This is a genomic window from Pannonibacter sp. XCT-53, assembly GCF_009915765.1.
Lineage (GTDB): Bacteria > Pseudomonadota > Alphaproteobacteria > Rhizobiales > Stappiaceae > Pannonibacter > Pannonibacter tanglangensis.
In genome coordinates this window covers 786,832-842,176 of record NZ_JAABLQ010000001.1, presented here as the reverse complement: position 1 = coordinate 842,176, position 55,345 = coordinate 786,832, and the positions used below count along the sequence as shown (strand labels likewise).

At 67.9% G+C, this 55,345-nt stretch carries 54 protein-coding genes (2 of these 54 running past the window's edge); 28 read left to right on the top strand and 26 right to left on the bottom strand.

Annotated elements, in window-relative coordinates:
* From GWI72_RS03985 to GWI72_RS03975, 3 genes are all read left to right on the top strand, one after another.
* Positions 1 to 604: the 3' portion of an FkbM family methyltransferase gene (locus GWI72_RS03985; protein WP_161707904.1), read on the top strand. It extends 278 nt beyond the left edge of the window; 604 of the gene's 882 nt are visible here — the last part of the coding sequence; the start codon falls outside the window, past its left edge; the stop codon is at positions 602 to 604.
* Between the two features lie 354 nt (positions 605 to 958).
* Positions 959 to 1,285 (top strand): helix-turn-helix domain-containing protein, encoded by a 327-nt coding sequence (locus tag GWI72_RS03980; RefSeq protein ID WP_161675743.1) that lies wholly within the window; start codon positions 959 to 961, stop codon positions 1,283 to 1,285.
* A gap of 92 nt (positions 1,286 to 1,377) precedes the next feature.
* Positions 1,378 to 2,877 carry a hypothetical protein gene (locus tag GWI72_RS03975; protein WP_161707903.1) on the top strand — a complete coding sequence of 500 codons (1,500 nt, stop codon included), beginning with the start codon at positions 1,378 to 1,380 and terminating at the stop codon, positions 2,875 to 2,877.
* A 341-nt stretch (positions 2,878 to 3,218) separates the two neighbouring features.
* Here GWI72_RS03975 and GWI72_RS03970 read toward each other — a convergent pair whose 3' ends face one another.
* From GWI72_RS03970 to GWI72_RS03945, 6 genes are all read right to left on the bottom strand, one after another.
* Positions 3,219 to 3,590, bottom strand: a complete 372-nt coding sequence (locus GWI72_RS03970) for a c-type cytochrome (protein ID WP_244314198.1) — start codon at positions 3,588 to 3,590, stop codon at positions 3,219 to 3,221.
* Positions 3,591 to 3,763: 173 nt separating this feature from the next.
* Positions 3,764 to 4,996: a M24 family metallopeptidase gene (locus GWI72_RS03965; RefSeq protein ID WP_244314197.1), complete on the bottom strand. Its 1,233-nt coding sequence runs from the start codon at positions 4,994 to 4,996 to the stop codon at positions 3,764 to 3,766.
* A gap of 298 nt (positions 4,997 to 5,294) precedes the next feature.
* On the bottom strand, positions 5,295 to 6,149 hold the full coding sequence (locus GWI72_RS03960; RefSeq protein WP_161675741.1) for an ABC transporter permease: 855 nt from the start codon (positions 6,147 to 6,149) through the stop codon (positions 5,295 to 5,297).
* Between the two features lie 10 nt (positions 6,150 to 6,159).
* Positions 6,160 to 7,428 carry an ABC transporter permease gene (locus GWI72_RS03955; protein ID WP_161675740.1) on the bottom strand — a complete coding sequence of 423 codons (1,269 nt, stop codon included), beginning with the start codon at positions 7,426 to 7,428 and terminating at the stop codon, positions 6,160 to 6,162.
* A 61-nt stretch (positions 7,429 to 7,489) separates the two neighbouring features.
* Positions 7,490 to 8,590 carry an extracellular solute-binding protein gene (locus tag GWI72_RS03950; RefSeq protein ID WP_161675739.1) on the bottom strand — a complete coding sequence of 367 codons (1,101 nt, stop codon included), beginning with the start codon at positions 8,588 to 8,590 and terminating at the stop codon, positions 7,490 to 7,492.
* A gap of 82 nt (positions 8,591 to 8,672) precedes the next feature.
* A complete protein-coding gene (locus tag GWI72_RS03945; protein WP_161707902.1) occupies positions 8,673 to 9,767 on the bottom strand; it encodes an ABC transporter ATP-binding protein in 1,095 nt (364 codons plus the stop codon).
* Positions 9,768 to 10,426: 659 nt separating this feature from the next.
* On the opposite strand from GWI72_RS03945, the gene GWI72_RS03940 reads away from it, so the two are divergent.
* Complete coding sequence (locus tag GWI72_RS03940) at positions 10,427 to 11,326, top strand: ROK family protein (protein WP_161709086.1); 900 nt, start codon at positions 10,427 to 10,429, stop codon at positions 11,324 to 11,326.
* A 316-nt stretch (positions 11,327 to 11,642) separates the two neighbouring features.
* Here the strand turns inward: GWI72_RS03940 and GWI72_RS03935 are convergent, their stop codons facing one another.
* On the bottom strand, positions 11,643 to 12,350 hold the full coding sequence (locus tag GWI72_RS03935) for a metal-dependent hydrolase (RefSeq protein ID WP_161707901.1): 708 nt from the start codon (positions 12,348 to 12,350) through the stop codon (positions 11,643 to 11,645).
* A 132-nt stretch (positions 12,351 to 12,482) separates the two neighbouring features.
* Here GWI72_RS03935 and ruvX point away from each other — a divergent pair, with 132 nt between their 5' ends.
* The 11 genes from ruvX (at position 12,483) to rpmG (ending at position 24,971) form a co-directional block, all read left to right on the top strand.
* On the top strand, positions 12,483 to 13,013 hold the full coding sequence (gene ruvX, locus GWI72_RS03930; protein ID WP_161675736.1) for a Holliday junction resolvase RuvX: 531 nt from the start codon (positions 12,483 to 12,485) through the stop codon (positions 13,011 to 13,013).
* A 12-nt stretch (positions 13,014 to 13,025) separates the two neighbouring features.
* Positions 13,026 to 13,952, top strand: coding sequence for an AEC family transporter (locus GWI72_RS03925; protein ID WP_161707900.1), 927 nt, complete (start codon positions 13,026 to 13,028; stop codon positions 13,950 to 13,952).
* Between the two features lie 73 nt (positions 13,953 to 14,025).
* Positions 14,026 to 14,982: an aspartate carbamoyltransferase catalytic subunit gene (locus GWI72_RS03920; protein WP_161675734.1), complete on the top strand. Its 957-nt coding sequence runs from the start codon at positions 14,026 to 14,028 to the stop codon at positions 14,980 to 14,982.
* 10 nt (positions 14,983 to 14,992) lie between these two features.
* Positions 14,993 to 16,294 (top strand): dihydroorotase, encoded by a 1,302-nt coding sequence (locus GWI72_RS03915; RefSeq protein WP_161675733.1) that lies wholly within the window; start codon positions 14,993 to 14,995, stop codon positions 16,292 to 16,294.
* A 21-nt stretch (positions 16,295 to 16,315) separates the two neighbouring features.
* Entirely contained in the window at positions 16,316 to 16,966 is a 651-nt protein-coding gene (gene plsY / locus GWI72_RS03910; protein ID WP_161707899.1) for a glycerol-3-phosphate 1-O-acyltransferase PlsY, read from the top strand.
* Complete coding sequence (gene dprA, locus GWI72_RS03905) at positions 16,963 to 18,120, top strand: DNA-processing protein DprA (RefSeq protein WP_161707898.1); 1,158 nt, start codon at positions 16,963 to 16,965, stop codon at positions 18,118 to 18,120. The genes plsY and dprA overlap by 4 nt, the downstream gene beginning before the upstream one ends.
* Before the next feature lie 242 nt (positions 18,121 to 18,362).
* Positions 18,363 to 21,125: a type I DNA topoisomerase gene (gene topA / locus GWI72_RS03900; protein ID WP_161707897.1), complete on the top strand. Its 2,763-nt coding sequence runs from the start codon at positions 18,363 to 18,365 to the stop codon at positions 21,123 to 21,125.
* Complete coding sequence (rnr, locus tag GWI72_RS03895; RefSeq protein ID WP_161707896.1) at positions 21,122 to 23,434, top strand: ribonuclease R; 2,313 nt, start codon at positions 21,122 to 21,124, stop codon at positions 23,432 to 23,434. The genes topA and rnr overlap by 4 nt, the downstream gene beginning before the upstream one ends.
* The gene (locus tag GWI72_RS03890; RefSeq protein WP_161675728.1) at positions 23,431 to 23,901 is read left to right on the top strand and encodes a DUF983 domain-containing protein; all 471 of its coding nucleotides are present in this window, start codon (positions 23,431 to 23,433) and stop codon (positions 23,899 to 23,901) included. The genes rnr and GWI72_RS03890 overlap by 4 nt, the downstream gene beginning before the upstream one ends.
* On the top strand, positions 23,898 to 24,641 hold the full coding sequence (locus GWI72_RS03885) for an NUDIX hydrolase (RefSeq protein WP_161707895.1): 744 nt from the start codon (positions 23,898 to 23,900) through the stop codon (positions 24,639 to 24,641). The genes GWI72_RS03890 and GWI72_RS03885 overlap by 4 nt, the downstream gene beginning before the upstream one ends.
* A 162-nt stretch (positions 24,642 to 24,803) precedes the next feature.
* A complete protein-coding gene (rpmG, locus tag GWI72_RS03880) occupies positions 24,804 to 24,971 on the top strand; it encodes a 50S ribosomal protein L33 (RefSeq protein WP_161675726.1) in 168 nt (55 codons plus the stop codon).
* Positions 24,972 to 25,185: 214 nt separating this feature from the next.
* Here rpmG and GWI72_RS03875 read toward each other — a convergent pair whose 3' ends face one another.
* Both GWI72_RS03875 and GWI72_RS03870 read right to left on the bottom strand, forming a co-directional pair.
* A complete protein-coding gene (locus GWI72_RS03875) occupies positions 25,186 to 25,428 on the bottom strand; it encodes a hypothetical protein (protein WP_161707894.1) in 243 nt (80 codons plus the stop codon).
* A 192-nt stretch (positions 25,429 to 25,620) separates the two neighbouring features.
* The gene (locus tag GWI72_RS03870; RefSeq protein ID WP_161675724.1) at positions 25,621 to 25,992 is read right to left on the bottom strand and encodes a response regulator; all 372 of its coding nucleotides are present in this window, start codon (positions 25,990 to 25,992) and stop codon (positions 25,621 to 25,623) included.
* A 140-nt stretch (positions 25,993 to 26,132) separates the two neighbouring features.
* On the opposite strand from GWI72_RS03870, the gene GWI72_RS03865 reads away from it, so the two are divergent.
* From GWI72_RS03865 to GWI72_RS03855, 3 genes are read left to right on the top strand one after another with little or no spacing between them, the layout of a single operon-like run.
* Positions 26,133 to 26,432: a DUF3572 domain-containing protein gene (locus GWI72_RS03865; protein ID WP_161707893.1), complete on the top strand. Its 300-nt coding sequence runs from the start codon at positions 26,133 to 26,135 to the stop codon at positions 26,430 to 26,432.
* Positions 26,425 to 27,111 (top strand): hypothetical protein, encoded by a 687-nt coding sequence (locus GWI72_RS03860; protein WP_161707892.1) that lies wholly within the window; start codon positions 26,425 to 26,427, stop codon positions 27,109 to 27,111. The genes GWI72_RS03865 and GWI72_RS03860 overlap by 8 nt, the downstream gene beginning before the upstream one ends.
* Positions 27,112 to 27,148: 37 nt before the next feature.
* On the top strand, positions 27,149 to 28,471 hold the full coding sequence (locus GWI72_RS03855) for a DNA polymerase IV (RefSeq protein ID WP_161707891.1): 1,323 nt from the start codon (positions 27,149 to 27,151) through the stop codon (positions 28,469 to 28,471).
* A gap of 165 nt (positions 28,472 to 28,636) precedes the next feature.
* Here the strand turns inward: GWI72_RS03855 and GWI72_RS03850 are convergent, their stop codons facing one another.
* Positions 28,637 to 29,497 carry a cell envelope integrity EipB family protein gene (locus tag GWI72_RS03850; protein WP_161707890.1) on the bottom strand — a complete coding sequence of 287 codons (861 nt, stop codon included), beginning with the start codon at positions 29,495 to 29,497 and terminating at the stop codon, positions 28,637 to 28,639.
* A gap of 261 nt (positions 29,498 to 29,758) precedes the next feature.
* Between GWI72_RS03850 and GWI72_RS03845 the strand changes: the two genes are divergently transcribed.
* From GWI72_RS03845 to GWI72_RS03830, 4 genes are all read left to right on the top strand, one after another.
* A complete protein-coding gene (locus tag GWI72_RS03845) occupies positions 29,759 to 30,223 on the top strand; it encodes a RidA family protein (protein ID WP_161707889.1) in 465 nt (154 codons plus the stop codon).
* 90 nt (positions 30,224 to 30,313) lie between these two features.
* Complete coding sequence (locus GWI72_RS03840; protein WP_161675718.1) at positions 30,314 to 31,075, top strand: glycerophosphodiester phosphodiesterase family protein; 762 nt, start codon at positions 30,314 to 30,316, stop codon at positions 31,073 to 31,075.
* Between the two features lie 435 nt (positions 31,076 to 31,510).
* On the top strand, positions 31,511 to 32,725 hold the full coding sequence (locus GWI72_RS03835; RefSeq protein ID WP_348272637.1) for a GNAT family N-acetyltransferase: 1,215 nt from the start codon (positions 31,511 to 31,513) through the stop codon (positions 32,723 to 32,725).
* A 166-nt stretch (positions 32,726 to 32,891) separates the two neighbouring features.
* On the top strand, positions 32,892 to 33,320 hold the full coding sequence (locus GWI72_RS03830; protein WP_161675716.1) for an HIT family protein: 429 nt from the start codon (positions 32,892 to 32,894) through the stop codon (positions 33,318 to 33,320).
* A gap of 67 nt (positions 33,321 to 33,387) precedes the next feature.
* Here GWI72_RS03830 and GWI72_RS03825 read toward each other — a convergent pair whose 3' ends face one another.
* The 5 genes from GWI72_RS03825 to GWI72_RS03805 all read right to left on the bottom strand — a co-directional run bounded on the left by GWI72_RS03825 (position 33,388) and on the right by GWI72_RS03805 (position 38,863).
* The gene (locus GWI72_RS03825; RefSeq protein WP_244314196.1) at positions 33,388 to 33,753 is read right to left on the bottom strand and encodes an AzlD domain-containing protein; all 366 of its coding nucleotides are present in this window, start codon (positions 33,751 to 33,753) and stop codon (positions 33,388 to 33,390) included.
* The gene (locus GWI72_RS03820; protein ID WP_244314195.1) at positions 33,750 to 34,490 is read right to left on the bottom strand and encodes an AzlC family ABC transporter permease; all 741 of its coding nucleotides are present in this window, start codon (positions 34,488 to 34,490) and stop codon (positions 33,750 to 33,752) included. The genes GWI72_RS03825 and GWI72_RS03820 overlap by 4 nt, the downstream gene beginning before the upstream one ends.
* Positions 34,491 to 35,088: 598 nt before the next feature.
* Entirely contained in the window at positions 35,089 to 37,518 is a 2,430-nt protein-coding gene (clpA, locus tag GWI72_RS03815) for an ATP-dependent Clp protease ATP-binding subunit ClpA (RefSeq protein WP_161707886.1), read from the bottom strand.
* 12 nt (positions 37,519 to 37,530) lie between these two features.
* On the bottom strand, positions 37,531 to 37,860 hold the full coding sequence (gene clpS / locus GWI72_RS03810) for an ATP-dependent Clp protease adapter ClpS (RefSeq protein ID WP_161675713.1): 330 nt from the start codon (positions 37,858 to 37,860) through the stop codon (positions 37,531 to 37,533).
* Between the two features lie 670 nt (positions 37,861 to 38,530).
* On the bottom strand, positions 38,531 to 38,863 hold the full coding sequence (locus tag GWI72_RS03805) for a phasin family protein (protein ID WP_161675712.1): 333 nt from the start codon (positions 38,861 to 38,863) through the stop codon (positions 38,531 to 38,533).
* A gap of 416 nt (positions 38,864 to 39,279) precedes the next feature.
* On the opposite strand from GWI72_RS03805, the gene GWI72_RS03800 reads away from it, so the two are divergent.
* Positions 39,280 to 40,851, top strand: a complete 1,572-nt coding sequence (locus GWI72_RS03800; RefSeq protein WP_209000048.1) for a serine hydrolase — start codon at positions 39,280 to 39,282, stop codon at positions 40,849 to 40,851.
* A gap of 16 nt (positions 40,852 to 40,867) precedes the next feature.
* Here the strand turns inward: GWI72_RS03800 and GWI72_RS03795 are convergent, their stop codons facing one another.
* The 3 genes from GWI72_RS03795 to GWI72_RS03785 all read right to left on the bottom strand — a co-directional run bounded on the left by GWI72_RS03795 (position 40,868) and on the right by GWI72_RS03785 (position 42,972).
* Positions 40,868 to 41,566 carry a DnaJ domain-containing protein gene (locus GWI72_RS03795; protein ID WP_161707884.1) on the bottom strand — a complete coding sequence of 233 codons (699 nt, stop codon included), beginning with the start codon at positions 41,564 to 41,566 and terminating at the stop codon, positions 40,868 to 40,870.
* A 22-nt stretch (positions 41,567 to 41,588) separates the two neighbouring features.
* A complete protein-coding gene (locus tag GWI72_RS03790) occupies positions 41,589 to 42,452 on the bottom strand; it encodes a VWA domain-containing protein (RefSeq protein ID WP_244314194.1) in 864 nt (287 codons plus the stop codon).
* Between the two features lie 85 nt (positions 42,453 to 42,537).
* Positions 42,538 to 42,972 carry a DUF1489 family protein gene (locus GWI72_RS03785; RefSeq protein ID WP_161675709.1) on the bottom strand — a complete coding sequence of 145 codons (435 nt, stop codon included), beginning with the start codon at positions 42,970 to 42,972 and terminating at the stop codon, positions 42,538 to 42,540.
* A 136-nt stretch (positions 42,973 to 43,108) separates the two neighbouring features.
* Here GWI72_RS03785 and GWI72_RS03780 point away from each other — a divergent pair, with 136 nt between their 5' ends.
* Positions 43,109 to 44,671, top strand: a complete 1,563-nt coding sequence (locus GWI72_RS03780; protein WP_161707883.1) for an NAD-dependent epimerase/dehydratase family protein — start codon at positions 43,109 to 43,111, stop codon at positions 44,669 to 44,671.
* Between the two features lie 51 nt (positions 44,672 to 44,722).
* On the top strand, positions 44,723 to 45,271 hold the full coding sequence (locus GWI72_RS03775; RefSeq protein ID WP_161675707.1) for a hypothetical protein: 549 nt from the start codon (positions 44,723 to 44,725) through the stop codon (positions 45,269 to 45,271).
* Between the two features lie 156 nt (positions 45,272 to 45,427).
* On the opposite strand, the gene GWI72_RS20290 is transcribed toward GWI72_RS03775, so the two are convergent.
* On the bottom strand, positions 45,428 to 45,562 hold the full coding sequence (locus tag GWI72_RS20290; RefSeq protein ID WP_280116327.1) for a hypothetical protein: 135 nt from the start codon (positions 45,560 to 45,562) through the stop codon (positions 45,428 to 45,430).
* A gap of 257 nt (positions 45,563 to 45,819) precedes the next feature.
* Here GWI72_RS20290 and GWI72_RS03770 point away from each other — a divergent pair, with 257 nt between their 5' ends.
* A complete protein-coding gene (locus GWI72_RS03770; protein WP_161707882.1) occupies positions 45,820 to 46,578 on the top strand; it encodes a DUF599 domain-containing protein in 759 nt (252 codons plus the stop codon).
* On the opposite strand, the gene GWI72_RS03765 is transcribed toward GWI72_RS03770, so the two are convergent.
* Both GWI72_RS03765 and GWI72_RS03760 read right to left on the bottom strand, forming a co-directional pair.
* Positions 46,461 to 47,705, bottom strand: coding sequence for an adenylate/guanylate cyclase domain-containing protein (locus GWI72_RS03765; RefSeq protein ID WP_161707881.1), 1,245 nt, complete (start codon positions 47,703 to 47,705; stop codon positions 46,461 to 46,463). The genes GWI72_RS03770 and GWI72_RS03765 overlap by 118 nt on opposite strands.
* A gap of 116 nt (positions 47,706 to 47,821) precedes the next feature.
* Positions 47,822 to 48,622: a YdcF family protein gene (locus GWI72_RS03760; RefSeq protein WP_161707880.1), complete on the bottom strand. Its 801-nt coding sequence runs from the start codon at positions 48,620 to 48,622 to the stop codon at positions 47,822 to 47,824.
* A 56-nt stretch (positions 48,623 to 48,678) separates the two neighbouring features.
* Here GWI72_RS03760 and GWI72_RS03755 point away from each other — a divergent pair, with 56 nt between their 5' ends.
* Both GWI72_RS03755 and GWI72_RS03750 read left to right on the top strand, forming a co-directional pair.
* Positions 48,679 to 49,287: a thiamine phosphate synthase gene (locus GWI72_RS03755; protein WP_161675703.1), complete on the top strand. Its 609-nt coding sequence runs from the start codon at positions 48,679 to 48,681 to the stop codon at positions 49,285 to 49,287.
* A 114-nt stretch (positions 49,288 to 49,401) separates the two neighbouring features.
* The gene (locus GWI72_RS03750; RefSeq protein ID WP_161675702.1) at positions 49,402 to 49,779 is read left to right on the top strand and encodes a globin domain-containing protein; all 378 of its coding nucleotides are present in this window, start codon (positions 49,402 to 49,404) and stop codon (positions 49,777 to 49,779) included.
* A 370-nt stretch (positions 49,780 to 50,149) separates the two neighbouring features.
* Here GWI72_RS03750 and GWI72_RS03745 read toward each other — a convergent pair whose 3' ends face one another.
* From GWI72_RS03745 to GWI72_RS03725, 5 genes are all read right to left on the bottom strand, one after another.
* Positions 50,150 to 50,764, bottom strand: a complete 615-nt coding sequence (locus GWI72_RS03745; RefSeq protein WP_161675701.1) for an ATP-dependent Clp protease proteolytic subunit — start codon at positions 50,762 to 50,764, stop codon at positions 50,150 to 50,152.
* A gap of 192 nt (positions 50,765 to 50,956) precedes the next feature.
* Positions 50,957 to 52,180, bottom strand: a complete 1,224-nt coding sequence (locus GWI72_RS03740; RefSeq protein ID WP_161675700.1) for a GGDEF domain-containing protein — start codon at positions 52,178 to 52,180, stop codon at positions 50,957 to 50,959.
* Positions 52,181 to 52,400: 220 nt separating this feature from the next.
* On the bottom strand, positions 52,401 to 53,648 hold the full coding sequence (locus tag GWI72_RS03735; protein WP_161707879.1) for a GGDEF domain-containing protein: 1,248 nt from the start codon (positions 53,646 to 53,648) through the stop codon (positions 52,401 to 52,403).
* Positions 53,649 to 53,744: 96 nt separating this feature from the next.
* Entirely contained in the window at positions 53,745 to 54,266 is a 522-nt protein-coding gene (locus GWI72_RS03730; protein WP_161707878.1) for a DUF2867 domain-containing protein, read from the bottom strand.
* A gap of 244 nt (positions 54,267 to 54,510) precedes the next feature.
* Positions 54,511 to 55,345 carry the 3' portion of an isovaleryl-CoA dehydrogenase gene (locus GWI72_RS03725; RefSeq protein WP_161675697.1) on the bottom strand. 338 nt of this gene lie beyond the right edge of the window, so the window shows 835 of its 1,173 coding nt (coding positions 339–1,173); its start codon lies beyond the right edge, outside the window; it ends in the stop codon at positions 54,511 to 54,513.

Here is a 55,345-nt window from a genome sequence, read left to right as displayed (position 1 = left end):
GGTGTCGGCTGCCGGCGTGATCGGCAAGCGTCTCGGCATCAAGGACATCCGCCTGATCGCCGTCGAGGCCGACAGCGAGAAGTACAAGCTGATGCAGGCGCATCTGGCCTATAACGGCCTTGCCGGCCAGCCGGGCGTCAGCATCGCGACCTACGAGGGCGCGGTCTGGCACACCGACACGACGCTGAACTTCCCCAAGAACATCGTTGCCGTCGACTTCGGCGGCCGGGTCAGCGAGACCAGCCACAGCACCGATTACCGGGGCATGGCCTACGAGACGACGGAAATCCGCGCCTATGCGCTGGAGACGCTGCTGAAGGGCGAGCGGACCATCGACTACATGCATGTCGATGTGCAGGGCGCCGAATACGAGATCCTGTCGCGCGCGGGCGACCTGATGAACGAGAAGGTGAAGTACCTGTTTATCGGCACCCATTCGCGCCTCATCGACGGCCAGCTGCTGCAGCTGCTGCACACCTGGGGCTGGGACATCCGCTTTGCCAACCCGTGCCAGTTCGTGTTCAACCGCGCGATCCCGACCATCGAGGGCATGACGGTCGCCGATGGCGAGATCTTCGCGGTCAACCCGAAGTGCGCCGGCTGAGGGGCGTCGGCCGGCCCGCGGGGCCCGGCGGGGAACAAGACCGGGCCGAGACCGGGAACGCGGATCGCGGCGCGGCCCGGCGGTGCCGGATCAGGCCAGGCGCGCGACGGGCCGGGCCGATCACATCTGCGGCATGGCAGCGAAAGAATTGCGGCAAACCGGTGGCACGCCTGCCGTCAGGCCATTGCGCCGGCATCGATTCGCCCGTATGTTGAGTAATTACTATTTAGCTGCGGGGGGCCCTGCTCCCCGTGTCGCAACCGGTGCCGGGTTCCCCCTGTTCCTCCGTGGCTGACTGTCCTGCCACAGGGTCCGAACGGAAGATGTCCCGGACAAACGTGAACGGGTCAGTACATGGTCAAGCATATCGGCTCGCAGGCCCTCGCCGACCAGGAAAACAACGCCGTCCAGCTGCGCAAGGCAGCCGGCGAATGGCTGAAGTCCATGCGCGAGGCCCGCGGCCTCTCCCAGACCGAACTCGCCGAGCTGGTCGGCGTCGACTACTACTCCTTCGTGTCGCAGATCGAGAACGGTCGCGGCCGCATCCCGGCCGGCCGCTTCGCCAAGTGGGCCGATGCGCTGGGGATGAAGCGGAAAGATTTCGTTTACCACATCCTGCGCTACTATGAGCCGGTTGTGTTCGAGCTCCTGTTTGAGGAAGACGAGCAACAGTCCGCCTGATTTTTTCCGGCAGACGCACTCCGCGCTTCGCATTCGAGGCCCGATCCGCCATAGTTGATGGCCTGACCGACCAGCAAACGGACCGCCGACGCATGTCGCTTCTGTTCTTCTCGCCCCGCCCTGCGCAGCCGTCCCCCTCCGGTGACTGGCGCCAGCAGGAACTCGCCGAGATCTACCGCGTGCTGCACCTGCTGCAGCAGAACGGGCTCGGCGTGGACCTGGACCGTGGCGTGACCGACAAGGGAGAACCCTGGGCGGTGTTCTTCGACCCGACCGGCGAGGATGTGTTCCTGCATCTGGCGCGGCTGTCGGGCGACTACATCATGGTCAGCGAGCCGCTGAACGTGCGCGTGAAGGCCAGCAACTTCCGCCAGGCCGTCGACCAGTTCGAGAACGCCATCAGCGGCAAGCTGCAGCAGAACCGCGAGCGTGCCGGCAACGTGGTCAGCCACCCGTCGGCGCAGCTGCTGTTCTCGCTCGTCGCCGTGTTCCTGGTCGTCAAGAGCAAGGCCGCCCAGGCCCATGACGGCTCCGGCGAGGACAATGCTCTCGCCGAGATCAGCAACAGCCAGCTCGCCAAGATCCGCGCCGTGCTTGCCCGCCTGCAGGAAAGCGTCGACAACCCGGTGCTGATGGCCGCCATGGTCGGCGCCATCGTGGTGACCGTCGGCGTGGTGCGCGACGACCTGAACAAGATCGTCGACGAGACCCCGACCCATGTCGAGGCCAGCGCGCCGCAGAAGACCGACCAGACCGACAAGGTGACCCTGGCCGATGCCTCCAAGAAGGTCATCGCCGACGTCGACCAGGCGCTGGTGCGCGGCGACGAGCCGCAGAAGGCCAAGGCCGCCGATGAGGCGCCGAAGCATCTGGCCGACCTGCGCGTGACGCACCAGGACGCCGCCAAGGACGGCGGCCAGGCCAAGACCGCCGTCGACACGGCCGCCCTGCATGGCAAGCAGGATGATGCAACCGCCGCAGCCGGATCCGGCAGCGCGGGCGCCGGCTCGGCCGAGCGCCCTGCCCAGGCGGCCGAACTTCCCTCCAAGTCCGGTGGCGGCGGCAGCAGCAGCAGCAGCAGCGGCTCCAGCGCGACGGATGCCGGCGACGCGGCCGGATCGTCCAGCATCGTGCTCGTTGCAGCCTCCCAGGCCTTCCAGAGCTCGACCGCGACCAACATCACCTTCAGCAGCAAGGACCTGGTGACGGTGAGCATCGGCGCGTCCGCCTCCGACGTGCTGCCGCTGGTGCCGGGCAGTGCCGCGACCCCGTCCGACAACTCGTCGGTGACGACCTTCGACGGCGTGACCACCGCCGGCGCCGGCCTGCATCTGGCCGACAACAGCTCGCAGCTGTTCAACTCCCTGCCGGGCAGCAACGCCAAGGATCTGGTGCGCAGCATCGTCACCGCCTTCGACCAGGTGAATGTCTACAGCTACGGCACGAAGTTCCTGTTCATCGTCGACACGGACGTGAACATGAACAACGGCGACCAGATCGCCTTCGTGAACACGCAGATCACGGACGACATCACGGTGGCCTTCATCGGCACCCGTGCGGCCTTCGACGCCGCCGGCGTGTTTATCGCCTGAGACGCCTCGCCCCACGCGAACTGCCGGCCCGCCGGGCCGGCATGACCGCCTGCCGCGACAGGCTGATGCCGCGACCACCCGGGCGGAGCGCAAGGGTCTCGCAGGGTTTAACGCGTTGAACTCCAGAGGCTTCGACCCTCCGGTCCCGGCCCGGCGCTGCGCTTAGGCCGGATGACGACGCCGAGGTCGAGCTGGGTCCGCAGTCCGAGGCACCTGCCTGCGCGGGTGCCTTTTTGCTGCCGCGCGTGGCGCGGGCGCCTCCCCTGCTCCCTGCAGTCCGGCTGCCTTGGGGGCAGTGATGACTGCAGGGCCTGGAAGCGTCTGTTATCAGAGCCGCGTGATCAGGGGCGTGGCGCGCGGGCCTGCAGCGCCATCAGATAGGCCACGACATCGGCCTTTTCCGCGTCGAACAGGCGGAAGGTCGGCATGGGGAAATGGTCCTCCGCGAGGAAGCGGCGGAAATAGGCCAGATCCCGACCCGGCCAGGTGACGATCTCCTCATAGGGCGGCGCGTCGAAGCGGCGACGATCCTGGTCCGGTCGCGGATGGCAGTCGCGGCACCAGGTCTCGATGACCGCAGCGCCGCGTTCGGCAGCCGCCGGACCGGATGCGGCAGGTCCGCTGCCCGCGACGGACGCGAGCAGCGCAAGCAGGACCGCGCCGACACGCGACGGCATCGGACGGACACCTGACAGGGGCCGGAGCGTGAACATGACGGCAGTGTCTCCTCGCAACCCCGATTCGCCGGGGCAGGCCCCTGACCATGGCACGGCCGCGACGGGCAGCCCTTGATCAGGCGCAAGCCCCGCCGCGGCATCGGGGGGCTCCGGGGTGCGGTCCCTGTCCTGCACCGGCTGCGGGGTGACCGGCTGCGGGGTCTCGGGGTCTAGCCGCGACCGACGATGTTGTGCTCGGGCCCGAAGGGGAAGCCGGTGATGTTTTCCGCTCCGGTCTCGGTGAGGATCAGGATGTCGTGTTCGCGGTAGCCGCCCGCCCCGGGCAAGCCTTCCGGGATCATGATCATCGGCTCCATCGACACGACCATGCCGGGCTCCAGCACCGTTTCCACGTCCTCGCGCAGCTCCACCGCGGCCTCGCGGCCATAGTAGTGGCTGAGCACGCCGAAGGAATGGCCGTAGCCGAAGCTGCGGTACTGCAAAAGGTCGTGGCGGCGGTAGATGTCGTTGAGCGTGGCGGCAATGTCGCAGCAGCGCGCCCCCGGCCGGATCAGCTCCAGTCCGGCGCGATGAACCTCGCAGTTGATCTCCCACAGCCGCAGATGCGCGTCGGAAACATGGTCGCAGAACAGCGTCCGCTCAAGTGCCGTGTAATAGCCGAAGATCATCGGGAAGCAGTTGAGGCTGAGAATGTCTCCAGCCTGGACCACGCGGTTGGTCACCGGATTGTGGGCGCCATCGGTGTTGATGCCGGACTGGAACCAGACCCAGGTGTCCATCAGCTCGACGAAGGGGAAGGAGGCGGCGATCGCCCGGACCATGGCCTGCGTGCCGGCAAGCGCCACCTCATGCTCGGGAACCCCGGCCCGCACGGCCCCGGCCACCGCCGCGCCGCCGATGTCGCAGATGCGCGTGCCTTCGCGGATCAGCGCCTGTTCCTCAAGGCTCTTGATGGTGCGCATGCGCATGACCGCGTCGCTGACATCAACCAGCTCCACCCCCGGCAAGGCGGCCTGAAGCTTCGCCATCAGGTCGAGGGACACGTGGTCGAACTCGATGCCGATGCGCGCCGGCTTGCGGCCCGCGGAAAACAGCGCCGTCCGCAGGGCGTGGAAGTAGTTGTCCCGGTTCCAGTCGGTGTAGGTGAGCGCATCTCCCGGCACGCGCCGCCAGGGCTGGCCCCCGTCGATGCCGGCAGCGATCACCGTGGCGCGGTGGTCATCGACGACGAAACCGTAACGGCGGCCGAAGGAACAGTAGAGGAAGCCGGAGAAGTAGCAGATGTTGTGGTAGCTGGTGAAGACGCAGGCATCGAGCTTCAGCTCTTCCATTCGCCGGCGCAGACGGTCCTGCCGGCCGTGAAGCTCGCCAGCAGAAAAGGGCGACCAGCTCTTCTCGCCATTTTCAAGCACTTGCAGGCGCGGCATGTCGTCGTGATGCATGTTTCTTCTCCTCACAGTGCGCCGGTGGGCCTGTTACCAGCCGGCCAAAACGAAAAGCGGGCCGGCTTCCAGTCAAGGAAGCCGGCCCGCCAGGCCCGATATCGGTGCGAATGGTCTTGTCCGGGGTCAGGCGCTGCGCCTGCAGTCCGGCCCGGAACTGGCGTACCGCCCCGGGTCCTTCTGGGAACAAGTCCGTATCGCTATGTCAGTCTCACTCTAGCCCGGGTCGCCCTCGGGCAAAACGCACCACCGGTTTCCGCCGCCGGGGCGGAGGGAACGGCAAGTTGCAGCAACCGGATCAGGCCGGCGTGACGCCGCGCAGCCGTTCGGACCGCCGGCGCAACAGCTCCAGCACCGTCAGCAGCATGACCGACAGCACCACCATGATCGAGGCGACCGCCAGGATCGTCGGCGAGATCTGCTCGCGCAGGCCGATGAACATCTGCCAGGGCAGCGTCTTCTGGCTGGCAGACCCCAGGAACAGCACCACCACCACCTCGTCGAAGGAGGTGATGAAGGCAAACAGCGCCCCGGAGACGACGCCGGGCAGGATCAGCGGCATCTGCACCTTGAAGAAGGTGGTGATCGGCCCGGCCCCCATGCTGGCCGCGGCCCGCACGAGGCTCTTGTCGAAGCCGACCAGCGTCGCCGTCACCGTGATGATGACGAAGGGCGTGCCGAGCACCGCATGGGCGAGGACGACGCCCCAGTAGGTGCCCTGCAGGCCGATGCGGGAGTAGAAGAAATACATGCCCGCCGCCGCGATGATCAGCGGCACGATCATCGGCGAGATCAGCACGGCCATGATGGCCGAGCGGAACGGCACGTGCGGCTGCGACAGCCCGATGGCGGCCAGCGTGCCGAGCACGGTGGCCAGAAGCGTTGCCGCCGGCGCGATCATGAAGGAATTGCGCAGGGCATTCTGCCAGTCGGGATTGGTGAAGAAGTCGACGTAATGCTTGGTCGAATAGCCGTCCGGATCAAGCGCCAGCATTTCCGGCGTGAAGGTGAAGAAGTCCTGCGCGTTGAAGGACAGCGGAATGATCACCAGGATCGGGAAGATCAGGAAGAAGAAGATCAGCCCGCACAGGGTCCGGAACGTGTAGTGCCAGGTGCGTTGCAGCGGCGAGGCATAGGGAGGCAGGGAGGACATCGGTGCACTCCTATCCGAGCTTCACGTTGTCGATGCCGACGACCTTGTCGTAGACATAGAAGAGAATGAGCACGGCCACCAGCAGCAGCGCGCCCAGCGCGGCCGCCAGACCCCAGTTGAGCGAACTGGAGATGTGATAGGCGATGCGGTTGGAGATGAAGATGCCGGACGTGCCGCCGACCAGCTCCGGCGTGATGTAGTAGCCGATGGCCAGGATGAACACGAGCACGGCCCCTGCCCCGATGCCGGGAACGGACTGGGGGAAGTAGACACGCCAGAAGGCCGTCCAGTCATTGGCCCCGAGCGAGCGCGCCGCCCGCATGTAGGAGGGCGAGATGGTCTTCATGACCGAATAGAGCGGCAGGATCATGAAGGGCAGCAGGATGTGCGTCATGGCGATGATGGTGCCCGTGGCATTGTTCATCATCACGAGGCGCCCGTCGTCGGAGAGAAGGCCGATCCACACCAGCAGGTCGTTGATGACGCCCTGCTGCTGCAGCAGCACCTTCCAGGCGGAGGTGCGCACCAGCAGGCTGGTCCAGAACGGCAGCAGCACGAGGATCATCAGCAGGTTGGAGGTGCGCATCGGCAGCTGCGCCAGCAGGAAGGCGACCGGATAGCCGATGACGACGCAGGCCAGCGTGATGACGATGCTCATCAGCAGCGTGCGGCCGAACAGCATGAGATAGATGCGCTCCCCCTCGGGCAGCATCTCGACGCCCTCGACCGTCTGCTTGGCATCAAGCGCGGCGAGGAAATAGCCCTTGGTGGTGCTGCCGGAGTAGAGTTTCAGCGTCTGCCAGATGACCGGATCGCCCCAGGCCGCGTCGGCGGCGATCAGCTGGCCCTTCACGTCGGGGCCCTGGATCTTCTCCACCGCCCGGCCGGACTTGCGCATCAGGCTGGAGAACCCGGACTGCTCGTAGTTGAGGCGCGTGCCGAGGCGCGTGTGGGTCTTGTTGGCCACGGCCTCGCGCAGGTCCTCGACGATGGCCACATAGGCCGCCTCGCCCGGCAGTTCTTCCGCCTTCGGATCCCAGTCGGCCAGCACGACGACCGTGCGCGGCAGCGTCTCTGGAACGATGGTGTTGTCGACCGACCGCAGCAGCATGTCGACGATCGGCGCGGCGAAGGTGAGGAGCACGAAGGCAAGCAGCGGCGCAATCAGGAGAAAGGCGCGCAGCTTCTCCCGGCGCAGGGCGCGCGAAAGGCTCGCCTTGAGCGGCCGGCCATCCTGTGTGAGCACAGGGGCCAGCGCAGGCGCATCAGGCTGGGTCATGATCTGTCCGGCATCGAGAAAGGGAGGACCGGGCGCGTCGCGCCCGGCCCGGGATCAGGGCTTACTTGGCAAGCCAGACCTGGAAGGCCTCTTCGACCTCGTCCTGGTTGTCCGCCCACCACTCGATGTTGTTGACGAGATAGTTCTTCATGTTCGCCGGGTTGGTCGGCATGTGCGGCGCCATGTCGATGCCGAGCTCGGCATGCTTGCCGACGAGCGGCTGCGACGAGGCGCGGGCCGGGCCGTAGGAGATGTACTTGGCCTGGTCAGCCAGACGCTGCGTGTCGGTGGCGAACTTGATGTATTCCTTGATCAGGGGCAGCTTGTCTTCCTTGACGGCCGCCGGAATGATCCAGCCGTCGAAGTCGAACACCTGCCAGTCCCACAGCATGGCGACCGGCTGCTTCTGCTCGACGATCACCGAGAACAGGCGGCCGTTGTAGGTGGAGCCGATCACGGCCTCACCATCGGCCAGGCGCTGCGGCGTCTCGGCACCGGCCGACCACCAGATCACGTCCTTCTTGATGGTGTCGAGCTTGGCCAGCGCGCGCTGGATGCCTTCCGGCGTCGACATGACCTTGTAGAGGTCGTCCTTGGCCACGCCGTCACACAGCAGGGCCCATTCGATGTTCTTCTTCGGGCGCTTCTCGAGGCTGCGCTTGCCCGGGAACTTCGCCGTGTCGAAGATGTCGCAGAGGCTGGTCGGGACCGCGCCGTTCCACTCCTTCACGTCGGTGCGGTAGCCGAAGGTGGTGGAGAAGACGATCTGCGGGATGAAGCACTTGTTGATCATCGCCGGACCGAAGTCGACGAAGGCCTCGGTGCCGTCCGGGGCCTTGGCGAGCCACTCATGCGGATCGATCTCCATGGCCAGGCCCTCGTCGCACAGGCGCTGGCTGTCCGGGCCTTCCACGTCGACGATGTCCCAGGTGACGTTGCCGGCCTCGTTCATGGCGCGCAGCTTGGCCACGGCCTCGTTGGACGACTCGTCATTGATGATCTTCACGTCCGGGCGCATGGCCATGAACGGCTTGTGGTAGGCGTTGTTCTGCGAGGCCGAGTAGGCGCCGCCCCAGGACACGATGGTCAGTTCGTTCGCCTGCGCCATGACCGAGGTCATGGCCAGCGCCACGGTGGCTAGAAATGTGGTTCCCAGTTTCATTGCTGCTCCCCTTTCGAGCGTTGGACCGGTTCCGGTCTTGTCGTCGTGCGCGGATCCTGTCCCACCCCGCGCACGCATTCCATTACGCAACGGCATCAAGCGCCTTGCAATCCTTCATCTCCCATCCGATCGGCACGACCGACCCGGTCTCCAGCCGGCGGCGGTCCGACCGGTTGCGCACCTTGACGATGAACTCGCTGTTGCCGCAGACGGTCATGCGCACGCGGATGTGGTCGCCGAGATAGATCAGCTCCTCGATGCGCCCCTGCAGCATGTTGTCCATCTGCCGCTCGGGCGCGAGCTCGACGCGCTCGGGCCGGAGCGAGAGGGTCGTGGCGTCCCCCGGGCCGGCAACATTGACCTTGTCTGCCTTCAGCCGGGTGCCATCGGCCACCACGACCTCGCAGACGCCGTTCTCGACCGAGACGACCTTGCCGTTCAGCTTGTTGTTCTCGCCGATGAACTGGGCGACGAAGGAGTTCTGCGGCTCCTCGTAGAGCAGGTCCGGCGCCGAAAGCTGCTGGATGATGCCGTCGTTGAACACGGCCACCCGGTCGGACATGGTCAGCGCCTCGGTCTGGTCATGGGTGACATAGACGACGGTGACGCCGAGATTCTCGTGGATGTGCTTGATCTCGTACTGCATCTGCTCGCGCAGCTGCTTGTCGAGCGCGCCCAGCGGCTCGTCCATGAGCACCAGTTCCGGATCGAACACCAGGGCGCGGGCCACCGCCACGCGCTGCTGCTGCCCGCCCGAGAGCTGCGCCGGACGGCGGTTGCCGAGCTTGCCCAGCTCGACCATTTCCAGCGCCCGCTTCACCTTGACCGCCTGGTCGGCCTTGCTCATGCCGCGCACCTGCAGCGGGAAGGCGAGGTTTTCGGCCACGGTCATGTGCGGAAACAGGGCGTAGTTCTGGAACACCATGCCGATGCCGCGCTTGTGCGGCGGCACCTTGTTGATCGGCCGGCCGTTGAGGAAGATCTCGCCATGGGTCGCCGGCTCGAAGCCGGCCAGCATCATGAGGCAGGTCGTCTTGCCAGAGCCCGACGGCCCCAGCATGGTGAGGAACTCACCGGGGGGAATGTCGAGATTGAGATTTTTTACGACCAGCGATTCTCCGTCATAGCTTTTCTGGACATTCTCGTAGCGGACCGACGCGCCCCGGTTTTTTGCCATCTGTTCCCCGACATGCTGCTTGTCCGGCCCGCTTTCTTGTGGCCTCGAAGGCCGGGTACCGGAACGCATACTGACGCCAGGCCGCGCCCGCCGAACGCCGGAGCGGGCCTGATTGCCTTAAGGAAAGCAAAATTTTCGAGAATGAAAAAGCAGAAAATGCGGATCTTCTGAGTATTTTTTCATCCATTTCGCATGTGTTTTTTGCAGTTATCGCGCAAAATGGAAAAGTTTTTGCAAAGGCCGACGCGACGGCAGGTTTGCTGCCATCGCTGCGGGAGCAAACCCCGGGGACACCCGAAAGGCGCGCGACGGAGCGCGAACCGGCACAATGACCGCTGCCTGTCCTGCATGATCTTCCAGCTGACGCAAAGTCTGGCACCGGGCCGCCGCGCCGGCGCAAGCAGGCGCGACACGGGACGCGCCGAAATGCGACATCACCTCACCCCTGCCGGTCGGGACCTCCTGTCCGTGGCACCTGCCGTCTCCGGCGCCGGCCGCCCCGATGGGCGACGGCAGGCTTGCGATGCCACGGCAGCCGGGCGACAAACACCGCCGGCACCGACGCCGCACCGCCGGGGGCGGCACCGACGCCGCACCGCCGGGGGCGGCACGGGCGGCCGGGCCGAGCGGCAGGCAGGACGGGAGAGGGCATCATGACCATGCGCCTGGGCATCGACTGGGGCGGCACCAAGCTGGAGATCATCGCGCTGGACGAGGCCGGGGCCGAACTCTACCGCGAGCGGGTGGCCACACCGCGCGGCGACTACGCCGGCTGCATCGAGGCCGTGGCCGGGCTCGTCGCGCGGGCAGAGGCGGCCACCGGCCGGCGCGGCACGGTCGGCTTCGGCATCCCGGGCTCGATCTCGCCGGGAACCGGCCTCGTCAAGAACGCCAATTCCACCTGGCTGAACGGCAAGCCGCTGGACAAGGATCTGGAGGCCCGCCTCGCCCGGCCGGTGCGGGTGGAGAACGATGCCAATTGCCTGGCCGTATCGGAGGCAACCGACGGCGCCGGGGCCGGTGCGCATGTGGTCCATGCGGTCATCATCGGCACGGGAAGCGGCTCGGGCATCGCCATCGACGGCAAGGCGCATCGCGGCGCCAACGGCATCGGCGGCGAATGGGGCAACATCCCCGTGCCGTGGATGACGGCGGAGGAATTCCCCGGCCCCGACTGCTGGACCGGCCACCGCGGCACGCTCGACCGCTGGATTTCCGGCAAGGGGCTGGAATGGGACTTTGCCCGCGCCAGCGGCCGTGAGCTGGACGGACGCGGCATCATCGCCGCCATGCGCGCCGGCGACAGCGAGGCCGAGGCCGCCTACCGGCGCTACGTCGCCCGCCTGGCCCGGGCCATGGCCATGGTCGCCAACATCCTCGACCCGGACGTGTTCGTGCTGGGCGGCGGCATGTCCAATGTGGACGAGCTCTACCGCGACCTGCCGGACGCCATGCGGCCCTTCATCTTCTCCGACACCTATTCGGTGCCGATCGCCAGGGCCGCACACGGCGATTCGTCCGGCGTGCGCGGCGCGGCCTGGCTGTGGAACGGGGTGTGAGCCCCCACACGGCCGTCATCCTGGACAAGCTGAGCGCCAGCGAAGCGCAGATCCAGGATCCAGATGACAGCCGCGCGGAGCGCGACACCGTTGTGCTGGCATGCCGGGTTTGCGCCCTCGCTGTCGCTCGGACAGATTCGCTGGATTCCGGATCAGCGGTTCGCTCACGCTCACCTTGTCCGGAATGACGGGGGTGGGCAGGCAGCGGCAGCACCACGGTCAAGCCCTCGCTGTCGCTCGGGCAGATTCGCTGGATTCCGGATCAGCGGTTCGCTCACGCTCACCTTGTCCGGAATGACGGAGAAGGCGTGGGCGGTCACACCACCACGGTGGCCCCCGGCACCGGCACCTGGACCGATCCGGCCCTGGCGCCCATGGCCGCGACGAAGGCGTCGGCGGTGGCGTCGATGATCGGGAATGAGCCGTAGTGGCAGGGGATGATGGTGTCGAAGTCGAAGAAGCGGGTGCAGGCCAGGGCGGCGGCGCGGGCGCCCATGGTGAAGCGGTCGCCGATGGGGACGAGGCCGACCTTCGGCTGGTAGAGCTCGTGGATCAGGGCCATGTCGCCGAAGATGTCGGTGTCGCCCATGTGCAGCAGCACCTTTTCCCCCGGCGCAGCCAGCACGATGCCATGCGGATTGCCCATGTAGGTGAGCCCCTCCCCGGCCTGGCTGGTGGCGGAGGAATGCACCGCCGGTGTCAGGGCCACCTTGAAGGGACCGGTGTCGACCTGGCCACCGGAGTTCATCGGGTTGATGTTGGCAACGCCCCGGCCCTGCAGCCACATGCAGATCTCGAAATTCGCCGTCACCTGCGCCCCGGTCGCCGTGGCGATGGCGACCGTGTCGCCGATGTGGTCGTCATGCCCGTGGGTGAGCAGGATGTGGGTGACGCCGGCGCTTGCCGCCTCGACGCTGGTGCCCTTCGGGAAGGCCGGATTGCCGGTGAGGAACGGGTCGATCAGGACCACGGCGCCCTTCAGCTCGATGCGGAAGGCGGAATGGCCAAGCCAGGTGAGGTTCATGCGTCGGTCTCCCTTGCGGCGGCCGCCCCGTCCGGGGGGCCGGTCGTTTCTCTCCGGTCGAGAGTATAGGGGCAGGCGCGACGCCAACAAGGCGTCTGGCGCGCACCTCGCCCCCCTGCTACACCCAAGATCATGGCAACTGACCCCACCCTGTCGCTCGAGGACTTCGTCGCCGCCGCCGCCCCCGGCAGCCGCCTGATCGGCCTCGACCTCGGCACCAAGACCATCGGCCTCGCCCTCTCCGACCTCGGCCGCGGCATCGCCACGCCGCTGGAGACGATCCGGCGCGAGAAGTTCACCCTCGACGCGGCAAGGCTTCTGGATATCTGCCAGACGCACAAGGTGGGCGGCATGGTCATCGGCCTGCCGCTCAACATGGACGGAACGGAGGGGCCGCGCGTGCAGGCCACCCGCGCCTTCAGCCGCAACATGGCGGAAAAGACCGACCTGCCGATGACCTTCTGGGACGAGCGCCTGTCCACGGCCGCCGTGACGCGGACGCTGATCGAGGCCGACCGCAGCCGGGCCCGGCGCGCCGAGCTGGTCGACAAGATGGCGGCCGCCTACATCCTGCAGGGCTTCCTGGACCGTCTTGGCTACCTGCAGCTCAGCACCAGCCCGCGACCGCGCTTTGCCATCCATGACGACGACCCGAAGGACTGACGGGCGACCCCGATGCAGATGATCCTCGACGCGCTGCTGCCGGTGATCCTGATCACCGCGCTCGGCCTCGGCCTTGCCCGGCTCAACCTCCTGACCGGCGAACAATGGCGCGGGGTCGAGCGGCTGGCCTATTTCATCCTCTTTCCCGCCATCATCGTCGAGACCGTTGCCCGCGCCGATTTCGGCGAGATCCCGGCCGTCGGACTGGGGCTGGCGCTGGCGGCAGCGATCCTGATCATCACGGCCGCGCTCCTGCTGCTGCGGCCGCTGCTGGCGGCGCGGTTCGGCGTGTCGGGGCCGGCGTTCACCTCGGTCTACCAGGGGGTGGCGCGCTGGAACTCCTTCATCGCGCTGGCCCTCATCGGCGAGATGATCGGGGCAAAAGGGCTGGCGCTGCTGGCGGTCGCCATGATCGCCATGATCCCGATGCTCAACGTGCTGTCGGTGCTCATCCTGTCGCGCTATGCCGGCGGCTCCGCCCCGACGCTGCAGCGGATCGGGCTCGATCTCCTGCGCAATCCCTTCATCGTCTCGACCCTGGCGGGGCTCGCGCTCAATCTCGCCGGCAACCCGGTGCCGGAGCCGGTGATGAACGGCGTGCACCAGCTCGGCCTCGCCTCGCTGCCCGTCGGCATCCTCTGCGTCGGGGCGAGCCTCGACCTGTCGGCGCTGCGCCGGCCGGGAGCGGCGCTGGTGATCGGCACGCTCGCCCGGCTTCTGCTCATGCCGGCGCTGGTGGCCGGGCTCTGCCATCTGCTCGGCGTCACCGGCGAGGCGCTGCTTGCCGGCGTGATTGCCACTGCCGTCCCCTCGGCCAGCGCCTCCTATCTCCTGGCGGCGCAGATGGGTGGAGACCACCGGCTGATGGCGGAAATCCTCACGGTCCAGACGGTTGCCGCCATCGTGACGATCCCGCTCTGCCTGACGCTGCTGATCTGATGCGGACAGAGCGCGGAAAACCGGCTGGCCCGGCTTGCGGGGGGCCCGGTTTCCCCCTATAGGCATGGGCTCGATGAGCGCAAACGATCCCCATCGAGCCGGCCTCTTTCCCCATCGACACCTGTTGGGCATCGAAGGTCTTCAACCCCAGGAAATCCTTGGTCTCCTGGACCGTGCGGACCAGGCCGTCGAGGTCTCCCGCCAGATCGAGAAGGTCCGTCCCGTCCTGCGGGGCCGCACCCAGATCAACCTGTTCTTCGAGGCCTCGACCCGGACCCAGTCGTCCTTCGAGATCGCCGGAAAGCGCCTTGGCGCCGACGTGATGAACATGCAGGTTGCCGCCTCCTCCGTGAAGAAGGGCGAGACCCTGATCGACACGGCAGCGACGCTGAACGCCATGCATCCCGACATCCTGGTGGTGCGCCACCATGCGGCCGGCGCGGTGCATCTGCTCGCCCGCAAGGTCGACTGTTCGGTGATCAACGCCGGCGACGGCCAGCACGAGCATCCGACGCAGGCCCTGCTCGATGCCCTCACGATCCGCCGCCACAAGGGCAAGATCGCACGGCTGACGATCGCCATCTGCGGCGACATCCTGCATTCCCGCGTGGCGCGCTCCAACATCATCCTGCTCAACGCGCTGGGGGCAAGGGTGCGCGTGGTCGCCCCCTCCACCCTGCTGCCGAGCGGGATCGACCGGATGGGCGTGGAAGTGTTCCGCGACATGAAGGAAGGGCTGAAGGGCGCGGACATCGTGATGATGCTGCGGCTGCAGCGCGAGCGCATGAACGGCGCCTTCATCCCCTCGGTGCGCGAGTATTACCGCTTCTACGGCCTGGACGCGGAGAAGCTCGCCTATGCCAAGGAGGATGCGCTGGTGATGCATCCAGGTCCGATGAACCGGGGCGTCGAGATCGACCCGGCCGTGGCCGACGGACCGCAGAGCCTGATCCGCGAACAGGTGGAGATGGGGGTGGCGGTGCGCATGGCCGTGCTCGAGGCCCTCGCCGCCCACCTGCCGAACCAGTAGGAGCTTTCCCGTGGCGCAAGACACTCCCAAGCCGCTGGTTCTGACAAACGCGCGGGTCATCGATCCGGCGCGCGGCCTTGATGCGGCCGGCAGCGTCATCATCGCCGACGGCACCATCCTGGCCGCCGGCCCCGAGGCACAGAACCAGGGCGCCCCCTATGGCGCCGAGATCATCGACTGCGATGGCGCCGTGGTGGCCCCCGGGCTCGTCGACATGTGCGTGTCCGTCGGCGAACCGGGCCACGAGCACCGCGAGACCTTTGCCAGCGCCAGCCAGGCGGCGGCGGCCGGCGGCATCACCACCATCGTCACCCTGCCCGAGACCGATCCGGTGATCGACGATCCGGCGCTGGTGGACTTCATCCTGCGCCGCGCCCGCGACACGGCGATCGTCAATGTCCGGCCGATGGCCGCCCTGACCAAGGGGCTCGCCGGCCAGGACATGACCGAGATCGGCCTGCTCAAGGAAGCCGGTGCCGTGGCCTTCACCAACGGCCACAAGTCGGTGCGCAATGCCCAGATCATGCGCCGCATCCTGACCTATGCGAAGGATTTCGGCGCCCTTGTCGTGCATCACACGGAAGACCCGGATCTGGCGGGCGGCTCGATGAACGCCGGCCTCAACGCCTCGTGGAAGGGGCTGTCGGGCGTGCCGCGCGAGGCCGAGATCATCCTGCTGGAGCGTGACCTGCGCCTCGTGGCCATGTCGAAGGGCCGCTACCACGCCAATCTTGTCTCGACCTCGGACGGGGCCGACGTGGTGCGCGTCGGCAAGGACCGGGGGCTCGACGTCACCGCCGGCGTGTCGATCAACCACCTGACGCAGAACGAGAACGACATCGGGCCCTACCGGACCTTCTTCAAGATGTCGCCGCCGCTGCGCGACGAGAGCGACCGGATGGCCATGGTCGCCGCCGTCGCCGATGGCACCATCGACGTGATCTGCTCCAACCACGATCCGCAGGACGTGGAGACCAAGCGCCACCCCTGGGCGGAAGCCGAGGACGGGGCCATCGGGCTGGAGACGCTGCTGGCCGCCGCCTTGCGCCTGTATCACGCCGGCGACATCGCGCTGCTGCCGCTGCTTCGGGCCATGACGCTGAACCCGGCCAACCGGCTCGGGCTCGATGCCGGACGGCTGACGGCCGGCGCGCCGGCGGATGTGATCGTGTTCGACGTCGACCGGCCGTGGGTGCTGGAAAAGAAGGCGATCCGCTCGCGCTCGAAGAACTCGCCCTTCGAGAATGCCCGGTTCTCGGGCCGCGTCCTCACCACAATCGTTGCAGGCCGCAAGGTCTACGACTACGCTTGAGCCAGTAACGGAGATCCTGTCGTGCCGGATCCGATCAGCTGGGCCTTCTCCTGGCCCTATTACGCTGCCGCCCTCGCCTTTGGCTATCTGCTGGGATCCATTCCCTTCGGCCTGATCCTCACACGCATGGCCGGGCTGGGCGACATCCGCAAGATCGGCTCGGGCAACATCGGCACGACCAACGTGCTGCGCACCGGCAACAAGGGGCTGGCGGCGGCAACGCTCCTCGGCGATGCCCTGAAGGGGACGGTCGCGGTGCTGCTGGTCTCGCAGTTCTACGGGCAGGACATGGCCATGGTCGCCGGCTTCGGCGCGTTCCTCGGCCATCTGTTTCCGGTCTGGCTGACGTTCAAGGGCGGCAAGGGGGTGGCCACCTATCTCGGCATCCTGCTCGGCCTGTCGTGGCAAGTCGGCGTCGCCTTCGCCCTGATCTGGATCGCGGTCGCCTATCTCAGCCGCTATTCCTCGCTCTCTGCCCTGACGGCGAGCCTGGCGAGCCCCGTGCTGCTGGTGCTTCTGGACCAGTGGCAACTGGCCGAACTCTTCGGCGTGCTGACGCTGATGCTGTGGGCCAAGCACCACGAGAACATCGGCCGCCTGCTCAAGGGTCAGGAATCGAAGATCGGCTCCAAGAGCAAGCCGGCCACCGGGGGAGCCGATCCCGCGTCATGATGCCAGAGCCAGGCCGCGCCCGTCACCTCAGTGATATTCAGCGTCTCGCCTGGCTCCGTCTCATCCGCAGCGAAAACGTCGGCCCGGCCACGTTCCGCAGCCTGATCAATCATTTCGGATCGGCCGAACAGGCCCTTGAAGGACTGCCGGACCTCTCGCGCCGGGGCGGCAAGCCCGCGCTGCGCATCTGCAGCCGCCAGGAAGCCGAGGCGGAGCTTGAGGCCCATGCCCGCGCCGGGGCAAGGCTGGTGGCGCTCGGCGAGGCAGACTATCCGCCGCATCTGCGCCATATCGACGGCCCGCCGCCGCTCCTGTCGGTGCGCGGCAGCGGCGCGACGCTGGCCCGCCCGGCCGCGCTTGCCATCGTCGGCGCGCGCAATGCCTCGCTGGCGGGGCGCAAGTTTGCCGCACAGCTCGCCCGGGAACTCTCCGCCCATGGCTACCTGATCGTGTCGGGTCTTGCCCGGGGCATCGACGCGGCGGCCCATGAGGCGGCCTTGCCGGGCGGCACGGTCGCGGTCTTTGCCGGCGGCGTCAATGTGCTCTACCCGCCCGAGAACGCCGATCTGCTCGACCGGCTGCTTGCCGCCGGCGGGGCAGCAGTCAGCGAGATGCCCTTCGGCTGGAGCCCGCGCGGGCGCGACTTTCCCCGGCGCAACCGGGTCATTTCCGGCCTGTCGGTTGCCGTGATCGTGGTGGAGGCGGCCAAGGGCTCCGGCTCGCTGCACACCGCCCGCTTCGCGCTGGAGCAGAACCGCGACATTCTCGCCGTGCCCGGATCGCCGCTCGATCCGCGCTGCGAGGGCTGCAACCAGCTGATCCGCCAGGGCGCGACGCTGATAACCTCGACCGCCGATGTGCTGGAGAGCCTCGCCGGCCGCCCCCTGCCCGATGCCAGCCCGGACCTGGACCTTGACGAGGCGGGAGACGAGCGCGACGCGGGGCCGGACCTTGCGAGCCTGCGCGGCGATGACGCCTCCGCCCGCGCGCGGCTGATGGAGGCGCTGGGACCGACGCCGGTCGGGATCGACGAGCTGATCCGCGACACGGGCTTGCCGGCGCGGCTGGTTCTGGTGATGCTGCTGGAGCTGGAACTGGCGGGACGGCTGGAACGTTCGCCCGGTCAGCGGGTGTCGCTGCTCGGCCCCTCCTGAGGCCGGACAGCCGGACGGCCGGGGAGGACGGCAGCCTGAGCGCGGCACTTGCAAACCGGGGGCAGGACGCGAAAGGATTGCATAAGGGCAGCAGGACGTGCGACTTGACCGGAAAGACGCAACAGTCCATTTGACACGCGGCCTGCGATCCCGGATCGTCGCCGCACTTTATTTCATGCCGCTGCGGCTCGGATCTCCGGGATCCGGCAGACGCGCCTCTGAGCTCGAACGTTTGGGTCGCAATGAATATCGTCATCGTGGAATCGCCGGCCAAGGCCAAGACGATCAACAAGTATCTGGGCTCCGACTATCACGTCCTCGCCTCCTATGGCCACGTGCGCGACCTGCCGGCCAAGGACGGGTCTGTGCGCCCGGACGAAGAGTTCGCCATGTCCTGGGAGGTGGATGCCAAGTCGCAGAAGCGCCTGAGCGAGATCGCCGCCGCGGTGAAGGGAGCTGACCGGCTGATTCTCGCCACCGACCCGGATCGCGAGGGCGAGGCGATTTCCTGGCACGTGCTGGAAGTCCTGCAGAAGAAGAAGGTGCTGAAGGACGTGCCGGTGGAGCGCGTCGTCTTCAACGCCATCACCAAGCAGTCGATCCTGGACGCGATGAAGAACCCGCGCCCGATCGATGCGCCGCTGGTGGATGCCTATCTCGCCCGCCGCGCGCTCGACTATCTGGTCGGCTTCACCCTCTCGCCCGTGCTGTGGCGCAAGCTGCCCGGCGCCCGCTCGGCCGGCCGCGTGCAGTCGGTGGCGCTGCGCCTCATCTGCGACCGCGAGATGGAGATCGAGACCTTCGTCAAGGAAGAGTACTGGTCCATCCTCGCCAGCCTGAAGACGCCGAAGGGCGAGGGCTTCACCGCCTCGGTCGTGGGCTTCGAGGGCAAGAAGCTCGGCCGCCTCGACATCAAGACCGAAGAACAGGCCACCGCCATCCGCCGCATGCTGGAAAGTGCCAGCTACCGGGTGGAGAGCGTCGTCTCCAAGCCAGCCAAGCGCCACCCGCAGCCGCCCTTCACCACCTCGACGCTGCAGCAGGAGGCCTCGCGCAAGCTCGGCTTCTCCGCCTCGCGCACCATGCAGGTGGCGCAGAAGCTCTATGAGGGCGTGTCGCTCGGCGGCGAGACCACCGGTCTCATCACCTACATGCGAACCGACGGCGTGCAGATCGCCGGCGAGGCGATCGCCGCCACCCGCAAGGTGATCGCCTCCGACTTTGGCGACAGCTATGTGCCCGAGAAGCCGCGCTTCTATTCCTCCAAGGCCAAGAACGCCCAGGAAGCGCACGAGGCGGTGCGCCCGACCGACCTGTTCCGCCGCCCGCGCGACGTGGCCCGCTTCCTTGATCCCGACCAGGCCCGGCTCTACGAGCTGATCTGGAAGCGCACCATGGCAAGCCAGATGGAATCGGCCGTGCTGGAGCGCACCACCATCGACATCGACGCGAGCGGCGCGGGCAAGACGGCGGCCCTGCGCGCCACCGGGTCGGTCGTGCGCTTCGACGGGTTCCTCGCCCTTTATCAGGAAGGCCGCGACGACGACGAGGACGAGGATTCCCGCCGCCTGCCGGCCGTGGAGGATGGCGCGGCCGTGACGCTGGCCTCCGTCGAGGGCAAGCCCGGGATCGAGGCGACGCAGCATTTCACCACGCCGCCGCCGCGCTACACCGAAGCGAGCCTCGTCAAGAAGATGGAAGAGCTCGGCATCGGCCGCCCCTCGACCTATGCCTCGACGCTGCAGACCCTGCGCGACCGCGAATATGTCGAGCTCGACAAGAAGCAGCTGGTGCCGCAGGACAAGGGCCGCATCGTCACGGCCTTCCTCGAGAGCTTCTTCAACCGCTACGTCGAATATGACTTCACCGCGAGCCTGGAAGAACAGCTCGACCGCATCTCGGCCGGCGAACTGTCCTGGCGCGAGGTGCTGGCTGCCTTCTGGCGCGATTTCTCGGCCGCCGTCGACGAGACCAAGGACCTGCGCGTGTCGCAGGTCATCGACGCGCTGAACGACCTGCTCGCCGCCCACATCTTCCCGCAGCGCGAGGACGGCAAGGACCCGCGCGCGTGCCCGACCTGTTCCACCGGCCAGCTGTCGCTGAAGGTGAGCCGCTTCGGGGCCTTCATCGGCTGCTCCAACTATCCCGAATGCAGCTACACCCGCCAGCTTGCCCGGGGCCAGGACGGCGAGGACGGCGACGGCGCTTCCGACGGCCCGAAGGTGCTCGGCACCGACCCGGAGACCGGCCTCGAGGTCTCGCTGCGCTCGGGCCGCTTCGGCCCCTACGTGCAGCTCGGCGAGGACGTGAAGGGCGGGGACAAGCCGAAGCGCTCCTCCCTGCCGCGCGGCTGGTCGGCGGCCGACCTGACCGTCGAGCGGGCACTGCAGCTGCTGAAGCTGCCGCGCGAGATCGGCGCCCATCCGGAAGACGGCAAGATGATCACGGCCGGCCTCGGCCGCTTCGGGCCCTTCGTGCAGCATGACGGCACCTATGCCAACCTCGCCTCGCCCGACGAGGTGTTCTCGGTCGGCATCAACCGGGCCGTCGACCTCCTGGCCGAGAAGCGCTCCAAGGGCGCACGCGGGCGGGCAACGCCGGCAGCGCTGAAGGACCTCGGCGAGCATCCCGACGGCGGCGGCGCCATCACCATCCGCGACGGCCGCTACGGCGCCTATGTCAACTGGGGCAAGGTCAACGCCACCCTGCCCAAGGGCAGCGACCCGATGGCGGTGACGCTGGAGCTGGCGCTCGAGCTGATCAAGGCCAAGGGCGGCGCAGCCCCGAAGAAGGCCGCCGCGAAAAAGGCGGCCCCGAAGAAGGCGGCAGCCACCAAGAAGGCACCGACGGCGAAGGACGACGCTGCCGACGGCGAAGCGGCGGACGCCGCGCCGAAGAAGGCGGCAGCCCGCAAGACGACGACCGCAAAGACGACGACCGCAAAGAAGACGGCGACCACGCCGAAAGCCAAAGCAGGTGCCGCCGGCACCAAGAAGGACACTTGAGCACGAAACGCCCCAAGCCGCGCAAGACCGCGGCCAAGACGCAGAAGACCCCCGGCGCCTTTCCCTCGCGCGAGGACATCCTCGCCTTTGTCGCAGAGAACCCCGGCAAGGCCGGCAAGCGCGAGGTGGCCAAACACTTCGGCATCGTCGGCGCCGGCCGCATCGAACTGAAGCGCATCCTCAAGGGCCTGGCCGAGGACGGCGTTGTCGAGAAGCGGCACAAGCGGCTGATCCGCCCGGGCGACCTGCCGCCGATCCTCGTCGTCTACCTGAACGCCCGCGACCGCGACGGCGAGCTGCTGGGCGAGCCGGTGAACTGGGACGAGGAGGCCGGTCCGCCGCCGAAGGTGCTGGTCATCACCCGCAAGGACGCCCCGCGCGGCACGCAGCCGGGCATCGGGGACCGGGCGCTGGTGCGCCTCGCCGATCTCGATCCGGGGCCGGAGGCACGCCACGCCGCCCGGGTGCTCAAGGTGCTGGAGAAGCAGCAGGGCGCGATCCTGGGCATCCTGCGCCAGCGCGCAGCCCACCAGCCGCCCTATCTGGAGCCCATCGACCGCAAGCAGCGCGAGCTGGACATCGATCCCTCCGACCTGAAGGACGCCGCAGAGGGCGATCTCGTCAGCGTCGAGATCACCCGCACCGGCCGCTATGGCTCGCCGCGCGCCAGGATCCTGCGCCGCTTCGGCTCGATGAACTCCGAGATGGCGATCTCGGAAATCGCGTTGCACAGCCACAACATCCCGCATGTCTTTCCGGCGGTGGTCGAGGCGGAGGCCGAGCGCGCCGAACCCGTGACGCTCGGCCAGCGCGAGGACTGGCGCAAGATCCCGCTGATCACCATCGACCCGGCCGACGCCAAGGATCACGACGACGCGGTCTATGCCGAACCGGACCAGGACCCGGCCAACGAGGGCGGGCATGTGGTCTTCGTCGGCATTGCCGATGTCGCCCACTATGTGCGGCCGGGCACGGCGCTCGACCGGGAAGCGCACCTGCGCGGCAACTCGGTCTATTTCCCGGACCGTGTCATACCGATGCTGCCGGAGCGCATCTCCAACGAGCTGTGCTCGCTGAAGGAGAATGTCGACCGGCCGGCACTCGGCCTGCGCATGGTGTTCGACAAGACCGGCCGCAAGATCGCGCACACGTTCCACCGGGTGCTGATGCGCTCGGCCGCAAAGCTTTCCTACCAGCAGGCGCAGGCGGCCATCGACGGGCGCCCGGACGACAAGACCGGCCCGCTGCTGGAGCCGATCCTGAACCCGCTCTGGGCGGCCTATGCCTGCCTGCAGCTCGGCCGCGACGCCCGCGAGCCGCTGGATCTCGACCTGCCGGAACGCAAGATCAAGCTGAAGCCCGACGGCACGGTCGATCACGTCTACGTGCCGGAGCGCCTCGACGCCCACAAGCTGATCGAGGAGTTCATGATCCAGGCCAACGTGGCCGCCGCCGAGACGCTGGAAAAGAAGAAGATACCCCTGCTCTACCGCATCCACGATGCGTCGAGCCCGGAGAAGCTGCAGTCGCTGAAGGAGTTCCTGTCCACGCTCGGCATGAAGCTGCCATCGGCTGGCGGGCTGCGGCCGGCGACCTTCAACGGCATCCTCGCCAAGGTGAAGGACACGCCGCAGGCGCATCTGGTCAACGAGGTGATACTGCGCTCGCAGGCGCAGGCCGAATACGCGCCGATGAACATCGGCCATTTCGGCCTCAACCTGCGCCGCTACGCGCATTTCACCTCGCCGATCCGCCGCTATGCCGACCTCATCGTGCACCGCGGCCTGATCCGGGCTCTGGGCTTCGGCAGCGACGGCCTGCCGGAGGAGATCGAGGGCCGGCTGGAGGCCATCGGCGCGGAAGTGTCGGCCGCCGAACGCCGGGCCATGCTGGCCGAGCGCGAGACCATCGACCGGCTGATCGCCCTGTGGATGAGCGAGCGGGTCGGCGCGCGCTTCACCGGCCGCATTTCCGGTGTGGTGAAGTCGGGCCTGTTCATCCGCCTGGACGACAGCGGGGCCGACGGCTTCATCCCGGCCTCGACGATCGGCTTCGACTATTTCAGGTATGACGAAGGGTCGCACGCGCTGATTGGCGACAGGACGGGCGAAAGGCACCAGCTTGGTGATAAGGTGGAGGTTGAACTGGTCGAGGCGGCCCCCTTCGCCGGCGCCCTGCGCTTTGCTCTCCTGAGCGAGGGCAGCCCGGACGACAGACGGAGCGGACGTGCGCCGCGCAACACCATCGGCCGCAACCGCAAGAGCCTGAGCCCGCCCCGGCAGCAGCGCAAGAGGACCCCGAAACGATGAGCGTCAACTACATCCACGCGGACGGCATCCCCGTCGAGGACGACGCCCCGCGCGCCAAGCCGCAACGCAATGTCGCCGAGGCCATGCTGCGCGGCATGATGTGCCGCTGCCCGTCCTGTGGCCAGGGCAAGCTGTTCAGCGGCTTCCTGACGGTCGCGCCGGTGTGCCAGTCCTGCGGCACCGAGCTGCACCACCACCGCGCCGATGACGCCCCGCCCTACTTCACCATCACCATCGTCGGCCACATCATCATCCCGGCGATGATGGCCGTGGAGATGATGTATCGCCCGGCGGTCTGGATCCACATGGTGCTGTGGCTGTCGCTGACCGTGATCCTGTCACTGGCCTTCCTGCGCCCCGTCAAGGGCGCGCTCGTCGGCCTGCAATGGGCCCTCTACATGCATGGCTTCGACCCGGACGCGGAAGATGATCTGCCGGTGCCGGAGCCCGTCCCGAGCCCGCGATGACCGGACCTGCCGTCAGCGATCTCCTGGCCGAAGCCAGGGCCAACAAGTCCCATCCCGCGCTGCGCCCCCGGGATGCCGCGACGCTCCTGATCCTTGACCGCAGCGGACCGCAGTTCCGCGTGCTGATGGGCCGGCGGCACAAGGGGCATGTGTTCATGCCCGGCATGTTCGTCTTCCCCGGCGGCCGCGTGGACCCGACCGACAGCCGGGTGCCGGTGGCCGATGACTACCATCCGGACGTGGCGGCGCGTCTGGCGGCGCGCCCGCGCGGCCGGCTCTCGTCCGCCCGCCTCAGGGCCTTCACGGTGGCCGCCGTGCGCGAGACCTACGAGGAAGCCGGCCTCTTCGTCGGCCTGAAATCGGGCCGCAGCTGGCGCGCGCCCGGCGACTTCGCCGCCTTCTCCGACCGCGGCATCGAGATCAGCCTCGCACCGATGCGCATGATCGCCCGGGCAATCACCCCGCCGGGGCGGCCGCGCCGCTTCGACACCCGCTTCCTGGCCGTCTTCTCCGACGCCATCGCCGACCGTCTCCCGGACGGCACGGGGCCGTCGGGCGAGCTGGAGGATGTGGCCTGGCTGACGCTGGCCGAGACCGCCAAGCTGGACCTGCCCGTCATCACCCAGAAGATCCTTGCCGATCTCGACGCCCGGCTGGCCGAGGACCCGGATCTCGCCCCCTCCACGCCGGTGCCCTTCTATTTCCTGCGCGGGCAGGACTTCCAGCGCGACCTGATTTAGCATTACCGTGGTTTTTTTGCCCCCTGCCCCGCCAGAGCTTGACTTTGGCCGGCTTATGAGTAGTTTGCGGCCTGATTTCGTGACACCGCAGCGGACTCAAGGGGCGCCAGACACTGGCCGGATTGAGCGTTCGCCGGACAACCAGGAACAGGATCGAAGGCCATGGCCAAGGCGACCACCATCAAGATCAAGCTGCTTTCCACCGCCGACACCGGCTTCTTCTATGTGACCAAGAAGAACTCCCGCACGATGACCGAGAAGATGTCGATGCGGAAGTACGACCCGATCGCGAAGAAGCACGTCGAGTTCAAGGAAACCAAGATCAAGTAAGGCTTGATCGCTGGCTTCAGACATCAAGGGCGCCCTCCGGGCGCCTTTTTTGTTGCGGGGCGGCGGCATGTGCGGCGACGTGCCGGAAAGCCTGACGGGAGAGCCTGACGGGAGAGCCTGGCCGCGCCAGCGCCGGGACGAGGCCTGCAGCGCCGCAGGCCCCCGCTCAGGACCAGGGCCGCATGCAGCCCCGCGCGAGCGCGGGGGGAAGACATCAGCGGATATCGGGGGGCGTGAGGCGGGCTAAACCCGGTTGCCGGTCGCGCGGCCTGCGGCCGACGAAGAAGGCGGCCGGCGAAATGCTGGGGTCACGAGGAGGCCACTCATCGCGCAGCATTTCACCGGCCTTTTCCCCACGGACCCAGGAGATGCGGCGGACCCAGGCATTCCGCAGGGTTTTAGTGACAAACGCAAATGACTGAGACCACGAAATGACTTCGGACTTCTCGGCAATCATCTGGGACGTCAATTCACGTGGTCACGTTAGCCGAGACGGCCAACGAATCAACAAAAGACCACAGCCGCACCACATCTGTCGCGCGTCTTAGTAAATCTGTAACCTTAACGGTGGAGCGGCAGCCCCGGCTGGCCATGGCCCGCAGGCGGCAGCGGCGGCCGGAAGCAGGGCCCGAGGCGCGGCCTGAGACGGTCAGGCGTCGCCCAGATAGGAGCGGACGGTCTCGAGAAACTTTGCGACGGAAATCGGCTTGGAGATATAGGCCTCGCAACCGCCCTGGCGGATGCGCTCCTCGTCCCCCTTCATGGCAAAGGCGGTGACCGCGATCACCGGGATCATGCTGAGCTCGTCGTCTTCCTTGATCCACTTGGTCACTTCCAGCCCGGACACTTCGGGAAGCTGGATGTCCATCAGGATCAGGTCGGGCCGGTGGGTGCGCGCGAGATTGAGCGCCTCGATGCCTGTGCGGGTCTGCAGGGTGTTGTAACCGTGCGCCTCCAGCAGGTCATGAAAGAGCTTCATGTTGAGCTCGTTGTCTTCCACGATCAGCACGGTCTTTGCCATGAATGCTGCCTTTGCCGGCTCCGGCCTGGATAAGATCGGGAGGCCCCCTACCCGGCATGCCCGGATGCAGGCATGCACAAGCCTCTCGCTTGAGTTAGGAAGATGGTAGCGCGGATTCGTTTCGGAAAGGCAAAAATGCGATGACAGGTCAGCGACCGAAGACGATTACCTTTGAAAAGGCAGAGGAAATTGCAACCGATGTGCTGCTGCACCTGACGCGGGACCCGGAACTTGTGGGCCGCTTCCTGGCGGTGTCCGGGATAGGACCTGAATCGATTCGCAGTGCCGCCGCAGAGCCGGGATTTCTTGCCGGCGTGCTCGAATTCCTCATGGGCGACGAGCCCCTGCTTCTGGCCTATTGCGAGAATTCCGGCCTGCGCCCGACGCTGATTGCCGCCGCCCGCTTTGCCCTTGTCGGTGAGGATCACCTTGATGTCTGACCTGCATGCTCCGGCCCGCGAGGTGCTCGACCAGATCGCGGCGCTGGCCCCGGGCTCCGGCCGCCCGCTCGTCATCTGCGACGTGGACGAGGTGGTCTTCCACATGGTGCGGCACCTGGAAGTCTTCCTGGCCGACCGGGGCCTGCGCTTCCTGCGCCACGCCTATCAGCTGACCGGCAACATCGGCCCGGTGGACGGCGAGACGCCGATCGGACAGGACGAGGTGCGCCGGCTGCTGCTCGGCTTCTTCGCCGAGGTGAGCGACCGGCAGGACCCGGTGGAGGGGGCTGCCGACGGCCTCAGGGCGCTGGCGGAGGTGGGCGAGGTGATCTTCCTCACCAACCTGCCGGGCAGTGCCAACAAGCCGGCCCGCGAGCGCCTGCTGGCCCGGCACGGCATGCCCTACCCCGTGGTGACCAACGCCGGACCGAAGGGCGGCGCCGCGGCGGCCCTCTCCGCCGGACGGGGCCGGCCGGTGGTGTTCATCGACGACAGCCCGCAGAACCTGAAGTCGGTGCATGCGAGCCTGCCGGAGACCCATCTGGTGCATTTCGTTGCCGACGACCGGTTCCGCGCGGCGGTGGAGCCGCTGCCGATGGCCGGCCTGCTGTCGGGAGACTGGCAGGAGACAAGCCGCCACATCCTCTCTATCCTCGCCGGGAGGCAAGAGACCCGGTAAGCCCCGACGGCCGCCGGAAACCACGACGACACCGACGATGACCGATGCCGGACCGACAACGGCGAGCCCTGCTGCCGGCAGCGCGCGCAGCCTCTGCCGCGACTGCGGCCGCCGCGTTGCGCCGCCGCGCGGGCGCTGCCCGGCCTGCGGCAGTCCGCGCCTGGTGACCCATCCGGACCTCGACCGGCTGACCATCGCCCATGTGGACTGCGACGCCTTCTTCGCCTCGGTGGAGAAGCGCGACAACCCGGCGCTGGCCGACGTGCCGGTGATCGTCGGCGGCGGCACGCGCGGGGTCGTCTCGACCTGCTGCTACATCGCGCGCATCCATGGCGTGCGCTCGGCCATGCCGATGTTCAAGGCGCTGGAGGCCTGTCCCGAGGCCGTGGTGATCCGGCCGGACATGGCGAAATATTCCGCCGTCGGCCGCCAGATCCGGGAGCGCATGCTGGCCCTGACGCCGCTGGTGGAGCCCTTGTCGATCGACGAGGCCTTCCTCGACCTGTCGGGCACCGAGCGGCTGCATCAGGCGAGCCCGGCCGAAGTGATGGCGCGCTTTGCCCGCGAGATCGAGCGCGACATCGGCGTCACCGTGTCGGTCGGCCTGGCGCCCAACAAGTTCCTCGCCAAGATCGCCTCCGAGCTGGACAAGCCCCGCGGCTTTGCCGTGATCGGCCCGGCCGAGGCGCGCGGCTTTCTCGCCACCCGGCCCGTCGGTGTCATCTGGGGCGTCGGCAAGGTGTTCCAGGCCCGGCTGGCGGCGGACGGGCTCACCACCATCGGCCAGCTTCAGGCCATGGATCCGGCCGACCTGATCCGGCGCTATGGCAGCATGGGCATCCGCCTCGCCCGCCTTTGCCAGGGCGAGGACGACCGGCAGGTGACCCCGAGCCGGCCCGCCAAGAGCGTCAGCGCGGAGACCACCTTCTCCACGGACCTGTCCAAGCGCGCCGACCTGCGTCCGGTGCTGCGCGACCTGTCGGAAAAGGTCTCGGCCCGGCTGAAGGCCGCGGACCTCGCCGGGCGCAGCGTGACGCTGAAGCTGAAGACCGCCCAGTTCCGCCTGATCACCCGCTCGCGCCAGCTTGCAGACCCGACGCAGCTCGCCGACCGGATCTTCCGCGCCGGCGACGACCTGCTGGCGGACGCCGCATGGGGCGAGGCGTTCCGCCTCATCGGCATCGGCGTCGGCGACCTGGTGGCCGGCACCCAGGCCGACCCGGCCGACCTGATCGACGAGGGCTCCGGCCGGCGCGCCAGGGCGGAAGAGGCGATGGACCGGGTGCGGGAGAAATTCGGCAAGGCAGCCGTCGAGACCGGGCTTGTGCATGCCGCCCGGCAGGACCGGAGCCGCAGCTGACGGCGGCAGGGTGCCGGTTGGCGGCGGGCAGATGCGGGTTGGCAGACGCGGGTTGGCAGACGCGGGTCGGCCTGGGCCGGTCAGCAGGGGCCGGTCAGCAGGAGCATGTCAGCAGGGGCCGGCCAGCAGGGCCCCTGTTGCAGATGCGCTGTTGCAGATGCGCCGTTATTGGCAGTCGGTCAGCGGATAGACGACCAGATCCTTGAGCTGGCCCTCGATCTTGAAGTCGCCGTAGTCGAGCACGAGGCGGCGGGTGACGCCGTTCTCATAGAGCAGGAAGCTGATCTGGTAGACCGGGGTCGCCTCGCCGCCCTGGTCGAGGGTCGGGTCGAAATAGGAAATGGTGACTGGCCAGCGGGCTCCGGCGCCGATCTTGCCGACCGCAGCCGCATCGTCCTCGCCGGCCGCGTCCGCGCCCTCCTGGCGGGCCCCGATCACGGCCCCCGTGGCATAGACCTTGTCCCCGGTCTCGGCCCCGTCGAAGACCTCCGCCTCGAAGAAGGACTCACCCCGCTTCGCCGCCTCGATCATCGCCTTGAGATGCGAGATCGGAAAATAGACCTGCCCGTTGATGTCGAGCTTCTTTTCCTCCGGCACGGCCAGAGCGATCCGCAGGCGGTCGCGGGTGGCCGTGGCGGTGCCGCGGGTTTCCTCGCTCAGGGCCTGGTCGACATAGGTCTGGGTGAGGAACTGGTAGCGGCCCGACTGGGGCTCCTCGAACGAGGACGTGCGCAGGTCCGTCACCTGCGACAGCCCGCCCTCGTCCTCGAAGCGGCTGACAAAGCGGAAGGTGACGCTGTAGCCGTCGCAGGAATTGCCGGAAAACTCGTAGACCATGCGGCCGGTGAGCGCGGCGATGCCGGTGCCCTCGGCGGCGTCGCCGAGCTTCATGTCATAGACCGCGCGATGGGGCACGAGCGGCAGGCTGCCGGCCGACTGCGCCGGAGCGACGCCCATTCCGAGGGAGCTTGCGCAGACGGCTGCGGCAAGGGACAGCGCGCGAACGGCGGCTGCGAATGCGGACATGGACAGGCTCCCGTGATCAGGCCAGCTACGCGGCCACCTCTTCCCTCTTCCCTAGCACATTCCCGGCCGCGCGTGGCAAGTCCGATGGCATTAACCCCAGCCGGCGAAGCATCCGCTGCGGCAACCCGGCAGAGGCGGGCGGACGCAGCGGTGGAGCCGCGCCGGGCGCGGCGTTTTGCCCTTGCCCGCACAAGGGATTCCGGGCATCAAGGCCACGGTTTCCGCCCCTGGTTTCCGTCTTTTTTCACAGGATGACCGAACATGTCTGACACGATTGAAGCGCGCCTCGCCTCCCTCGGCGTGACCCTGCCGACCCCGGCCGCCCCGCAGGCCAACTACGTGCCCGTGGTGCGCACCGGCAACCTGCTGTTCGTCTCCGGCCAGATCCCGATCGGTCCGAACGGCATCGAGTTCGTCGGCAAGGTCGGCCAGGAGTTCGGCATCGAGGAAGGCCGCGCCTGCGCCCGTCTGTGCGGCATCAACATCATCGCCCAGACCAAGGCCGCCATCGGTGACCTGGAAAAGGTCGTGCGCATCGTCAAGCTCGTCGGCATGGTCAACTCCACCCCGGACTTCACCGACCAGCCGAAGGTGATCAACGGCTGCTCCGACTTCCTGGTCGACGTGTTCGGTGACAAGGGCCGCCACGCCCGGTCGGCCGTCTCCGTCGCCTCGCTGCCCTTCGGCGTGGCCGTCGAGATCGAAGCCGTCATCGAAGTCGCCTGAGACCGGCGCATCCGCATCCGGACAGCGGCCCCGGCCGCTGTCCCCCGTCCTCCCTCGCAAGCCCCTGTCCCGCGCCACCGGATCCCCGTCATGACCGACCATTCCTGGATCGTCGCCCGCCCGATCGCCCACCGCGGCTTCCACACCGCCTCGGCCGGCATCATGGAAAACAGCCCGACCGCCGTGGCCGAGGCCCTTGCCCGCAACTACGCCATCGAGGTGGACCTGCAGGAGACCGCCGACGGCAAGGCCATCGTCTTCCATGACGACGATCTGGACCGCCTCGCCGAGGGCACCGGGCCGGTGATCGCCCGCACCGCCGACCAGCTCGTCGGCATCCGCATGAAGTCCGGCACCGACCGGCTGTGGCTGTTCGAGGAGCTGCTGGAGCAGGTTGCCGGCCGTGTCACGCTGGTGGTCGAGGTGAAGTCGCTGCATCAGCCCGACGCCCAGGCCGCCTTCGTGCGCCGCATCTGCGACATCGTGCGCGGCTACAAGGGGCCGCTGGTGCTCAAGTCCTTCGATCCCGACATGCTGTCGGTGATGCGCGCCTATGCGCCCGAGATCCCGCGCGGCATCGTGGCCGACCGGACGCCGAACGAGGGCGAGTACCGCAAGCTGACGCGCATGGACCGCTTCATCATGCGCCACCTGCTGCATTTTCCGCGCACCCGGCCGCATTTCATCTCCTACCACTACAAGGACCTGCCGATGGCTGGCCCGAGCCTCTTGCGCAAGGTCTTCGGCCTGCCGATCATGACCTGGACGCTGCGCAACCCGGCCGACAAGGCCCGCGCGCTGGCCCATGCCGACCAGATCATCTTCGAGGGCTTCGAGGCGGACCAGGTCTGAGGCGACAGGCCGTGACAGGCCTGTCCGTTCCGTATCGCCTCTCCATCGTCATGCCGGGCGCAGCACAGCGAAGACCCGGGACCGGAGAGCCAGGACCTCGAGGTTTTGCAGTCTGGTAGCGCTCTGCTTCGGCTCTCCGGTCCCGGCCCGGCGCTTCGCTGGGCCGGAATGACGGCGGCGAGACGGATGTCTGCCGAGGGTCCAGGTCTCCCCCTTGCGGCGGCAGGGCAGTGATCTACCTTCTCGCAGGAACTGTCCTCCTGCCGCCGAGCCGTGGCTTTCCCGCCCGGCCATTCAAAGGGTCCGATCCTCATGAGCGCCACACCGCCCCCGGACGACGGTTGCGATGACGCAGTCGCTGACCCGGACGCCACCGGAGCTGGCAGCTCGGGATCTGGCAGCGCGGGATCTGGCCGCGCGGGAGTTGGCGCATCCGTGACCGAGGCCCGGCTGCGGATTCTCGAAGGCCTCCGCGACATCGCCGCCCCGGTCTGGGACGGGCTGGCAAACCCGTCCTTCGTCCGGGCCGACGATGGCCGCCTCGCCCCGCGGAGCCCTGACGCTGGCGGCGACCCGGTTCCCTACAATCCGTTCCTGTCGCATGCCTTCCTGGAGGCGCTGGAGGCGTCGGGCTGTGTTGGCGGCCGCAGCGGCTGGATCCCGCGTCATCTGGTGCTGGAAGACGGGAACGGCACGGCCCTCGGGGCGGTGCCGGCCTATCTGAAGACCCATTCGCAGGGCGAATATGTCTTCGACCATGGCTGGGCCGAGGCCTTTCACCGCGCCGGCGGCAGCTATTACCCGAAGCTTCAGGTGTCGGTGCCCTTCACGCCGGCGACCGGCCGCAGATTTCTGACCTCGCCGCTGCAGGATCGCGACAGCCTGACGGCGGCACTGGCCGAAGGCCTGGTGGAGGTGTGCCGGCTGTCGGGCGCCTCTTCTGTCCATGCCACGTTCCTGACCGAGCCGGAATGGACCCTGCTGGGAACCGAGGGCTACCTGCAGCGCACGGACCAGCAGTTCCACTGGCTCAACCGGGACTATGCCAGCTTCGAGGCCTTTCTGGAGGATCTCGCCTCGCGCAAGCGCAAGACGATCCGCAAGGAGCGGCGCGAGGCGCTGGAGAACGGCATCTCCATCGAGTGGCTGACCGGAAGCGACATCACCGAGGCGCACTGGGATGCCTTCTTCGCCTTCTACATGGACACCGGCGCGCGCAAGTGGGGCCGGCCCTACCTCAACCGGGGCTTCTTCTCGCTGATCGGCGAGCGGATGGCCAACCAGATCCTGCTGGTGATGGCCAGGCGGAACGGGCGCTACATCGCCGGAGCGATCAACTTCATCGGCTCGGACACGCTCTATGGCCGCAACTGGGGCTGCATCGAGCATCATCCCTGCCTGCATTTCGAGGTCTGCTACTATCAGGCCATCGACTTCGCCATCGACCGGGGCCTGAAGGTGGTCGAGGCCGGCGCCCAGGGTGAACACAAGCTGGCGCGCGGCTACCTGCCGACGCTGACCCGCTCGGCGCACTGGATCGCCCACCCGGGACTGCGCCAAGCTGTTGCCGATTACCTCGAACGGGAGCGGCAGGCGGTGGCGATGGACGCGGAGATCCTGGCGGCGCATGCGCCTTTCAAGAAAGGATGAAGCACCTTGAGCGGCGTCTCAACGGATGCCGGCAAGTGATTCGCCCGATTCACGGATTTGCTCCGGGCCAGACCCGCGCCGCCACGCCGCCCCCCCTTGCCTCCCGCACGACCGACCCGTTAGGGTGCCGGCACCAGCGATCGACCCTTTTGACAGGAAGCGCCCGATGAGCACCCCCGCCTACGACCCGACCAATGTCTTCGCCAAGATCCTGCGCGGCGAACTGCCGGCCCACAAGGTCCACGAGGACGCCGAGACGCTGGTGATCATGGACATCATGCCGCGCGGCGACGGCCACGTGCTGGTCATCCCGAAGGCCCCCTCGCGCAACATCCTCGACATCGCGGAGACGGACCTCTTTGCCGTGATGGCAACGGTGCAGAAGATGGCGCGGGCGCTGGTCAGGGCGTTCGATGCGGACGGCACGACGATCCAGCAGTTCTCCGAGGCCGCCGGCGGCCAGGTGGTGTTCCACACCCATGTGCATGTGATCCCGCGCTTCGACGGCGTGCCGCTGAAGCCGCATACCGGCGAGATGGCCGATCAGGCGGTGCTGGCGGCCCATGCGGACAGGATCCGCGCGGCGCTGGCCTGACAGGCTGACGAAACGGACGACCGGGGCAGGCCCAGGCTCAGGTTCAGGCCCAGGCTCTGGCTGAGGTTCAGGCGCCAAGCAGGAGCCAGCCGCCGATCAGCACGACCTCGGCCGCCAGCACGCCGAGGATGACCTGCTGGCGCAAGAGCAGGAAGGCGGCAAATCCGGCCGCCGCCGCAGCCACCCGCAAGGCCATGGGTGTTGCCTCCAGCGCACCGGTGGGAAACAGGATCAGCCTGGCAATCACGCCGGCCACCAGCGCGGTGGCAATGGCGCGCACGAAGACCAGGAGCTCGCTGTCCTCGCGCAGGCGGCCAGCGGCAAGGACCCCCAGCCAGCGCCAGATGTCAGTCGCCAGCCAGCCGGCAACGACGATCATCACATAAGGCCAGAAACCGGCGATCGCTGCGGCGCTCATGGTTTCGGCCGTCATGTGTCACGCCCCCAGCCGAGATGCCGGGCCAACCGCGTGCCGCCATAGGCCAGGCACCCGCCGACGAGGCCGGTGAGCAGGAGATCCGCCCCCGGCGCGACCAGGGCAAAGACCGGCCCGAGCCCGAGGCCGACGAGCATCGCCACCTTGTCCACCGACAGCCGCGCCGCCGTCCACAGCGAACAGAGGAAATAGACCGGCGTCAGCAGGAACAGCGCGCCGGCGACCATCGGCGGCATGTCATCCACCAGCAGGTAGGACAGGCCGGTGATGATGGTGACCGATCCGGTCAACGTGCAGGCAAAGCCGAGGAAGAAGGGCAAGCGCGCCGGCCTCGGCAGGTCCGGCAGGGTGCGCATGGCAAAGACCCAGGCCGTGATCGCCACGAAATGCGCGGCAAACAGCAGGTGCCAGCGCTTCGTGCGGCCCTCGACCCGCAGGATGGGCACGAGCGCCATGGTCATGGGCATCAGCCGCACCGAAGCCAGCGCCACGGCGATTGCAGCCGGAACCAGCCCGACGCCGCCGGCCATGGCTCCGGTCAGGACGACGATGGAGGGCAGCGCCCAGACCAGCGCGGACATCATCAGCGTCTCGGCGAGCGTCAGTCCGCTCTCGCGCGCAAGTCCGGCATAGCCGATGAAGGCCGCAACCAGAATGAGGCCCGGGATCGACACGGCCGCCCGCGCCCCCCGCAGCGCCCAGAGACGGGCGCCCGCTTCGGGGGCAGAGGGCATGGCCGGCTCGGACGGAGAGGCAGGCAAGGTCATGGGGCCGTGCGACTGAGAGACGTGAGGCTCGACGACCGGCGCGACAGGGAGGCCGCACGCCGGACGCAATCCCGACAGGGACCCCGAGCCTAGCATTGCCCCCCTGCCCCTGCCACCCGTCAGGAGGGGCCAGCAGGTCCGCGTCTGGGGGAAAGGGCGAGCGACGCGTTTTCCTCCGCCGTCCCGGCCTTGTGCCGGGGCCTGTCACGCTGGCAAGGCTGCCGGATCACTGATGGCGCAGACAGGATTGGACGTCGGTCCCGGCTCAAGGCCGGGACAGCGCGGTGTTTGACCCCTACGCTTTACGCAACAAAAAACCCGGCTGTCGGCCGGGTTGAACCTGATGACCAACCTCGATCGCACCGAAGTCATCCCGGCCAGGCGAAGCGCCGGGCCGGGAACGGAGAGTCGAAGCCTCAAAATTTCAATGCGTTAACCCCGGAAGGACCTGAGCTCTCCGGTCCCGGATCTCCGCTTCGCTGCGTCCGGGATGACGAGAGAGGGTTTGTCATCAGTCTGAACCCGGCCGTTTCCGGCCGGGCTGCTGATGTCTTGCGCAGTCCGCTCAGTCCGCGAGCGGGACTTTCGGGACAAGGCTCTTCTTGGAGCGGGCGGGCGGGGACTTGGCCTCGACCACCGGCTCCAGCTTCTTGGCGGCCGGCTTGCGCTTGCGCTTGGGCTTGGCAGCGGCCTTCGGCGGCTCCGGCCGCACCGGCTTGTCCTCGACCGTCTCCAGCAGCAGGCCGGCCTTGTCCTCGCTGACCGAGACCTTGACCGTGCCGCCCTTCTTGAGCTTGCCGAACAGCACCTCGTCGGCCAGCGGCCGCTTGATGTGCTCCTGGATGACACGGCCGAGCGGCCGGGCCCCCATCTGGCTGTCGTAGCCCTTGTCGGCCAGCCAGGCGACGGCATCCTGCGTCAGCTCGAAGGTGACGCCGCGGTCGGCCAGCTGGGCTTCCAGCTGCATCACGAACTTCTCGACCACCTGGTAGATGACCTCGATCGGCAGGTTGCCGAAGGGGATGATCGCGTCGAGACGGTTGCGGAACTCCGGCGTGAACAGGCGGTTGATCGCCTCCCGGTCATCGCCTTCCCGCTTCACCTGGTTGAAGCCGACCGGCGCCTTGGCCATGTCGGCCGCCCCGGCGTTGGTCGTCATGATCAGGATGACATTGCGGAAATCGACCTGCTTGCCGTTGTGGTCGGTCAGCTTGCCGTGGTCCATCACCTGCAACAGGATGTTGTAGAGGTCCGGATGCGCCTTCTCGATCTCGTCAAGCAGCAGCACGCAATGCGGATGCTGGTCGACGCCATCGGTGAGCAGGCCGCCCTGGTCGAAGCCGACATAGCCCGGAGGCGCACCGATCAGACGGCTGACGGTGTGCCGCTCCATGTATTCCGACATGTCGAAGCGCAGCAGCTCGACACCCAGCGACGAGGCCAGCTGGCGCGCCACTTCGGTCTTGCCGACACCGGTCGGACCGGAGAACAGATAGCTGCCGATCGGCTTGTTCGGCTCGCGCAGGCCGGCACGGGCCAGCTTGATGGCGCTCGCCAGCGTCTCGATGGCCTTGTCCTGGCCATAGACGACCCGCTTCAGGTCCTCCGAGAGCTTGGACAGCACCTCGGCGTCATCCTTGGACACGGACTTCGGCGGGATGCGGGCCATGGTGGCGATGGTGGTCTCGATCTCCTTGACGCCGATGGTCTTGCGACGGCGGCTCTCGGGCAGCAGGGCCTGGGACGCCCCGGTCTCGTCCAGAACATCAATGGCCTTGTCCGGCAGCTTGCGGTCATTGATGTACTTGGCCGACAGCTCCACCGCCGTCTTGATGGCGTCGTTGGTGTACTTGACCTTGTGGAAGTCCTCGAAATAGGGCTTGAGGCCCTTGAGGATCTCGATCGCATCGCTGACCGTCGGCTCGTTGACGTCGATCTTCTGGAACCGGCGCACGAGGGCACGGTCCTTCTCGAAGAACTGGCGATACTCCTTGTAGGTGGTCGAGCCGATGCAGCGGATCGCGCCGGAGGCGAGCGCCGGCTTCAGCAGGTTGGAGGCGTCCATCGCCCCACCCGAGGTCGCGCCCGCACCGATGACCGTGTGGATCTCGTCGATGAACATCACCGCACCGGGATACTCCTCGATCTCCTTGACCACCTGCTTCAGCCGCTCCTCGAAGTCGCCGCGGTAGCGGGTGCCGGCGAGCAGCGTGCCCATGTCGAGCGCGAAGATGGTGGCGTCCTGCAGGACCTCCGGCACATCCTTGCGGATGATGCGCAGGGCAAGGCCCTCCGCGATGGCGGTCTTGCCGACGCCCGGATCGCCGACGAACAGCGGATTGTTCTTGGAGCGACGGCACAGGATCTGGATCGTGCGCGAAATCTCGCTGTCACGACCGATCAGCGGGTCGATCTTGCCTGCCCGCGCCTTCTCGTTGAGATTGACGCAATAGGCTTCGAGCGCATCGGTCTTCTTCTTCGGCTTGGTCTCGACGTCTTCCGGCATGGCTGCTTCGTCCTCGACCCCCTGCACGGGCCGGGGCTCGGACAATCCGGGCCGCTTGGCGATGCCGTGCGAGATGTAGTTCACAGCGTCGTAGCGGGTCATGTCCTGCTCCTGCAGGAAATAGGCCGCATGGCTCTCGCGTTCGGCAAAGATCGCGACGAGCACGTTTGCGCCGGTCACTTCCTCCCGGCCGGAAGACTGGACGTGGATCACGGCGCGCTGGATCACGCGCTGGAACCCGGCAGTCGGCTTGGAATCCTCGTCGCCATCGGTGACGAGATTTTCCAATTCGGTCTCGATGTAGTCCACCAGATTGCGCTTGAGCACATCCAGATCGACGTTGCACGCCCGCATGACGGCCGCTGCGTCCTGGTCATCGATGAGTGCGAGCAGGAGATGCTCCAGCGTCGCGTATTCCTGCTGTCGCTCGTTGGCGAAGGCGAGTGCCTGGTGCAGGGCCTTTTCAAGGCTTCGGGAGAATGACGGCACGAGCTTGTCCCCTTACTTCTTCTCCATCACGCATTGCAGCGGATGTTGATGTTTGCGGGCGAAATCCATCACCTGGGTTACTTTCGTTTCGGCCACCTCATATGTGTAGACGCCACATTCGCCGACGCCATGATGATGGACGTGCAGCATGATCCGGGTCGCTTCCTCCCGGTTCTTCTGGAAGAAGCGCTCCACCACGTGAATGACGAACTCCATCGGGGTGTAATCGTCGTTGAGCAACAGTACCCGATAGAGATTGGGCCGTTTCGTGACGGTTCTCGTCTTGGTGACGACAACCGTTCCGCCTTCCCCGTCCTCGTCCCGGCGCGATCCGCTTGCCATGCCTAAACCCGTCTGCCTCTTCGTCCTGCCCGTCACCGGGGCGGCCCTGCCGGAGCGGGACAGACCATCTGCCCGCCCGCCGGCGCCACCGTTTCCGGGCACCCTGCCCAATCACGCTGCCCGACCGCGGCGCACCCGCGCCCGGCCAGTCGCCTTCACTGCCAGTCGCCCTCGAACCGGTCCGGCTGCCCCCAGTCTAGAGCGCCGACCGTAACCAAGCCCTTCACCGGAAGACGGGAAAAAGGGCTTGCCTGGAAACCCGACGCACAGGCCAGGCCCGAAGGTCCTGCCCGCAATCCTTACCTGCCCTCGGGTCCGGCGCAATGGTCTGTTTCACCTACTCCGCGCCAAAGTGAGCCACTGGTTGCGACCTTTCCGGAGATGTAGGACCGTTTTCGCATTATGGAAGATCAATCCTGAGTGAAGCTTGGGACGCCCGGAGCGGCGGCGCGCGCCTCCCCGCCGGCGCCAGCCCGCATCCGGCCGCCGACAGAACCGGCAGGGGACCGCCCCCGCGTGGCGTCCGCCGGCCCGGCACGCCGATTATTTTGCAGTGCAAAAAATTCCGGCGCACGGGCGTGCGGCACCCGAAATGCAAGACGCCCGGAAACCGAACCGGTTTCCGGGCGTCGAAACTGCGGGGCCCTGAGGCCCGGGACGCGGCGCTGCCTTACTTGGCGGCCTTGCCGAACAGGCCTTCGTAGGGCTTGTAGGCGTCCTTGGCGAGATCGGTGTACATTTCACCGATCTTAGTGAACTTGGTCATGGCGGCCTCGTAGGAGGTCTTCACGTAGTCGGTCTGGGCCTCGAGAGCCTTGTCCAGCGACTTGGAAGCCATGATCTTCTCGACCGCAGCGGTGCCTTCCTCGAAGGACTTCTTCTGGAAGTCGGCGAGTTCCGAGGCAATTGCCTGCAGGCCCTTGGTCACATTTCCGGCGGTCTGCAGCGCCAGGTCCATGTGTTCCTTGCTGTACTTCTGCATGTCTTCGAAATTGTTGATCATGTCCTGCCCTCGCATGTGCGGGCTTCCCGTCGGGAAGCGCGGTTAGACCCCGGAACGCCGAGTTGCGCCATAATCACGCAGCGCACAAAAAAGTCAAGATTCATTTTGCACTGCAAAAACCCGCTCAGCAGAACCACGTAGACGCCCGCTCGGTAGGGTTCACGAGTGCTTAAAATGAACGCCCGTTTTACTCATTCGTAACCGCGTTGCGACCACACTGGCCGAAGTAGGGGGCAAGGGATCAGCGATCCGCGCCGTCGGGGGACGGCAGCGGATCCGGCATTCCTTGTCAAAGGGTCATGCCCCAGGATGGGGACATTGAGAGTTCGGGCGGTATGCGTAGGTTTCTGGCAGCATTCTCTTTTTCTCGGATTGCACGGAAGATTGCTCAGGTTGCGGTCGTCACCGCGTGCGTCGTGGCCACGCCGGCCGTGGCGCAGCAGGGCCCGAAATATGCGGGCATCGTCGTTGATGCCAAGACGGGCGAGGTTCTCTATTCGGACTCGGCCGACGAGCTGCGCTTCCCCGCCTCGCTGACGAAGATGATGACGCTTTATGTGGTCTTCGAGGATCTGGAGGCCGGCCGCATCAAGCTCGACACGCCGATGCGCGTCTCGGCCCGCGCCGCCGCCCAGGCCCCGTCGAAGCTCGGCCTGCGCGCCGGTTCGACGATCAGCGTCCGCGACGCGATCCTCGGCCTCGTCACCAAGTCGGCCAACGACGCCTCGATGGTGATCGCCGAACACATCGGCGGCACGGAAGCCCGCTTCGCCGACCGCATGACGCGCACCGCCCGCCAGCTCGGCATGTCCCGCTCGACCTTCAAGAACCCGCACGGCCTGCCCAACCCGGGCCAGCGCACCACCGCGCGCGACATGGCCCTGCTCGGCCGCGCCCTGCACGAGCGCTTCCCGGCCTATTTCGACTTCTTCAAGACGCGCTCGTTCAATTTTCGCGGCCGCACCCATGGCAACCACAACCGCCTGCTCGGCGCGGTGCCGGGCGTCAATGGCATCAAGACCGGCTACATCCGCGCCTCGGGCTTCAACCTGGTGACCTCCGTCGAGCGCGACGGGCGCCACATCGTCGCCGTCGTGATGGGCGGGGCCACCGGCCGCTCCCGCGATGCGCAGATGGTCCGGCTGATCAACCAGTACATGAAGGAAGCCAGCACCGGCCGCCGCACCGCTCCGCCGATCGTCTCCCGCTCCGGCCCGCTGGCCCTCGCCTCGGCCGCCGACGACAAGCCGACCGCGCCGCTGCGGGTGCGGGCGCCGCTCAAGGCCCCGGTTCCGGACGCAAAGCCCGACCGCGCCCCGGCCGTGGTTGCCGCGGCTCCGGCAAGCGCGCCCGTGAGCGCCCCGGTGACTGCCCCGCGTCCGGCCCCCGTGGCCGAAGCCCCGGCCCGCGTCCCGGCGCCGACGCCCGCTCCCGCGCAGGCACAGGCCTCGGCCGCCGCACCGGTCCGTGCTCCGATCCCGCCGCGCCCCGTTCCCGCCCCCGCCCAGCAGGGTGAGAGCGTGGCAATGACCACGGGCTCGATTGCCAATCCGCGCTTTGCCGCGACCTTCGACGCCGTCGCTGCCGCTCCGGTGGAGACCGTCCCGGCCCCGGAAACGCAGGAGGCTGCCGCAGCGCCGACGACCCGCGTCGCCTCGCTTGATCCGGTGATGCCCGTGGCCAGCGCCCGTGCCAGCGACACGACCGTGACGGTGGCCACCAACAATGCGGCCGAAGCCGTTCCGGGCTGGCAGGTGCAGATCGGCGCGGCCGAATCCGAGACCGCTGCCATCGGGCTGCTGAAGAAGGCCCGCGACGCCACCGGCGCTTCGCTGCGCAAGACCAGCCTGCACACCGAACCGGTGAACTCGAACGGCCAGACGCTGTTCCGGGCCCGTTTCGTCGGATTTGAAGACAAGAACGACGCACTTGCAGCCTGCAGGACGCTGAAGCGTGCGAAGTTCAACTGCTATGCCGTCTACCAGTAACGCGTATTGGGGTGGATCAATGTCGTCGGAGAAGCTTGTCTTTAGCCTCGTTGAGTTTCGCCGCGAGGAAGGTGGTGCCACCGTGGTCGGGGTGGAGCCGCTTCATAAGCCGGCGGTGCGCCGCTCGGATTTCCGCTTCGCCGGCGCCGGGCGCAAGCCCCAGGATCTGGTAGGCCTCCTGATCTGTCATGGCGCCCGCGCCCGTCGCGCCGCCCTGCCCGTCTGCGGCATCCGCCTCGAAGTCTACACGCCAGCCGGGAAGCCGGCGGTCGAGGTAAGCTTCGGCTAGGGCCCTGCTGTCCCGGTCTGTGGCAGCCTCCTGCCACAGGCCCTTGAGCTCGGGCGGCAGCAGGCTGTCCAGCTCCCGGCCGCTGAAGGTTCCGGCCAGAACGATGCCGGTCATGCGACCGCTGTCATGATCCAGCTCCATCTCGATCAGCGCCGTCCGCACCCGCGACCTTTGTCCGGCCTTGCGCGGACCCGCTGCCGCCGCCTGGCCCCAGCCGGCCCGCAGCAGCGCCACGCCGAAGATGGCCGCCGGCACGGCAAGCCCCATCCGCCCCGTCAGTCCGAGGATCGCGGCCACCGCGAGCAGGATCCCGCCGAAGGCAAGCCTGCCGTTCATGGCAAGCCGGGCCGGATTGGCCGCGACAAAGCGCCGCCCGGCGAAGAGGAGGATGCCCAGCAGGGCAAGACCACCGAGAAAATACAGCATCGTCGACCTTGTCCTGATCCCGTCACCCGGGTGAGATGTGGCTGAGCAGCAGGCGGGCACCGGCGTTTCCACGCCGGCCAAGCTGCTCAAGGCCGCCGAGCCCGCCGGCCGCATAGGCCGCCACCGCGCGCAGGAGCCCGGCAAGTTCGGCAGCAGAGCGATGATCAAAGGCCAGATGGACCCCGCGCGTCAGCCGGGCGATCTCGCCAAAGGCCCGGGCCGCAACCGGATCGTTGCCTTCCTGGAACAGGAACACCGGCACGCCGAGCAGGGCCAGCTCGCCGGCCCGCGCGCAGAGGAGATCGATGTCCTCCTCGACACAGTCGCCGACATAGACCAGTGCCTTGAGCCCGCCGGCTCCGGCCGCCTCGCGCGCCGCCGACAGGACCTTGCGGATCTGGGTGTGGCCGCCCTCGCAGCCGACCTTCGCCATCAGCCCGGCAAGCCGACGGGGATCCTCGACCCAGGGCGAGGCCCGGCATTCATCAAGACCCCGGAAATAGACCAGCCGCACCGCGAGGCCACCAAGCCGCGCCGCCTCCTCGAACATGCCGGCCTGCAGGTCCCGCGCGCGGTCCCAGGTCGGCTGGCGGCTCATGGTGGCATCGAGGGCAAACATCAGCCGGGCCGTGGCCGGCGTGGTCTGGACGGGCGGCGCGATCCGGCTCGCCTGCGTCAGGAAGCTCGCGACTTCGGCAGCGGAGGAACGCGGGGCGACCGCACCGGATGCCGCGGACGGATCAGTCTGGCCCGTGGGGCGACGGTCAGGGGCCGCGAACGGGTCCGCACCGGAGGCCTGCGCCCGGGGCCACCAGCCTGGTCTGGCCGTGCCTGTCCGGCGGTCCGCTCGCTCATCCCCCTGATCCCTGTCATCGGCGCTGGCCATCCATCCTCCCTTGCCGGCGCCCGAGCCGCCCGGCCTGCTGTAAGGTTGGAAATCCGCCGGAGGAAGGCAAGGGGCTGGCGACGGTTCAGAGCAGCCCGAGCTCGGCGAGGTCGCGGCGCATCTCCTCGGGCAGGTCCTGACCGCCGCTGCTGCCACGCATGTCGGCCGGCGCCTCCTCCGGCTTCAGGTAGCGCCAGCCCTGGAACGGCCGGCGCGGCTGCATCTGGGTCAGGATGAGGCGCGGCTCAAGCACGAGATCACACCGCGTGATGCCGTCGGTGTCCTTGAAGGGCCGGATGTCGACCAGCGGCTGACGGACCTGGATGTAGCCCTTGATGACCCAGTAGAGCGAGCCGCCGTCGAGGATCTCGTCCTTGCGCGTCGGCACCATGCGGGTCGTATGGGCCTGCTCGCGCGGGAGACCGGCCGCCGCAAGCTGGTCCATGCGGAAGTCGATCCACGCCTGAAGGTCCTCGACGCTGTCGGCGCCGACACAGAGTTTGACGATGTGCAATGCCATACCCATTTCCCTAACAAGCCCGCCCCGGCGGGCATAGACCCTCCCTGCGGCCGGCCCGGCTTATGCACAGCCCGGCCCGCCTCCCCCCCTTGCCTTTCCGGGGCGACGCAGCTTGATTGATCCCATGGACGTTTTCTTGACCGGCGGTACCGGCACCATTGGCAGCGCAATTCTCCGGCGTCTTCTGGCCGAGGGGAAGACCGTTGCCGCCCTTGCCCGCTCCAGCGCCAGCGCCCGCTGGCTGGCCGATGCGGGTGCGACCCCGGTGGCCGGGGATCTGGCCAATCCGGACCAGTGGATCGCAACGGCCATGGCCTGCCGCGGCATCATCCATGCCGGGGCCACCTTCGGACCGGACATGGCGGGCGAGGAACGCCGGCTCGTGGCGCTGCTGCGGCGCGTCGCCGCCGAGGTCGCCGAACCGCCGCGCCTCGTCTACACGGGCGGCGTCTGGGCGTTTCCGGCAAGCCCGGCACGGCCGCTGAGCGAAAGCGCCGCCTTCGACCCCCTGCCCGCCTTCTCGCATCTCGGCGAACTGGTGCGGTCGCTGCAGACCCTGCCGCGCATGGGCGTCGCCATCATCCATCCGGCGCTGGTCTCGGCCCCGGGACGCGGACCGCTTGCGGAAATGGCGGAGGCAGCCGTCTCCGGCACGCCCTTCGTCACCCGCGCCAGCGCCGACACGATCTGGCCGCTGGTGGACGCGGATGACCTCGCCGATCTCTATCTGAGGGCGCTCGCCTCGTCGCAGTTCCGGCTGAGCCTGATCGGGGCCGGCGTCGCCGGGGCCCGCGTCGGCGACATCGCCGCCTGCGTGGCCGCCGCCAGCGGGGCGGAGGTGGTGCTGGCCACGGCGCCTGCGCCCGACATCGAGCCGCGCCACGACACGGCCGCCGGCTATGCCCGCTCGCAGATCGTCTCGGCAACCCGGGCCATGCGGATGCTGGGCTGGCAGCCGGTCTGTACCTCGCTGGAAACGCTGGTCGAGGTTGCGGTCGGACCCCTGCCTGCCGCGCCGCGCCGTCGCGGCGACACTCCGGCAGACACGGCCCGGCCGGATATGGCCGGAGCCGTCGGCGCGGCCGGGATCGACGCAGGCTCGGCACCGGACGCGGAGACAGAGGCCGAGGCTGCCCTGGCCGGGGCACCGGCGCAGCCTGAGCCCGAAACTGAGAATGCGGCTGAGACTGGCCCCGAAACTGGGCTCGCGCCGCAACCGGAGCCGCCGCTGCCGACCGCAGAGGACCTCGGCGCAGAAGACCTCCCCGGAGACGACTGGCCCGGAGACGACTGGTCTGGAGACGACCTTGTCGGCATGGACCTGGCCGAGGACGAACTGCCGCCGCTGCCGCGCAAGGCAAGGGCTGTGGCCGCCGACGTGGAGGCCGGTGGCCCCTTCGTGATCGATGTGGAACCCGGGCAACCGCTGCCGCCGGCCGGCGACATGCCGGATGCGGAGAGCCCCGAGGACGCGAGTCCAGAGCCGGATACTGCGGCGGGCACCGCGGCGGGCACGGATGAGGGCACGGAGGCGACCCCGGGCACGATGTCTGCGGACGACGACGCCCAGGCCGGCATCCGCGATCTGGACCGGGAACTGGACCCCGAGGCCATCGCCGAGGCGGGCGATGAACGGGTCCGGCCGCTCGATCCGGACCTGGCCGATCCGGCCGGCACGGGCCCGGAAACCAAACCGTAACGGCACTCGCCTAGGCTCTGACGGTTCCTCTCCTCCCGGAGCCCGCAAGTCATGCGCCATTCCCTGCTCGGACGCCTGGTTCTGGCGATGCTGTTGCTCGTCACCTTGCCAGCCACGGCGAGCCGGAGCGAGGATCTGATCGCGCTCGGGCCCTACCAGCTCGTCAACACCGCCGGCTTCACCACCGCTGCAGACGGGCAGCGGACCGAAATGGGCACCGATCTCGGCACGGTGGAAGTGCTGGTCGACCTCACGCGCGACGGATCGGCGATGGTGCTCACCTTCGACCAGGTGCGCCTGACCCTTCCCCGTCTGCCACAAGGCCTGGCGGCGGTGGACTGGGGCGGCAGCGAATCGATCACCCTGCGCCGCGACGACATCCTCACGCTGACCGGCAAGACGCGGCTGGAGGACGTCGACACATTCGGCGCACGCATCGCCTGGCCGCAGGTCGGCGAGGCAATGCTGGTGCTGTTCGAGGCCGGTGGCAGCAGCTATGCCGGGTTTCTGGTCAGCCGGCCGGACGGCAGGACGGTCGTGCGGCAGATGGAGGCGCATCGCTACTTCGCAAGCCGTCCGCGGGCCGCGCGCGGGCACTGACCGTCACGGCGACCCGCCGGCGGGCGCTGCCGGCCGGACAGCGCAAGCCCCTCGGCGCCCTGTCCCGAACCGGCAAGTCCCTGGAACCCGGGCGATGAAAAGACGAAAGGCGCGGATTGCTCCGCGCCTCTGTCAATCTGGTCTCACGATCCCGGTTCAGCGGGCGATGCTCACGGCCGTGGTGGCGGTTTCAGCGTCGGCGAACAGCATGATCAGTGCCAGCATGCCCCCGAGAACGAGCACCGTCCACGCGGTGACGCCCCAGCAGGACTTCTGTACGTTTTCGTCCATGAAAACCCTTGTCTTTTCAAGCTGCCCCCGGTCCCCGCAGGGTCCGAATATGGCGGCTTTGCGGCATGAGATTTAATGTCTTCCTAACACCTTCGCAAGCGCAAAAAAGTGACAGCTGCTCAGCCGGCTATGCATTGCTCGAAAATGCCTGAGGGAGATCAAGTGCTTGCACCTGACCGTCATCCCGTTGATAAATCAGGGAGGTTGGGAACGCTGTTTGATTCAGTTAACCACTGGGCAAGGACTGGGCCGATTTCATGACTGCCTTCACACCGCTCGACTGGCTCGCCGTGGCCTGGTTCCTGATCGCCTGGCTGGGCTTCAACGTGCTGGTGGAACTCTCGCCGCTCAAGCACCGGACCCTGTCGATGCGGATGGAGACCTACCGCTATCGCTGGATGCAGGAGATGGCGGCGCGGCAGGTGCGGATCATGGACACGGCGATCCTGACCGGCCTGCAGCAGGGCACGGCCTTCTTTGCCTCGACCGCGCTTCTGGCCATCGGCGGCGCCTTCACGCTGCTCGACGCGGCCGACCGGATCGTGGAGATCGCGGGCGACCTGTCGGTGCCGGTGGAGGCAAACCGGGTGCTGTGGGAGGTGAAGGTGCTCGGCCTGATGCTGATCTTCGCCTACGCCTTCTTCAAGTTCAGCTGGGCCTACCGGCTGTTCAACTACGCCAGCATCGTCATGGGGGCCGTGCCCGATTCGGTGACCGGCGACCCTGAGGAGCTGGCGCGCACGGCCCACAAGGCCGGCCGCCTCAACGCCCTCGCCGGCCGGCACTTCAACCGCGGCCAGCGGGCGTTCTTCTTTTCCATCGGCTTCATGGGCTGGTTCGCCGGCCCGCACGCGCTGGCGGTGACGACGCTGCTGGTGCTGATCGTCCTGCTGCGGCGTCAGTTCGCGTCGAATGCGCGCGAGGCCATCATGATCTCGGAACAGGCACCGCCCGCCGCCATCGCCTCGATGTCGGGCGAGAAGACCGACACCGGATCGGCGAACCCCTTCACGTAATAGGTGCCGCGCAGGCCGTGGTGGCACCCCATCAGGTCGGCAATCGCCTCGGAGACGAGGATGTCCCGGTCAAGATGCTTGGCCAGATCGGCGATGCGCGAGGCAAGGTTGACCACCGGGCCGATCACCGTGAAATCAAGCCGCGTCTCGCTGCCGACATTGCCGAAGAAGACGTCCCCGGCATGCAGGGCAATGCCGGCCCGGATCGGCGGCACCTCCTCGCTGCAGCGCGCGTTGATGTCGGCAATGCGCAGCACCGCATCGCGCGAGGCAATCAGGGCGCGCCTGGCGGCAAGCCGGGCCTCCTCTTCCGTGGCATAGGGGAAGATGGCCATGACCTCGTCGCCGATGAACTTTAGGATCTCGCCCCCCTGCGCCTCGACCGATTCGGCCATGGCCCCGAAATAGGCATTGAGCAGCCGGATGAGCTTGTCGGCCGGCAGCTGGTTCGACAGCTCGGTGAAGCCGCGCAGGTCGGCGAAGCTGACGACCGCCGAGATGTGCTCGCCCTCCCCGCGCTTGATGGTGCCGGTGAGAACCTTGGAGCCGGCGCGCGGGCCGACATAGGTGTTCAGCACCGTCTCCGCCGTGCGCCGCAGCGTGTTCAGCTCGCAGATGAGGCCGATGGGCCGCACGATCGTCTCGAACACGGCGACATGCGACAGGGTAAAGCCGCCGGGGGCCTTGGTCGCGACCGTCAGGGCCTTGCGGCTGCCATCCGTGAAAGGCATCGGCAGGGCAATGTAGTCGGTGTAGCCGTCGGCGCGCAGGTCCGGGATGATGCCATATTCCCAGCCCTCGGGCTCGGGCGTGATGCGCACGCGCACCGTGCGGCCCTCGACATAGACGACCTTCAGCGGGCTGCTGTTGTAGGCCTCCTCGAGGTTCTCCGCCTCCATGTAGCGGCGCAGCGCCCGTTCGCCGTCGGTGGTCCAGATGGCGCTTTCGGCGCGCACGTTGGGATGCAGCAGCGTGATGCCGGTGGTGATGCGGTCGACGGGAACCTTGGCGGCGTTGAGCCGTTCGCCCAGTTCGCTGACCAGCTTCAGACTGTCCTTGATGCCGATCGCCTCGCTCGACAGCCATTGCATGACATCGGCGGCGATCAGCGGGGCCTCGAGCGACATGGCCGCGGTTCCTTCGTGCTGTTCCTTGTCCCTCAAGATAGGGCCCGCCAGGCCGGCTTGAAAGACGCCCGGACGGAAATCGACCGTTTACCGGCAAAGAACAGTGAAGCCGCCGCTCAGGGCGCGGGAAACAGGGCGCTGCTGCGTCCGCTCAGCCAGTAGGCGACAAGGCCGATCCACTCGCGCACCGCCAGGTCGAGCCGGGTCAGCCCCTCGGAGATCGCGTCGAAGCCGAGCCAGCGGTCCTCCTCGCCCCGGGTGCGCCAGTCGACCGGATAGGGCACGAGCCCGGTCCAGCCCGCCTGGCGGAAGACGCCCATGGCGCGCGGCATGTGCATGGCCGAGGTGACGAGAAGGTAGGTCTCACCGTCCTTCGGCCGCAGCAGGGCGCGGGTCTCCATGGCATTTTCCCAGGTGTTGCGCGACTTGCCTTCCAGCAGCACCCGCGCCGGATCAAGACCGAAGCCGGCGAAGATGCGCTGCGCCGCCTCGGCCTCCGTGGAGGTGTTGCCGAAGAGCACGCCCTGCCCGCCGGAATGAACGATGCGGGCCGCCGGATAGCGGCGTGCGAGATCGGGCACGACCGTCAGGCGCTCGCCGGCGGTGGTGATCGCCGGATAGGGACGGACGCCGGAGACGACCGTGTCGATGGCCCCGCCGAGAACGATGATCCCGTCCACATGCGCCGGCAGCGGATCCGGATGGCTGAACCGCTGCTCGAGCGGCAGGAGGACGATGTTGGCCAGCGGCGAGAACCCGGCGACCGCCAGCCCGAGGACCGCCGCCCCGACCGCAAGGCGTCCAAGTCGGCGGGTCCGGGCAAACAGCAGCGCGCACAGACCCGCGAGCGCCAGCAGAACGAGAAAGTTCGACGGCCGCGCCACGAGAAAGAACAGCTTCGCAAGATAAAAGAACATGTTCCCTGGCCAGTCTGCTATGTGGCTGCGCGACATTCCCGCCCGGAGATCTGCCCGTGACCCTCGACCGCTTCTATCTCATCGTGAATTCGACAGACTGGATTGAACGCCTCCTGCCGGTCGGATTGAAGCTCGTCCAGCTTCGCGTGAAGGACCAGGACGAAGCAACCGTCCTTTCGCAGATAAGGGAAGCCAGCCGACTGTGCAACGCCGCCGGTGCGACACTGATCGTCAATGACCATTGGGAGGCCGCCCTGACGGCCGGTGCGGACTGGGTCCATCTCGGTCAGGAGGACCTGGACACGGCCGATGTCGGCGCGCTGCGCCGGGCCGGGATCCGGCTGGGCCTATCCACCCACACGCCGGAGGAGCTGGACCGGGCGCTGCAGCACGCGCCCGACTACGTGGCCCTCGGCCCGATCTTCGAGGCCCGGGGCAAGAAGGTGGACTATCCGACACAGGGACTTGGCCGCATCGGCGAGTGGCGCCGGCGCGTGACCTGTCCGCTGGTGGCGATCGGTGGCCTGACGCTGGAGAGCGCGGCGTCCGTCTATGCGGCCGGCGCCGACAGCGTCTGCGTCATCACCGACGTGCTGAACCACCCGGATCCGGAGGCGCGCTGCCGGGACTGGCTGGCCGCGCGGGAGACCTGGCGCCGGAGCTGACGCTGGCCGCCAGCCTGGCGGATTGCGGCAACCCGTGACCCACATCACAGGGTCCGGTGCCGGGATGCGCGATGGTGTCCCTGTTGAGACGAGTTCTCACGCATGGGGCAAAAAATGACGCTTTATCTTGAGCTTGGCGGCCGTGCCGCCATCCGTCGCGCACTCGAGGCAACCCTGTCCGGCGGGCACCCGGAGCAGGTCGAGGCGCGCGAGGAGTTCGCCGAATTCCTGGTGTTCCTGTTCGGCGGCGCGCCGGTCTACGAGGGCCCGGCGCTGCACCAGACGGTGGCCCCGTTCTGTTGCGGGCATCAGGCCTATGACCGGCTGGTGGATGCGCTGACCGAGGTCCTGACGGCCTCGCCGCAGGCGGCCGGCCTTGAACGCGACGTGCGCCGCGCGCTGGAACAGGTGCGCTGCCATGTGGTGCGCAGCCCGCACCCGGTGTCGCTGTCGGCCGCCGCCGTCGCCTCCGCCCAGCCCCGCTACGCCTGAGCCGGCCCACGCCCCGGCCCGAACGCAAAAACCCCGCGGACCGGCCGGTCCGCGGGGTCTTTCATCTCGGTGGAGCCACCGCCGGCCAGACGGCCGGCTCAGACTGCTGACAAACTTCGACGTTTCGTCCGTTTGCCGTCATTCCGGACAAGGTGAGCGTTTCGCGAACCGCAGATCCGGAATCCAGCATGTCTGTGCGAGCGCAAGCGAGCCCAAAACCACGTCAACTCGATACGACTTGCGACCGACAGGTGTGTCGCGCTTCGCGCGGCTGATATCTGGATCCCGGCTCGGCGCTTCGCTGACGCTCAGCTGGGCCGGGATGACGATTGAGGGTTTGTCATCAACCTCCGCCGGCCAGACGGCCGGCTTACTTCAGGTCGTCGACGGAGGCAGCAATCTTGCCGACGAGGCCGTACTCGATGCCCTCTTCCGGGCTCATCCAGTAGTCGCGGTCCGTGTCCTTCTCGATGCGCTCGATCGGCTGGCCGGTCGCGTCGGCGAAGATCTTGTTGAGGCGGTCGCGCATCTTGAGGATCTCGCGGGCCTGGATCTCGATGTCGGTCGCCATGCCGCCGGCACCACCGGACGGTTGATGCAGCAGGAAACGGGTGTTGGGGGTGCAGAAGCGCATTTCCTTCGGCACCGAGACGTAGATCAGCGCACCGGCGCTCGCCACCCAGCCCATGCCGAGAATGCGCACGTCCGGACGGATGAAGCGGATGGTGTCATGGATCATGTCGCCCGATTCGACGTGACCGCCGGGCGAGGACACGATGACCGTGATCGGATCGCTGGACACCTGGGCAAGGGCCAGCAGCCGGGAGCAGACGTCGCGCGCCAGTTCCTGGGTGATCGGCCCGGTGATCAGCACGGTGCGGGCATCAAAGAGATGCTTGTCGACCGGGATCGACTGCGGCGTCTTGGTCTTCTCGTCCTCGTCATCCTCGAGGCGAGCGGGCACCGACATGTAATGATGGCTCATGCGCTGGGAAGCTCCCTTGTGACGTCCTGCCGGCCATGGCCGGCGCGGTTCTTTCTGACCCATACTTAAGCGAAGCGGTGACGCCTCGCAAACACGGAAGGCGAGTTTAGGCGGGCAACGGTTATCAACTGGGCAACGCCGCCCGCTCCGGCAAGCCCTAATTCGCCTTTGGCCGGCCGCGCCGGCGGAAATTCATGCCATCCCCGCCCCGGCGGAGGCGCCCGCCAGCGGCCCGGAGGCCCGTGCCCCGGCACGGGGATCGACGTTCCAGACACAGACCCGGTCGCGCCCCCGGCTCTTGGCCTCGTAGAGCGCCGCATCGGCCCCGTTGAGCAGCACCTCGAGCGGCAGTCCGGGCGCGGGCGAGATCGCGACCCCGGCGCTCACCGTGACGCGGACATCCGGCAGATCCTCCAGCGGCGGCCGCTCGGCCAGCGCGGCGCGCAGCCGCTCGCCAACCGCAACGGGATCCGGACAGCCCGGCGCCAGCGCAACCGCAAACTCCTCGCCGCCGATGCGCCCGAGCACGGCCGAGGGCGGCAATGTCACCTCGGCCCGCCGGCAGAAGGCCATCAGCACCCGGTCGCCGGTCGCATGGCCGTGGCGGTCATTGATCGCCTTGAAATGGTCGAGATCGAGCAGCAGCACCGCCCCTCCCCCGCCGCCGCCGCCGACCGGCAGGCGCGCCCGCGCCAGCCGGAGAAAGCCGGCCCGGTTGAGGACGCCGGTGAGCCAGTCCCGCTCGGCGTGGCGCTGCAGTTCCGTCAGGGTCCACTCGCGGTACAGGAATCCGATCCAGAACAGCCCCAGCGTGAAGGCGAGGATCGGCACCAGCAGCGTCAGCGTGAAGAGCGGGCTGGGGTTCATGACCTGCGGGTCGGGCGGGACAACAAGCACCAGCCCGGCGCGGGCGAAATGACCGCTGGCCCCGATCAGCCACAGCACCGAAAAGCCCAGCCGCACCCGGCGCGAGGTCTGCGCGAGCCCGAGGAAGGCCCAGGCCGTGGCCAGCGCATAGGCCCCGAGCGGCAGCGCGACGGCAAGCGTGCGCAAGGTCACGTCGTCGTAGAGGGCCGGCATCCAGCAGCCCGCAAGCCAGGCGACGGCGGGGCCGAAACAGATGAGCCCCCGCGCCAGCGGGGACAGGCGCGCACCGGAGAGCTCGCGCGCGGCCACATATCCGAACCCGCTGCCGACGCACATCAGCGCATTGGAGACATCGACGGTGAGCCAGAGCGGCACGGTGCCGCGCCCGGCCAGGAGCAGGAAGCCGGGGGCCCGGACCCAGAGGCTGATGGCCCAGGTGCGCAGGCCCTGGCGGTGCCGCATGCCCGACCAGAGACCGAGCAGCAGAAAGCCGGCGCCGAAGGACAGGAGCGCGATGACGACGAAAAGGGTGCGGGCGTCGGGTGTCATTTCAGCTTCAAGACGGGAGGCCATCGGGGCCGCAGCGCAAGGCCGCCTGCCGTCACCGACCATATGTCCAGACATTAGGGCTGAGGCTTTAGCGCCACGTTAAGGCCGGTCCTGACCCGGGCCGGGAGGCCCAGACGCACTGACCCGGCTGGCTGGCCAAGGGAGACCGGGGACCGGGAGCTGCCGAGTGGGGGCTGACCCCGGGAACGGGTGGCGCAGATCAGCCGGCAACCGGCCGGGGCGCCTGGACGGCCGGCGGCACGGGCAGGCCGGAGGATGCCGGCACGGCACGCGGCCACAGCAGGCCCGGCCCCGCAGCGCCGGCGGCGAGGCTGACCTGATCACGACCCTTGCGCTTGGCGTCATAGAGCGCCATGTCGGCGCGCTGCATCAGGGTCTCGAGCGTCTCGCCGTCCACGGCCTGGGCCAGACCGGCGCTGGCGGTGACGAGGATCGGCAGCACCGCCGGATCACCGCCGGAGCCGCGCAGCATCACGCCGCAGATGCGCGCCGCAAGCGAGGCCGCATGGCGCGCGGCCTCCCCGCGCAGAAACACGGCGAACTCGTCGCCGCCAATGCGGCCGAGCACGGCACCGGCCGGCATCAGCGCCTTCAGGCGACGGCCGAACTCCATCAGGATCCGGTCGCCCTCGGCGTGACCGTGCAGGTCGTTGAGCGCCTTGAAACGGTCCAGGTCGATGGCCAGCAGGACAGCATCGTCCCGGGTCTGGCGGGCCATCGCGAGGCTGGCCTCGGCGCGGTCGCGGAAGGCCTCGCGGTTGAAGGCGCCGGTGAGGCTGTCCTCGTCGGCGATCTGCTGCAGCGCGCGCAGGCGCGCACCACAGAACAGCGCCATCGAGATGAGGCCGCCGAGGAACACCGCCAGCAGCTGCAGATAGATCGTGGCAGCAAGCGAAGCATTGCTGCCGTCCAGCAGGTAGGGTTCGTCCGCCACGAGGATCAGCCCGACGCGGACCAGCTGCACCGTGGTCATGGAGGCAATCAGGCAGGACAGGGTCAGGCAGAGCGCGCGGCTGCCGACCTTGCAGCGCAGGAATTCATAGGCAATCACCCCGCTGCAGCAGGCCTGGATCAGGGTGAGCGCCACGACGCGGTTCTCGTCGTTGCCATAGAGCGCGGGCGTGGCACAGATCAGGCCCCAGAGCGCCACCGGAGCAAAGGCGAGCCAGGGCGAGGTGGAACGCCGGCCCAGCGCCCGCGTGGCAATGATGGCAAGGCCGACACCGACCAGCATCAGCGCGTTGGCGAGAGCGATGGACAGCAGGTCGGAGATGGCGCCGCGCAGGGACAGCAGGACAAAGGCCGGGGCGCGCACGAACAGGCTGACCGCCCACAACCACAGGCCCGGCTCGCTGCGGTCACGGTTCCAGACGACGAACAGGAACACCCCGACCATCAGGCTGACCGGAGCCAGCGCAAACAGAACGGTGAGGCTGTCGAGAACCATGGAAACTCCCCGAGTGACGCCGGGTCCAGGCGTCTGCCGGGCGGGCCTGCCTGATTCGATGGCAGGAACTATGCCTCGGGAGTCTTTACGGGCTCGTTAAATCTGCCGATCGGATTTCCCCGGGGAGCCGACAAGACGCCGCAGGCGGCGGAGATCGGCCGCAACGATCAACTTGTGGGCCGGCGCCACGGGCAGCATGTAGAGCCGGCCGAACAGATTGTGCACCCTGACCGAGCTGGTGACGGAAAAGGCCAGACCGTCGACGGCGAGCCAGGTCATCACGTCGAGATGGCGGTCGCGCACGGTGAGGACGAGGTCGGTGTCGCTGACGTGGTCGACGGTGAAGAAGCCGAGCCGGTCACCTGCGCGAAGTCCGGCCGGAACCCGGGGCGCAAAACCCCGGATCGGCGCCACGCCGAAACGGCAGGCAATCGCATCGCGCAGGCGCATCGCCAGATCGAGCAGGACGGAGGGCTGGCTGCGCATGAGCTTCCAGCCGTCCAGCGCCGTCACCGCGCGGGCAAGGTGGACGCTGCGCCGGTCATAGAAATGCAGCTCCTCCCGGGGAGCCATCAGGAAGGGCCGCGCGCTGGCGTCCCGGGGCAAGGCAGTCGGCATGGGCGGGCTCCCGTTTCCGGGCAGCCGCCATCGGCGTCCCGATGGCCGCGAGACTAGCAGGCCCGGCCGGCGGCAGGGCGGCGCCGAATGCCGCAGCCCGATGGCAGGCGCCCGGACGCCCTGCCGGCACCCGCCGCGCGTCGCGCCAGCTCCCGGCACACATGTCCGGGAGCCGGGTTTGTCCTGGGTCCTTTACGGGCCCGGTCCGGAGGCCCGTCAGGCGAGACCGGGCGCGGGCCGTGGCTCAGCGGGTCTTGTTGAACAGCTCCCGGCCGATCAGCATGCGGCGGATCTCGCTGGTGCCGGCGCCGATCTCGTAGAGCTTGGCGTCGCGCAAGAGCCGCCCGGTCGGATAGTCGTTGATGTAGCCGTTGCCGCCCAGAAGCTGGATGGCATCGAGCGCCACCTTCGTTGCCGTCTCGGCGGCATAGAGGATCGCGCCGGCGGCGTCCTCACGGGTGGTCTCGCCACGGTCACAGGCCTGCGCCACGGCATAGACATAGGCGCGGGTGGCGTTCATCGACACATACATGTCGGCGACCTTGCCCTGCACGAGCTGGAACGTGCCGATCGGCTGGCCGAACTGCTCGCGCTCGTGGATATAGGGCATGACGACATCCATGGCCGCCTGCATCAGGCCGATGCAGCCGGCGGCCAGCACGGCGCGCTCGTAGTCGAGGCCCGACATGAGCACGTTGACGCCCTTGCCGACCTCGGCGAGGACGTTTTCTTCCGGCACCTCGCAGTCCTCGAACACCAGCTCGCCGGTCTCCGAGCCGCGCATGCCGAGCTTGTCGAGCTTCTGGGCGACCGAGAAGCCCTTGAAGCCCTTCTCGATCAGGAAGGCGGTGATGCCGCGCGGCCCGGCCGCCGGATCGGTCTTGGCATAGACGATCAGCGTGTCGGCGCAGGGACCGTTGGTGATCCACATCTTGGTGCCGTTGAGGACATAGCGGTCGCCCTTCCTGTCGGCCCGCAGCTTCATCGACACCACGTCGGAGCCGGCGCCCGGCTCGGACATGGCCAGCGCGCCGACATGCTCGCCGGAGATGAGCTTGCCGAGGTAGCGCTGCTTCTGG

Excerpts from the sequence above, each read along its gene's own strand:
- GWI72_RS03980 (WP_161675743.1), top strand. The coding sequence starts at position 959 with ATGGTCAAGCATATCGGCTCGCAGGCCCTCGCCGACCAGGAAAACAAC.
- GWI72_RS03975 (WP_161707903.1), top strand. The coding sequence starts at position 1,378 with ATGTCGCTTCTGTTCTTCTCGCCCCGCCCTGCGCAGCCGTCCCCCTCC.
- GWI72_RS03970 (WP_244314198.1), bottom strand. The coding sequence starts at position 3,590 with ATGTTCACGCTCCGGCCCCTGTCAGGTGTCCGTCCGATGCCGTCGCGT.
- GWI72_RS03965 (WP_244314197.1), bottom strand. The coding sequence starts at position 4,996 with ATGCATCACGACGACATGCCGCGCCTGCAAGTGCTTGAAAATGGCGAG.
- GWI72_RS03960 (WP_161675741.1), bottom strand. The coding sequence starts at position 6,149 with ATGTCCTCCCTGCCTCCCTATGCCTCGCCGCTGCAACGCACCTGGCAC.
- GWI72_RS03955 (WP_161675740.1), bottom strand. The coding sequence starts at position 7,428 with ATGACCCAGCCTGATGCGCCTGCGCTGGCCCCTGTGCTCACACAGGAT.
- GWI72_RS03950 (WP_161675739.1), bottom strand. The coding sequence starts at position 8,590 with ATGAAACTGGGAACCACATTTCTAGCCACCGTGGCGCTGGCCATGACC.
- GWI72_RS03945 (WP_161707902.1), bottom strand. The coding sequence starts at position 9,767 with ATGGCAAAAAACCGGGGCGCGTCGGTCCGCTACGAGAATGTCCAGAAA.
- GWI72_RS03940 (WP_161709086.1), top strand. The coding sequence starts at position 10,427 with ATGCGCCTGGGCATCGACTGGGGCGGCACCAAGCTGGAGATCATCGCG.
- GWI72_RS03935 (WP_161707901.1), bottom strand. The coding sequence starts at position 12,350 with ATGAACCTCACCTGGCTTGGCCATTCCGCCTTCCGCATCGAGCTGAAG.
- ruvX (WP_161675736.1), top strand. The coding sequence starts at position 12,483 with ATGGCAACTGACCCCACCCTGTCGCTCGAGGACTTCGTCGCCGCCGCC.
- GWI72_RS03925 (WP_161707900.1), top strand. The coding sequence starts at position 13,026 with ATGCAGATGATCCTCGACGCGCTGCTGCCGGTGATCCTGATCACCGCG.
- GWI72_RS03920 (WP_161675734.1), top strand. The coding sequence starts at position 14,026 with ATGAGCGCAAACGATCCCCATCGAGCCGGCCTCTTTCCCCATCGACAC.
- dprA (WP_161707898.1), top strand. The coding sequence starts at position 16,963 with ATGATGCCAGAGCCAGGCCGCGCCCGTCACCTCAGTGATATTCAGCGT.
- topA (WP_161707897.1), top strand. The coding sequence starts at position 18,363 with ATGAATATCGTCATCGTGGAATCGCCGGCCAAGGCCAAGACGATCAAC.
- GWI72_RS03890 (WP_161675728.1), top strand. The coding sequence starts at position 23,431 with ATGAGCGTCAACTACATCCACGCGGACGGCATCCCCGTCGAGGACGAC.
- GWI72_RS03885 (WP_161707895.1), top strand. The coding sequence starts at position 23,898 with ATGACCGGACCTGCCGTCAGCGATCTCCTGGCCGAAGCCAGGGCCAAC.
- rpmG (WP_161675726.1), top strand. The coding sequence starts at position 24,804 with ATGGCCAAGGCGACCACCATCAAGATCAAGCTGCTTTCCACCGCCGAC.
- GWI72_RS03875 (WP_161707894.1), bottom strand. The coding sequence starts at position 25,428 with ATGATTGCCGAGAAGTCCGAAGTCATTTCGTGGTCTCAGTCATTTGCG.
- GWI72_RS03870 (WP_161675724.1), bottom strand. The coding sequence starts at position 25,992 with ATGGCAAAGACCGTGCTGATCGTGGAAGACAACGAGCTCAACATGAAG.
- GWI72_RS03865 (WP_161707893.1), top strand. The coding sequence starts at position 26,133 with ATGACAGGTCAGCGACCGAAGACGATTACCTTTGAAAAGGCAGAGGAA.
- GWI72_RS03860 (WP_161707892.1), top strand. The coding sequence starts at position 26,425 with ATGTCTGACCTGCATGCTCCGGCCCGCGAGGTGCTCGACCAGATCGCG.
- GWI72_RS03855 (WP_161707891.1), top strand. The coding sequence starts at position 27,149 with ATGACCGATGCCGGACCGACAACGGCGAGCCCTGCTGCCGGCAGCGCG.
- GWI72_RS03850 (WP_161707890.1), bottom strand. The coding sequence starts at position 29,497 with ATGTCCGCATTCGCAGCCGCCGTTCGCGCGCTGTCCCTTGCCGCAGCC.
- GWI72_RS03845 (WP_161707889.1), top strand. The coding sequence starts at position 29,759 with ATGTCTGACACGATTGAAGCGCGCCTCGCCTCCCTCGGCGTGACCCTG.
- GWI72_RS03840 (WP_161675718.1), top strand. The coding sequence starts at position 30,314 with ATGACCGACCATTCCTGGATCGTCGCCCGCCCGATCGCCCACCGCGGC.
- GWI72_RS03830 (WP_161675716.1), top strand. The coding sequence starts at position 32,892 with ATGAGCACCCCCGCCTACGACCCGACCAATGTCTTCGCCAAGATCCTG.
- GWI72_RS03825 (WP_244314196.1), bottom strand. The coding sequence starts at position 33,753 with ATGACGGCCGAAACCATGAGCGCCGCAGCGATCGCCGGTTTCTGGCCT.
- GWI72_RS03820 (WP_244314195.1), bottom strand. The coding sequence starts at position 34,490 with ATGCCCTCTGCCCCCGAAGCGGGCGCCCGTCTCTGGGCGCTGCGGGGG.
- clpS (WP_161675713.1), bottom strand. The coding sequence starts at position 37,860 with ATGGCAAGCGGATCGCGCCGGGACGAGGACGGGGAAGGCGGAACGGTT.
- GWI72_RS03805 (WP_161675712.1), bottom strand. The coding sequence starts at position 38,863 with ATGATCAACAATTTCGAAGACATGCAGAAGTACAGCAAGGAACACATG.
- GWI72_RS03795 (WP_161707884.1), bottom strand. The coding sequence starts at position 41,566 with ATGCTGTATTTTCTCGGTGGTCTTGCCCTGCTGGGCATCCTCCTCTTC.
- GWI72_RS03790 (WP_244314194.1), bottom strand. The coding sequence starts at position 42,452 with ATGGCCAGCGCCGATGACAGGGATCAGGGGGATGAGCGAGCGGACCGC.
- GWI72_RS03785 (WP_161675709.1), bottom strand. The coding sequence starts at position 42,972 with ATGGCATTGCACATCGTCAAACTCTGTGTCGGCGCCGACAGCGTCGAG.
- GWI72_RS03775 (WP_161675707.1), top strand. The coding sequence starts at position 44,723 with ATGCGCCATTCCCTGCTCGGACGCCTGGTTCTGGCGATGCTGTTGCTC.
- GWI72_RS20290 (WP_280116327.1), bottom strand. The coding sequence starts at position 45,562 with ATGGACGAAAACGTACAGAAGTCCTGCTGGGGCGTCACCGCGTGGACG.
- GWI72_RS03770 (WP_161707882.1), top strand. The coding sequence starts at position 45,820 with ATGACTGCCTTCACACCGCTCGACTGGCTCGCCGTGGCCTGGTTCCTG.
- GWI72_RS03765 (WP_161707881.1), bottom strand. The coding sequence starts at position 47,705 with ATGTCGCTCGAGGCCCCGCTGATCGCCGCCGATGTCATGCAATGGCTG.
- GWI72_RS03760 (WP_161707880.1), bottom strand. The coding sequence starts at position 48,622 with ATGTTCTTTTATCTTGCGAAGCTGTTCTTTCTCGTGGCGCGGCCGTCG.
- GWI72_RS03750 (WP_161675702.1), top strand. The coding sequence starts at position 49,402 with ATGACGCTTTATCTTGAGCTTGGCGGCCGTGCCGCCATCCGTCGCGCA.
- GWI72_RS03745 (WP_161675701.1), bottom strand. The coding sequence starts at position 50,764 with ATGAGCCATCATTACATGTCGGTGCCCGCTCGCCTCGAGGATGACGAG.
- GWI72_RS03740 (WP_161675700.1), bottom strand. The coding sequence starts at position 52,180 with ATGACACCCGACGCCCGCACCCTTTTCGTCGTCATCGCGCTCCTGTCC.
- GWI72_RS03735 (WP_161707879.1), bottom strand. The coding sequence starts at position 53,648 with ATGGTTCTCGACAGCCTCACCGTTCTGTTTGCGCTGGCTCCGGTCAGC.
- GWI72_RS03730 (WP_161707878.1), bottom strand. The coding sequence starts at position 54,266 with ATGCCGACTGCCTTGCCCCGGGACGCCAGCGCGCGGCCCTTCCTGATG.